General features: G+C 51.8%; 57 protein-coding genes, 1 pseudogene and 1 other annotated feature (1 of these 59 running past the window's edge). Of the genes and pseudogenes, 22 read left to right on the top strand and 36 right to left on the bottom strand.

The features are described from left to right. Positions 1-420, top strand: partial view of a 30S ribosomal protein S4 gene (rpsD, locus tag NR121_RS15785; RefSeq protein WP_054818045.1) — the 3' portion only. It extends 180 nt beyond the left edge of the window; only the last 420 of its 600 coding nucleotides appear in the window; its start codon lies beyond the left edge, outside the window; its stop codon occupies positions 418-420. A gap of 59 nt (positions 421-479) precedes the next feature. On the opposite strand, the gene tyrS is transcribed toward rpsD, so the two are convergent. Further along, positions 480-1,736, bottom strand: a complete 1,257-nt coding sequence (gene tyrS / locus NR121_RS15780) for a tyrosine--tRNA ligase (protein WP_054818044.1) — start codon at positions 1,734-1,736, stop codon at positions 480-482. 49 nt (positions 1,737-1,785) lie between these two features. Continuing rightward, positions 1,786-2,085 (bottom strand) — a binding site (T-box leader). 185 nt (positions 2,086-2,270) lie between these two features. Between tyrS and NR121_RS15775 the strand changes: the two genes are divergently transcribed. Continuing rightward, entirely contained in the window at positions 2,271-5,348 is a 3,078-nt protein-coding gene (locus NR121_RS15775) for a transglycosylase domain-containing protein (RefSeq protein ID WP_062407834.1), read from the top strand. 71 nt (positions 5,349-5,419) lie between these two features. Here NR121_RS15775 and acsA read toward each other — a convergent pair whose 3' ends face one another. Continuing rightward, a complete protein-coding gene (gene acsA / locus NR121_RS15770) occupies positions 5,420-7,144 on the bottom strand; it encodes an acetate--CoA ligase (RefSeq protein ID WP_062407832.1) in 1,725 nt (574 codons plus the stop codon). Positions 7,145-7,293: 149 nt separating this feature from the next. On the opposite strand from acsA, the gene NR121_RS15765 reads away from it, so the two are divergent. Both NR121_RS15765 and NR121_RS15760 read left to right on the top strand, forming a co-directional pair. After that, on the top strand, positions 7,294-7,926 hold the full coding sequence (locus tag NR121_RS15765) for a GNAT family N-acetyltransferase (RefSeq protein ID WP_054818043.1): 633 nt from the start codon (positions 7,294-7,296) through the stop codon (positions 7,924-7,926). Positions 7,927-7,943: 17 nt separating this feature from the next. Then, positions 7,944-9,125, top strand: coding sequence for an acetoin utilization protein AcuC (locus tag NR121_RS15760; RefSeq protein ID WP_074728177.1), 1,182 nt, complete (start codon positions 7,944-7,946; stop codon positions 9,123-9,125). A gap of 88 nt (positions 9,126-9,213) precedes the next feature. Here the strand turns inward: NR121_RS15760 and NR121_RS15755 are convergent, their stop codons facing one another. From NR121_RS15755 to NR121_RS15685, 15 genes are all read right to left on the bottom strand, one after another. Then, positions 9,214-10,599 (bottom strand): glycine--tRNA ligase, encoded by a 1,386-nt coding sequence (locus NR121_RS15755; protein ID WP_054818042.1) that lies wholly within the window; start codon positions 10,597-10,599, stop codon positions 9,214-9,216. 46 nt (positions 10,600-10,645) lie between these two features. Beyond that, complete coding sequence (locus tag NR121_RS15750; RefSeq protein ID WP_054818041.1) at positions 10,646-11,350, bottom strand: 5'-methylthioadenosine/adenosylhomocysteine nucleosidase; 705 nt, start codon at positions 11,348-11,350, stop codon at positions 10,646-10,648. 36 nt (positions 11,351-11,386) lie between these two features. After that, positions 11,387-12,406, bottom strand: a complete 1,020-nt coding sequence (gene ccpA, locus NR121_RS15745; RefSeq protein ID WP_074728182.1) for a catabolite control protein A — start codon at positions 12,404-12,406, stop codon at positions 11,387-11,389. Positions 12,407-12,553: 147 nt separating this feature from the next. Beyond that, positions 12,554-12,970 (bottom strand): hypothetical protein, encoded by a 417-nt coding sequence (locus NR121_RS15740; protein WP_054818040.1) that lies wholly within the window; start codon positions 12,968-12,970, stop codon positions 12,554-12,556. Positions 12,971-13,058: 88 nt separating this feature from the next. Beyond that, positions 13,059-13,472: a VanZ family protein gene (locus tag NR121_RS15735; RefSeq protein ID WP_062407827.1), complete on the bottom strand. Its 414-nt coding sequence runs from the start codon at positions 13,470-13,472 to the stop codon at positions 13,059-13,061. 39 nt (positions 13,473-13,511) lie between these two features. Next, entirely contained in the window at positions 13,512-14,045 is a 534-nt protein-coding gene (locus NR121_RS15730; RefSeq protein ID WP_062407825.1) for a type 1 glutamine amidotransferase domain-containing protein, read from the bottom strand. 52 nt (positions 14,046-14,097) lie between these two features. Beyond that, complete coding sequence (gene ptsP / locus NR121_RS15725) at positions 14,098-15,864, bottom strand: phosphoenolpyruvate--protein phosphotransferase (RefSeq protein ID WP_062407823.1); 1,767 nt, start codon at positions 15,862-15,864, stop codon at positions 14,098-14,100. Continuing rightward, positions 15,857-17,746 carry a glucose PTS transporter subunit IIA gene (locus NR121_RS15720; RefSeq protein ID WP_062407822.1) on the bottom strand — a complete coding sequence of 630 codons (1,890 nt, stop codon included), beginning with the start codon at positions 17,744-17,746 and terminating at the stop codon, positions 15,857-15,859. The genes ptsP and NR121_RS15720 overlap by 8 nt, the downstream gene beginning before the upstream one ends. Before the next feature lie 132 nt (positions 17,747-17,878). Next, on the bottom strand, positions 17,879-18,601 hold the full coding sequence (locus NR121_RS15715) for a hypothetical protein (RefSeq protein ID WP_062407820.1): 723 nt from the start codon (positions 18,599-18,601) through the stop codon (positions 17,879-17,881). A 133-nt stretch (positions 18,602-18,734) separates the two neighbouring features. Next, entirely contained in the window at positions 18,735-19,382 is a 648-nt protein-coding gene (thiE, locus tag NR121_RS15710; protein ID WP_054818037.1) for a thiamine phosphate synthase, read from the bottom strand. Position 19,383: 1 nt separating this feature from the next. Next, positions 19,384-19,812 (bottom strand): CoA-binding protein, encoded by a 429-nt coding sequence (locus NR121_RS15705; RefSeq protein WP_062407818.1) that lies wholly within the window; start codon positions 19,810-19,812, stop codon positions 19,384-19,386. A gap of 22 nt (positions 19,813-19,834) precedes the next feature. After that, positions 19,835-20,671 (bottom strand): C39 family peptidase, encoded by an 837-nt coding sequence (locus NR121_RS15700; RefSeq protein ID WP_082660980.1) that lies wholly within the window; start codon positions 20,669-20,671, stop codon positions 19,835-19,837. Positions 20,672-20,718: 47 nt separating this feature from the next. Then, positions 20,719-22,014: a 3-phosphoshikimate 1-carboxyvinyltransferase gene (gene aroA / locus NR121_RS15695; protein ID WP_062407816.1), complete on the bottom strand. Its 1,296-nt coding sequence runs from the start codon at positions 22,012-22,014 to the stop codon at positions 20,719-20,721. Positions 22,015-22,029: 15 nt separating this feature from the next. After that, on the bottom strand, positions 22,030-22,389 hold the full coding sequence (crcB, locus tag NR121_RS15690) for a fluoride efflux transporter CrcB (RefSeq protein WP_074728190.1): 360 nt from the start codon (positions 22,387-22,389) through the stop codon (positions 22,030-22,032). Continuing rightward, positions 22,389-22,772 carry a FluC/FEX family fluoride channel gene (locus NR121_RS15685; protein ID WP_256831453.1) on the bottom strand — a complete coding sequence of 128 codons (384 nt, stop codon included), beginning with the start codon at positions 22,770-22,772 and terminating at the stop codon, positions 22,389-22,391. The genes crcB and NR121_RS15685 overlap by 1 nt, the downstream gene beginning before the upstream one ends. 123 nt (positions 22,773-22,895) lie before the next feature. On the opposite strand from NR121_RS15685, the gene NR121_RS15680 reads away from it, so the two are divergent. After that, positions 22,896-23,189, top strand: a complete 294-nt coding sequence (locus tag NR121_RS15680) for a rhodanese-like domain-containing protein (protein WP_054818034.1) — start codon at positions 22,896-22,898, stop codon at positions 23,187-23,189. On the opposite strand, the gene NR121_RS15675 is transcribed toward NR121_RS15680, so the two are convergent. After that, entirely contained in the window at positions 23,186-23,692 is a 507-nt protein-coding gene (locus NR121_RS15675) for a shikimate kinase (RefSeq protein WP_137670003.1), read from the bottom strand. The two genes, NR121_RS15680 and NR121_RS15675, sit on opposite strands and share 4 nt — an antisense overlap. 167 nt (positions 23,693-23,859) lie before the next feature. On the opposite strand from NR121_RS15675, the gene NR121_RS15670 reads away from it, so the two are divergent. Then, positions 23,860-24,219, top strand: a complete 360-nt coding sequence (locus NR121_RS15670; RefSeq protein WP_137670002.1) for a hypothetical protein — start codon at positions 23,860-23,862, stop codon at positions 24,217-24,219. Here NR121_RS15670 and gndA read toward each other — a convergent pair. The 7 genes from gndA to NR121_RS15635 form a co-directional block, all read right to left on the bottom strand. Next, complete coding sequence (gndA, locus tag NR121_RS15665; RefSeq protein ID WP_137670001.1) at positions 24,216-25,628, bottom strand: NADP-dependent phosphogluconate dehydrogenase; 1,413 nt, start codon at positions 25,626-25,628, stop codon at positions 24,216-24,218. The two genes, NR121_RS15670 and gndA, sit on opposite strands and share 4 nt — an antisense overlap. Positions 25,629-25,695: 67 nt before the next feature. Continuing rightward, positions 25,696-26,463, bottom strand: a complete 768-nt coding sequence (locus NR121_RS15660) for an SDR family oxidoreductase (RefSeq protein WP_171005874.1) — start codon at positions 26,461-26,463, stop codon at positions 25,696-25,698. Between the two features lie 21 nt (positions 26,464-26,484). Then, positions 26,485-28,044 (bottom strand): gluconokinase, encoded by a 1,560-nt coding sequence (gene gntK / locus NR121_RS15655; RefSeq protein WP_256831452.1) that lies wholly within the window; start codon positions 28,042-28,044, stop codon positions 26,485-26,487. Then, the gene (locus tag NR121_RS15650) at positions 28,045-29,313 is read right to left on the bottom strand and encodes a nickel pincer cofactor-dependent isomerase, group 22 (RefSeq protein ID WP_062407803.1); all 1,269 of its coding nucleotides are present in this window, start codon (positions 29,311-29,313) and stop codon (positions 28,045-28,047) included. 8 nt (positions 29,314-29,321) lie between these two features. Then, a complete protein-coding gene (locus tag NR121_RS15645; RefSeq protein ID WP_054818032.1) occupies positions 29,322-30,332 on the bottom strand; it encodes a LacI family DNA-binding transcriptional regulator in 1,011 nt (336 codons plus the stop codon). Between the two features lie 181 nt (positions 30,333-30,513). Continuing rightward, a complete protein-coding gene (locus NR121_RS15640; RefSeq protein ID WP_054818031.1) occupies positions 30,514-31,110 on the bottom strand; it encodes a hypothetical protein in 597 nt (198 codons plus the stop codon). A gap of 422 nt (positions 31,111-31,532) precedes the next feature. Then, positions 31,533-32,429 (bottom strand): stalk domain-containing protein, encoded by an 897-nt coding sequence (locus NR121_RS15635; protein ID WP_062410870.1) that lies wholly within the window; start codon positions 32,427-32,429, stop codon positions 31,533-31,535. 161 nt (positions 32,430-32,590) lie between these two features. Between NR121_RS15635 and NR121_RS15630 the strand changes: the two genes are divergently transcribed. Genes NR121_RS15630 through NR121_RS15620 form a run of 3 tightly spaced genes read left to right on the top strand, consistent with a single transcriptional unit; the run spans position 32,591 to position 35,221 of the window. After that, the gene (locus NR121_RS15630; RefSeq protein WP_062407799.1) at positions 32,591-33,430 is read left to right on the top strand and encodes an ABC transporter ATP-binding protein; all 840 of its coding nucleotides are present in this window, start codon (positions 32,591-32,593) and stop codon (positions 33,428-33,430) included. After that, the gene (locus NR121_RS15625; protein ID WP_235594260.1) at positions 33,363-34,127 is read left to right on the top strand and encodes an ABC transporter permease; all 765 of its coding nucleotides are present in this window, start codon (positions 33,363-33,365) and stop codon (positions 34,125-34,127) included. The genes NR121_RS15630 and NR121_RS15625 overlap by 68 nt, the downstream gene beginning before the upstream one ends. Positions 34,128-34,174: 47 nt before the next feature. Further along, a complete protein-coding gene (locus NR121_RS15620; RefSeq protein WP_054818059.1) occupies positions 34,175-35,221 on the top strand; it encodes an ABC transporter substrate-binding protein in 1,047 nt (348 codons plus the stop codon). Positions 35,222-35,331: 110 nt separating this feature from the next. Here the strand turns inward: NR121_RS15620 and NR121_RS15615 are convergent, their stop codons facing one another. Next, the gene (locus NR121_RS15615; protein ID WP_062407797.1) at positions 35,332-36,099 is read right to left on the bottom strand and encodes an SDR family NAD(P)-dependent oxidoreductase; all 768 of its coding nucleotides are present in this window, start codon (positions 36,097-36,099) and stop codon (positions 35,332-35,334) included. A 460-nt stretch (positions 36,100-36,559) separates the two neighbouring features. Between NR121_RS15615 and NR121_RS15610 the strand changes: the two genes are divergently transcribed. After that, positions 36,560-37,198 (top strand): DUF1054 domain-containing protein, encoded by a 639-nt coding sequence (locus NR121_RS15610; RefSeq protein ID WP_082660979.1) that lies wholly within the window; start codon positions 36,560-36,562, stop codon positions 37,196-37,198. A 94-nt stretch (positions 37,199-37,292) separates the two neighbouring features. After that, on the top strand, positions 37,293-38,021 hold the full coding sequence (locus NR121_RS15605; protein WP_074728194.1) for a hypothetical protein: 729 nt from the start codon (positions 37,293-37,295) through the stop codon (positions 38,019-38,021). Between the two features lie 243 nt (positions 38,022-38,264). On the opposite strand, the pseudogene NR121_RS25485 reads toward NR121_RS15605, so the two are convergent. Both NR121_RS25485 and NR121_RS15595 read right to left on the bottom strand, forming a co-directional pair. Next, positions 38,265-38,369: pseudogene (locus NR121_RS25485) on the bottom strand (transposase); the annotation flags it as partial. Positions 38,370-38,660: 291 nt separating this feature from the next. Further along, positions 38,661-39,839: an MFS transporter gene (locus NR121_RS15595; RefSeq protein WP_373864967.1), complete on the bottom strand. Its 1,179-nt coding sequence runs from the start codon at positions 39,837-39,839 to the stop codon at positions 38,661-38,663. A 286-nt stretch (positions 39,840-40,125) separates the two neighbouring features. Between NR121_RS15595 and NR121_RS15590 the strand changes: the two genes are divergently transcribed. Next, complete coding sequence (locus NR121_RS15590; protein ID WP_074728199.1) at positions 40,126-41,595, top strand: aminotransferase class I/II-fold pyridoxal phosphate-dependent enzyme; 1,470 nt, start codon at positions 40,126-40,128, stop codon at positions 41,593-41,595. A gap of 47 nt (positions 41,596-41,642) precedes the next feature. Here the strand turns inward: NR121_RS15590 and NR121_RS15585 are convergent, their stop codons facing one another. Next, positions 41,643-42,485, bottom strand: coding sequence for a Cof-type HAD-IIB family hydrolase (locus tag NR121_RS15585; RefSeq protein WP_256831450.1), 843 nt, complete (start codon positions 42,483-42,485; stop codon positions 41,643-41,645). Positions 42,486-42,630: 145 nt separating this feature from the next. Between NR121_RS15585 and NR121_RS15580 the strand changes: the two genes are divergently transcribed. Beyond that, positions 42,631-43,050 carry a DUF1885 family protein gene (locus NR121_RS15580; protein ID WP_054818029.1) on the top strand — a complete coding sequence of 140 codons (420 nt, stop codon included), beginning with the start codon at positions 42,631-42,633 and terminating at the stop codon, positions 43,048-43,050. Positions 43,051-43,180: 130 nt separating this feature from the next. Here the strand turns inward: NR121_RS15580 and NR121_RS15575 are convergent, their stop codons facing one another. The 3 genes from NR121_RS15575 to NR121_RS15565 all read right to left on the bottom strand — a co-directional run bounded on the left by NR121_RS15575 (position 43,181) and on the right by NR121_RS15565 (position 44,926). Further along, positions 43,181-43,477: a DUF1292 domain-containing protein gene (locus NR121_RS15575; protein ID WP_054818028.1), complete on the bottom strand. Its 297-nt coding sequence runs from the start codon at positions 43,475-43,477 to the stop codon at positions 43,181-43,183. 214 nt (positions 43,478-43,691) lie between these two features. Then, positions 43,692-44,309 (bottom strand): stalk domain-containing protein, encoded by a 618-nt coding sequence (locus NR121_RS15570; RefSeq protein ID WP_062407777.1) that lies wholly within the window; start codon positions 44,307-44,309, stop codon positions 43,692-43,694. A 269-nt stretch (positions 44,310-44,578) separates the two neighbouring features. Then, on the bottom strand, positions 44,579-44,926 hold the full coding sequence (locus NR121_RS15565) for a YhjD family protein (RefSeq protein WP_054818027.1): 348 nt from the start codon (positions 44,924-44,926) through the stop codon (positions 44,579-44,581). Positions 44,927-45,111: 185 nt separating this feature from the next. Between NR121_RS15565 and NR121_RS15560 the strand changes: the two genes are divergently transcribed. Next, positions 45,112-45,855 carry an MBL fold metallo-hydrolase gene (locus tag NR121_RS15560; RefSeq protein WP_054818026.1) on the top strand — a complete coding sequence of 248 codons (744 nt, stop codon included), beginning with the start codon at positions 45,112-45,114 and terminating at the stop codon, positions 45,853-45,855. Positions 45,856-45,952: 97 nt separating this feature from the next. On the opposite strand, the gene pruA is transcribed toward NR121_RS15560, so the two are convergent. Continuing rightward, positions 45,953-47,500, bottom strand: coding sequence for an L-glutamate gamma-semialdehyde dehydrogenase (gene pruA / locus NR121_RS15555; protein WP_054818025.1), 1,548 nt, complete (start codon positions 47,498-47,500; stop codon positions 45,953-45,955). A 211-nt stretch (positions 47,501-47,711) separates the two neighbouring features. Here pruA and NR121_RS15550 point away from each other — a divergent pair, with 211 nt between their 5' ends. From NR121_RS15550 to NR121_RS15530, 5 genes are all read left to right on the top strand, one after another. Continuing rightward, complete coding sequence (locus tag NR121_RS15550) at positions 47,712-48,665, top strand: proline dehydrogenase family protein (RefSeq protein WP_062410868.1); 954 nt, start codon at positions 47,712-47,714, stop codon at positions 48,663-48,665. 13 nt (positions 48,666-48,678) lie between these two features. Further along, complete coding sequence (rocF, locus tag NR121_RS15545) at positions 48,679-49,593, top strand: arginase (protein WP_256831449.1); 915 nt, start codon at positions 48,679-48,681, stop codon at positions 49,591-49,593. Between the two features lie 11 nt (positions 49,594-49,604). After that, a complete protein-coding gene (locus NR121_RS15540) occupies positions 49,605-50,798 on the top strand; it encodes an ornithine--oxo-acid transaminase (RefSeq protein ID WP_074728210.1) in 1,194 nt (397 codons plus the stop codon). 57 nt (positions 50,799-50,855) lie between these two features. Next, positions 50,856-51,089 carry a DUF3892 domain-containing protein gene (locus NR121_RS15535; RefSeq protein WP_054818024.1) on the top strand — a complete coding sequence of 78 codons (234 nt, stop codon included), beginning with the start codon at positions 50,856-50,858 and terminating at the stop codon, positions 51,087-51,089. Between the two features lie 190 nt (positions 51,090-51,279). Further along, positions 51,280-52,914 carry an ATP-binding protein gene (locus tag NR121_RS15530; RefSeq protein ID WP_062407771.1) on the top strand — a complete coding sequence of 545 codons (1,635 nt, stop codon included), beginning with the start codon at positions 51,280-51,282 and terminating at the stop codon, positions 52,912-52,914. Positions 52,915-53,050: 136 nt separating this feature from the next. Here NR121_RS15530 and NR121_RS15525 read toward each other — a convergent pair whose 3' ends face one another. Next, positions 53,051-53,347, bottom strand: a complete 297-nt coding sequence (locus NR121_RS15525) for a YfhH family protein (protein ID WP_062407769.1) — start codon at positions 53,345-53,347, stop codon at positions 53,051-53,053. A gap of 207 nt (positions 53,348-53,554) precedes the next feature. Here NR121_RS15525 and NR121_RS15520 point away from each other — a divergent pair, with 207 nt between their 5' ends. Next, complete coding sequence (locus NR121_RS15520) at positions 53,555-53,986, top strand: PilZ domain-containing protein (protein WP_054818021.1); 432 nt, start codon at positions 53,555-53,557, stop codon at positions 53,984-53,986. Here NR121_RS15520 and NR121_RS15515 read toward each other — a convergent pair. Beyond that, on the bottom strand, positions 53,981-54,922 hold the full coding sequence (locus tag NR121_RS15515) for a hypothetical protein (RefSeq protein ID WP_235594258.1): 942 nt from the start codon (positions 54,920-54,922) through the stop codon (positions 53,981-53,983). The two genes, NR121_RS15520 and NR121_RS15515, sit on opposite strands and share 6 nt — an antisense overlap. 178 nt (positions 54,923-55,100) lie before the next feature. On the opposite strand from NR121_RS15515, the gene bluB reads away from it, so the two are divergent. Beyond that, positions 55,101-55,739: a 5,6-dimethylbenzimidazole synthase gene (gene bluB / locus NR121_RS15510; RefSeq protein ID WP_062407767.1), complete on the top strand. Its 639-nt coding sequence runs from the start codon at positions 55,101-55,103 to the stop codon at positions 55,737-55,739. A 478-nt stretch (positions 55,740-56,217) separates the two neighbouring features. Here the strand turns inward: bluB and NR121_RS15505 are convergent, their stop codons facing one another. Continuing rightward, positions 56,218-56,646: a cell wall hydrolase gene (locus NR121_RS15505; protein ID WP_054818020.1), complete on the bottom strand. Its 429-nt coding sequence runs from the start codon at positions 56,644-56,646 to the stop codon at positions 56,218-56,220. A 196-nt stretch (positions 56,647-56,842) separates the two neighbouring features. On the opposite strand from NR121_RS15505, the gene NR121_RS15500 reads away from it, so the two are divergent. Beyond that, positions 56,843-57,547 (top strand): thermonuclease family protein, encoded by a 705-nt coding sequence (locus NR121_RS15500; protein ID WP_062407766.1) that lies wholly within the window; start codon positions 56,843-56,845, stop codon positions 57,545-57,547. The last annotated feature ends 124 nt before the right edge of the window (positions 57,548-57,671 follow it).

The raw sequence follows: 57,671 nt of genomic DNA, 5'->3' as shown, positions 1-57,671 counted from the left end.
GGTCTGAACGAGAAGCAATTCCGCAACCTGTTTGACAAGGCAACTAAAATGCAAGGTATCGCCGGTGAGAACTTCATGTTCCTGCTCGAAAGCCGTTTAGACAATCTGGTTTACCGTCTGGGTCTGTCCAACTCCCGTGCAGGTGCCCGTCAGCTCGTTGCTCACGGTCACATCACGGTAAACGGCAAAAAAGTAGATATCGCCTCTTACCTCGTAACGCCTGGCGATGTGATCGGCCTTCGCGAAAGAAGCCGCAACCTGTCTGTTGTTAAAGAAGCTTTGGCTAACCGCAACTACCTGCCGGCTTACCTTGAGTTCGACGAAAACGCAATGGAAGGCAAATATGTCCGCCTGCCTGAGCGTGCCGAGCTTGCTCAAGAGATCGATGAAAAGCAAATCGTCGAGTTTTACAGCCGTTAATCTTAACGATACGAAAAAACCTTGGCTCTTCTTCGGAAGAACCAAGGTTTTTTGTTGTTTCAGCCAAGCTTGATTTTGGCGAATTTACGCTTGCCAACCTGTACGATTTCGCCGCCTTCGGGCGTCAGCTCCTCGTTCGGGTCAATGATCTTCCGTTCGTTCACCTTCACTGCGCCCTGCTGTACGCTCCGTCTTGCTTCGCTGTTTGAGCTTTGCAATCCCAGCGTCACAAGCAGCTTGGCGATCCGGATTTTCCCGCCCTCGAGCGCTTCAGGCGGAAGCGTTACCTCTTCAATATCGTCCGGCAGCGCCCGCTGCTGAAATACGGTTACAAAATGCTGCTGTGCATCGTCTGCCGCCTGCTCTCCGTGATACATGCGGACGAACATGTGAGCCAGACGCATTTTGGCGTCGCGAGGATGGATCGTGCCCTGTGCGATACCCTCACGCAGCTGCAGCAGCTCCTCGTTCGAAATATCCGTGGCCAGCTCGTAATATTTGAGCATCAATTCATCCGGTACAGACATCGCCTTTCCGTATATTTCGTTCGGCTCTTCATCGATACCGATATAGTTGCCGAGGCTTTTGCTCATTTTCTGTACCCCGTCAAGGCCTTCAAGCAGCGGATTCATAATCGCAATTTGAGCGGGTAAGCCATATTCCTTCTGAAGCGTTCGGCCCATCAGCAGATTGAATTTCTGGTCGGTTCCTCCGAGCTCGATATCGCTTTTCAAAGCAACCGAGTCATAGCCCTGCATGAGCGGATAAAAGAACTCATGAATATGAATCGGCAAACCTCCGGCATAGCGCTTGGAGAAGTCATCCCGCTCAAGCATCCGCGCCACGGTCACCTTGGCGGACAGTTGAACGACATCAGCAAACGTAAGCGGCCCGAGCCATTCGGAATTATAAAAGAGCTGCGTTTTTTGCGGATCGAGAATTTTGTAGATTTGCTTCTGGTACGTCAAAGCGTTGCGCTTCACGTCATCTTCCGTCAACTGCTTCCGCGTTTCCGATTTCCCGGTCGGATCCCCGATGCGGCCCGTAAAGTCACCGATAATGAGCTGCACCTGATGACCAAGCTCTTGAAATTGGCGCAGCTTATGCAGCACAACCGTATGCCCAACATGAATATCCGGCGCGGACGGATCCAGTCCAAGCTTTACTTTAAGCGGTTTTCCCGTAGCAACCGAGTCGATGATTTTTTGCTTTAATTCGTCCTCCGGAACGATTTCGACCACACCGCGCCGGATGGTTTCCAATTGGCGGTTCACTTCGTTCTGCTGTTCCGCAGTCAGTTGTTCCCATTTTGTCATTTGCTTCATTCCTCCCAAGTATCAAAAATACAAAAAAACCTTCTCATCCTCAAGGGACGAGAAGGTTTAGCTCGCGGTACCACCCTAATTAAAGCGAGACAGACGAAACCTGTAGTGCGAATTCCGCTGCTAAACAGATAAACGCCAGTCTTGGCTTTCACTTCAGCAGGATAACGGGGGTTGCCCGATCGGAAGCTACCGGCCTGATACCGTATGATACGGCCATCGGGCGTTCCCTTCCGCTGCTCCGGACTGTAATTCGGTATAAGGTTAAGTACCGGTTTCCACCGTCCACCGGCTCTCTGAAAGCTTGTCTCCTTATCCTACTGATGTCCTTCAACGCATTTGGATCTGATGCAATTAAGCTTAGTTATACCATACGTTTGCTATCGGTGTCAAACGGCCCCGTTTGTGCTTGCGGCATAAGCCAAACATCATGAACAGTGATCCTGAGAGCCTAATGCCGCTGTTCGGCTTGACTCTATATGCTATAATGTTTAAGTAATGTTTTCCAATCGGGAGGAAACCGTAGTTATGGAAAAGGAACAAAAGCCTCAAAACTATAAAGAGGTTCTGCAGTCCATCGGTAAATACACGCTGCTCACTTTCAAATGGATGTTTATCGTTGGAATGATCGCCGGATTTCTCGGGGGAGGGGCCGCGTTCGGATACGTATCCGCTTTAGTCAAGGACGATCCCGTCCGCAGCAAGGAAGCCATGGTCGCCCAGATGCAAGACGATGCACAAACCGGATTCGTCTATTTTCGCGATAATACGCTCGTTGGTCAAATCCGTACGGAGGAAGACCGCCGTTTGGCCAATTTGAACGAAATTCCTCAACTGGTGATTGATGCCGTATTCGCCATTGAAGATAATCATTTTTATGAACATAACGGGGTTGACGTTAAAGGGACGATGCGCGCCGTTATCCAAAAGCTGCTGAATGAAGACGTCCAAACCGGTGGCAGCACCATTACCCAGCAGCTGGCCAGACGCGTTTACCTGTCATTAGATAAAGCCGACAGCCGGAAGGCCAAGGAAATACTGCTTGCGATGCGAATGGAACGCATTATGTCCAAGGACCAGATTCTGCTCGCTTATTTGAACAAAATTCCATACGGCAACGGTTCTTCCGGCTACAATCTATATGGGATCAAAGCGGCTGCGAAAGGGATTTTCAACATTGAAGACTTAAACCAGCTGAATGTTGCCCAAGCGGCATTTCTGGCTGGCCTTCCCCAGCAGCCGAGCAATTATTCCACCTTCAACAGCAGCGGGGTGTTCGACGGCGCCGCCTTCAAACGCGCGGTGCAGCGCCAGCAGCTGGTGCTCCGCCGAATGTTGGAGGAAGGAAAAATAAACGATCAGCAGTATCAGGAGGCACTTCAGTTCGATTTGAAAGGCTCGCTCGCTGAACGGGTGAAGAAAGCTTACTCCACCTATCCTTATTTGATGATCGAGGTGGAGAAGGAAGCCGCGAAAGTGCTGCTGAAAGCAGAACACCCGGATTTGGACCAGAAAGAAAATCCGGAGCTCTATAACGAAGAGCTCAAAGAGATTCAGGCGCAGCTCAAGCGCGGCGGATATCATATTTACACAACGATCGATAAAGAAATTTACGACTCGATGCGTGACATCGCTCAGGATCCGAAAAACTTCTCACCGGACGATAAAGTCAAAGGAATGGAACAAATCGGAGCGGTCATGATAGAAAGCAGGACAGGTGCGATTCTTGGCATGATGGAAGGCAGGGATTTCTTTAAAGAGCAGTTGAATCACGCCACTCAAGCTTACCGCCAGCCGGGGTCCACGATGAAGCCGATCGCCGCCTATTTGCCCGCCATGGAAAAAGGCCTTCAGCCCGCATCAGTGATCGATGACTCTCCGATCATCCTTAAGGACGGTACCCGGGGTTATCACATCCCGGAAAACTGGGACAACAAATATCGCGGGCTGATTACTGCCAGAAGAGCTCTCGACCAATCGTACAACATTCCGGCGATCAAACTGTTTTTGGACGTTGTCGGCATTAAGGAAGCATGGGAATTTGCCGGAAAAATGGGGATTAAATCCATCACGGAAGCGGATTATGTTGCGCAAACCGGTGTTATCGGCGGCTTAAAATACGGTGTAACGGTAAAAGAATTAACCAACGCCTATGCAACGATCGGCAACAACGGAGTTTATAACGAAGCGTACTTGATCCAAAAAATAACGGACTCCAATGGCAAGGTCATCTACGAGCACCAGTTGAATCCGTCCACCGCTTTTTCCGAACAAACGGCTTATCTCATGACGGATATGATGCGTACCGTGATTACTTCGGGAACGGCGACAGATCTGATGAAGAAATTCAAACATTATGGAAAAGTACCGATTGTCGGGAAAACGGGTTCCACACAGGACGATGCGGATGCGTGGTTTATGGGGTACACCCCGGATATTACCTTAGGCGTGTGGGCCGGGTACGAGCTGCCGATCCATAAGCTGAGCAAACAAACCGGCGGGACGAACCGCGCCAAAAATATATGGGCGCTCACTATGAACATGGCGATCGATAAGCGTCCTGAGCTGTTCCCTACCAAGAATTTCAATCGCCCGGACAATATCGTACAGATGACGGTATCCAGCCTATCAGGCAAGCTTCCGAGTCAAGCGACTATAGAGGCGGGGAAACAGGTAACGGACTTGTTTAACAAGAAATTCCTGCCGACCGAGGAAGACAATGTGCTCGTTAAACTCCCGATCATTACTTATAACGGAATCAATTATATTGCCCAAGCCGAAACCCCGGCCGATTTCGTTCAGGAGAAAATGGTGATCCGCAGGGAAAAACCGCTCAACGAACTGTTTGCAGAGCTGGAGAGCGTCATTAGCAAGCTCCCGGCAAGCCGTAAAAGAAGTTTAAGCTTCTATCGCCCGAGTGACTATGATATGGACGCACCGTCAAAGAATGATCCGAGAACAGATGACGGGAAACCCCCTGCAGCGCCGACAACTGTTGTCTCCACCCGCTCGGGAGATACAAGTGTCATTACGTTCCAGGCCAGCGGCAGCGCGGATATCGTCGGATATCGTCTCTATCGTTCTTCCAACGGCGGACCGTTCCAACGGGTGAACGGCAAAGTGGTCATTGCGGGAGAGGAAACGAAGTTTACGGACACCACGCCTGGCGCAGGCGTATTCGGATATTACATCACGGCGGTAGATGTAGCCGGCAAAGAATCCGCGCCAAGCCAAGCGGCTTATACGGATGGATCGCTGGGGCAGCCCCTATCGTCTTCGGGCAAAGAAGATCAGCCGCCGGGCTCTGATTCCGGAAGTGCGGAAAAGCCTGACCAGGTCCCCTCCGCTCCATCGGGCCTGAGCGTAAGATCCAGCGGCGGCGGGATTGAGATGAAGTGGAAAGCCAACCCCGGCAAAGACCGTGTAAATCAATATACCGTTTACTACAGCGACAAAGAAGACGGAAGCTATTCCAAAATCGGCACCGTGACCGGGGCAACACAATTCCGCTACTATGCGGTCTCGTATGAAGGGTATTACAAGGTCTCGGCAACAAACGATCTGGGGGAATCCAAGCATTCCGCGCCCGTAAAATATAAAAAGTGATACGTTGTGATTTACAGCAAACAAACCCGGTCAACGAAGACCGGGTTTGTTTATGCAGCTTTGATTTGTTATTAATCTTCAATCGTCGAGAGGTCGCCTGTCGGCAAATTGAGCTCCCATGCTTTAAGCACGCGGCGCATGATCTTACCGCTGCGGGTTTTCGGCAGCTTATCTTTGAATTCAATCTCACGAGGAGCAGCGTGCGCAGACAGCCCTACCTTAACGAATTGTGCAATATCGGCCTTCAACTCTTCAGAAGGAGTATATCCTTCCCTCAGGGCAATGAACGCCTTAATAATTTCTCCGCGCATCGGATCCGGCTTGCCAATAACGCCCGCTTCTGCGACAGCCGGATGCTCGATCAGCTTGCTTTCCACCTCAAACGGGCCCACACGCTCCCCGGCCGTGTTGATGACATCGTCGATTCGGCCTTGGAACCAGAAATACCCATCCTCATCCATATACGCGGAGTCTCCGGAAATATACCATCCCGGGATACGGAAGTACTCCTCGTATTTAGCCGGATTTTTCCATATTTTACGCATCATCGACGGCCACGGCGTCTTCACGGCCAGATTGCCCATACGGTAAGGCGGCAGTATGTTGCCTGCATCGTCGAGAATCGCCGCTTCTATACCGGGCAGCGGCTTGCCCATCGAACCGGGGCGGATCGCCATGCACGGATAGTTACAAATCAGGTGGCCGCCGGTTTCGGTCATCCACCACGTATCGTGGATTCGCTGACCAAATACCTTCAGCCCCCAACGCACGACCTCCGGGTTCAAAGGCTCTCCAACGCTAAGCACATGGCGAAGTGAGGACAAATCAAATTGCTTTACAGTCTCGTCCCCCGCACCCATCAGCATGCGGAATGCGGTCGGGGCGCTGTACCATACCGTGACCTTGTATTTCTCGATCGTCTTGTACCAGTCCTGCGGACTGAACCTTCCTCCGCGGATGACATTGGTCGCACCGTTAAGCCATGGCGCAAAAATACCGTAGGAAGTGCCTGTAACCCAACCGGGGTCGGCCGTACACCAGTACACATCCTGCTCCTGAAGGTCAAGCACGACCCGTCCGGTGTAATAGTGCTGCAGCATCGCATTATGAACGTGATATACGCCTTTCGGCTTACCCGTGGAACCGGAAGTGTAATGGATTAGAAGCCCGTCTTCGCGGTCTACCCATTCCAGCTCAAGCTCCTCGGAAGCGGAAGCCATCTCTTTATAAAAATCAACTTGGCCTTCAGCAAGCGTGATATCCTGCCCCACTAGAATGATGTGCTTCAAATGCGGCAGTTCCGCCGCAGGAACCCTCGAGAGCAAAGCAGGCGTCGTGATGATGGCAACCGCTTCACTGTCCTCCAAACGATCCTTGACGGCGGTTTCCATGAATGCTTCGAAAAGCGGTCCAACGACAGCGCCGATTTTGATCGATCCCAGCAGTGCAAAATACAGCTCCGGCGTGCGCGGCATGAAAATAAATACACGGTCGCCCTTCCCTATCCCGAGCTTGCGAAGCACGTTGCCAAAGCGATTGGACTGCAGCTTCATATCGAGGAAAGTGTATTTCTCGTCTCTTCGGTCATCGCTGTAATACAGCGCTACCTTGTCTCTCCGGGTCGAATCGGCATGACGGTCAATCGCCTCGTGGGCCATATTGACTTTTCCCGTATCCGACCAGGTAAACGTCTTTTCGACGGCTTCCCAGTTGAAGCCGGCACGCTCTTCTTCATAATTTTTCATATTGGATGATGATGATACGGGTGCAATGCTTTCTATATTCGCGCGGTCCACTACACATACCTCCCAAAATCCAGCTTACCCATTGATTTAAAACGCTTTCATGAAGCTCTATTTTATTATACCACAACCCTTTTTATTCGACCAATTTTTTGTTATGCTACTACGTAGTGAAGGTTCTGGAAGGGAGTCGGTCTGCACAGATGGAACATATCAAAATATATCATTCCCTGGTTATCCCGTATCAGAACACCGAGATGATCGTTGAGGGCCCTATACCGCCTGAACGGCTTCGCACATACTCCCTTCATCCGGATCTGGATGCGTTTCGGCGGCCAAAAGATCAGTGGGAAGCCTTGGTAGAAATAGCCGAGCTGCCGGAAGGAAGGATCATTGCCGCACGAATCTCCGATCAAATCATAGGATATGTCACCTTCCATTATCCGGATGAACTGGAGCGTTGGTCCGAAGGCGGGATGGACGATCTGATCGAGCTTGGAGCCATCGAGGTCGCTAACGATTTCCGCGGTATCGGACTGGGCAAAAAGCTGATCAAGCTGGCATTTGAAGGTGAGCAATTGGAGAACGTCATCACATTTACAACGGAATATTATTGGCATTGGGATTTGGAAGCTACCGGGCTCACGGTCTGGCAGTATCGCAATATGATGGAGCAGCTGATGAAAAGCGTGGATATGGTCTGGTATGCCACCGACGATCCGGAGATTTGCTCTCATCCTGCAAACTGTCTGATGGTACGCATCGGCAAAAACGTACCGTTGTCCTCTGTCGAGAAATTCGACCGTGTTCGGTTCCGGCAGCGGTTTATGTACTGATGGAGGCGCGAAAAGTCATGAATGCCAAAGCCTTGTTCATTTACGACGAGAATGAAACCGCATACCGTTTTAATGACAGCCATCCGTTTAATCAAAAAAGATTAATTTTGACCGTGGACCTGCTGCGAAAAGCGGGGGCTCTGCCCCCCGAATCCGTCATTTCCCCCGGTAAAGCAGCGGAAGCACAGCTTTACCATGTGCATTCCAGGGAATATGTTCAAGCCGTCACCGCCCTTAGTTATCCGGAACCTGAACAGAAATGGCTGCAGCAAGCGGAAAAATACGGGCTGGCTACGGAGGATACCCCCTTCTTTCCAGGCATGAACGACATTACCATGGGCTTGGTCGGCGGGTCGATTCGAGCTGTGGACGCTGTCATGACCGGGGAAACGGTGCATGCGCTGCATTTGGGCGGCGGACTGCATCACGCCATGCCCAGCAAAGGCTCGGGCTTTTGTGTATATAACGATGCGGCGATTGCCATTGCGCATGCTAAAAGCGCTTACGGCAGCCGAGTACTCTATATCGATACGGACGTGCATCACGGTGACGGCGTGCAGTGGAGCTTCTATACGGACCCTTCCGTATGCACATTCTCCATTCATGAAACAGGGAAGTATTTGTTCCCGGGAACCGGAGCGGTGAATGAACGGGGAGCCGACTCCGGGTTCGGGACAACCGTCAATGTGCCGCTGGAACCCTACACCGAAGACGAATCGTGGATGGAATGCTTCAGCGAAGTGCTTGGCAAAGTGGCGGAGCAGTTCAAGCCTGATTTAATCGTTTCACAGCACGGCTGCGACGCGCATGCCTTCGATCCGTTGGCACACATGCACTGCAGTATGGAAATATACCGGGCGATGCCGCGCTTCATTCACCAACTCGCACATCAATATTGCGGCGGTCGTTGGGTGGCGCTCGGCGGAGGCGGGTATGAGATTTGGCGAGTCGTTCCGCGGGCCTGGAGCCTGCTTTGGCTTGAAATGAGCGAGCACGCGATCATCGGGCAGCTGGAGAAGGACCCGGAGCTGGCTCTGCCGTCTTCATGGCTTAAGGAATGGCAGCCCTACTGCAGTGAAGCGCTTCCTTCCACATGGCTAGATCCTGTAGAAACCTGGGAGCCGATACCTCGCCGAAACGAAATTACACAAAAAAATAGGCAAACCAAAGAGCTTGCCATGCTGTATTTGCCCAAATAAATGTGCTGAACGGAAGATCGGCGATGATCCGCCGAATAAAGAAAAAGCCCGCTGACCTGCGACAACCGGTTCAAGCGGGCTTTGCCTGTTAAAATTCGATTTTTGATTCAAGGAATGCTTTCAATTCGCTGATCGGCATCCGTGTCTGCTCCATCGTATCGCGGTCGCGAACGGTCACCTGTCCGTCCTGCTCGGAGTCGAAATCATATGTGATACAGAACGGGGTACCGATCTCATCATGGCGACGGTACCGCTTGCCGATCGATCCGGCTTCGTCGTAATCCACCAGGAAATGCTTGGATAAGTCGGCAAATACTTTATTCGCCCCTTCCGAAAGCTTCTTGGACAGCGGGAAAATCGCCGCTTTGTAAGGCGCCAGTGCCGGATGCAGGTGCAGCACCGTACGGCTGTCATCCCCTTCAAGCTTCTGTTCTTCGTAGGCGTTGATCAAGAAGGCCAGCGTCACACGGTCTGCACCAAGCGAAGGCTCGATACAGTAAGGAATGTAGCGCTCGTTCGTTTCTTGATCGATATAATGGAAATCCTCGCCGGAATGCGCCATATGCTGCTTCAAATCATAATCCGTGCGGTCAGCGATACCCCAAAGCTCGCCCCATCCGAACGGGAATTTATATTCAATGTCGGTAGTACCATTGCTGTAATGGGACAGCTCATCCTCGGAGTGATCCCGCAGACGAATGCTAGTTTCCGCCATGCCTAGAGACAGGAGCCAGTCACGGCAGAAAGAACGCCAGTACTCAAACCATTGCAGATCTTCCCCCGGCTTGCAGAAAAACTCCAGCTCCATCTGTTCGAATTCACGGGTCCGAAACGTAAAATTGCCCGGTGTAATTTCATTTCGGAAGCTTTTGCCGATTTGGCCGATGCCGAACGGAAGCTTTTTGCGCATCGTACGCTGTACATTCTTGAAGTTGACGAAGATGCCCTGCGCTGTCTCCGGACGCAGATACACGATGTTGGCGCTTGATTCCGTCACGCCCTGGAATGTTTTGAACATCAGATTGAACTGGCGGATTTCTGTATAATCCATAGCCCCGCAGTCCGGACAAACGATGCTGTGCTCGGCAATCAGCTTTTCCATATCGGCAAAGGATAATCCGTCCACAATCATCTCGATCCCTTTTTCCGACAAAGCATTCTCGATCAGCTTGTCCGCACGGTGACGCACCTTACACTTTTTGCAGTCGATCATCGGGTCGTTAAAATTGCCTACATGGCCCGAAGCGACCCAAGCCTGAGGATTCATCAAAATAGCCGCATCCAAACCTACGTTATAAGGCGATTCTTGAATAAACTTTTTCCACCATGCGCGTTTGATGTTGTTTTTGAGCTCCACTCCCAGTGGACCGTAATCCCAAGTGTTCGCGAGGCCTCCGTAAATTTCGGAGCCGGGAAAAATAAACCCTCTGTGCTTTGCCAGAGCGACAATTTGATCCATTGTTACCGATGACATGATTGAACGACTCTCCTTATCTATTTTAAAGCGCTGCGGCAGTTTTTTATTGCAGCCGCTTCAGTAATTGATCTACAATACGGTATGAATTCTCTGAAGCCTGGACGGTAAATTCCGCAAAGTTCACATGCGCCGAACCATCCGCTTTATCGGACATGGAGCGAATGACGACAAAAGGAACCCCGTTCATGGTGCAGACTTGAGCTACAGCCGCGCCCTCCATCTCCGTGCAGGCTCCCCCGAGCTCCGTGTACAGCTGCGCCACCGTTTCACGGCTCGCGATAAACTGGTCTCCGGAAAGCACACGCCCTTCTTTCACCCGTCCGCCGAATAACTCGCCGCTCACTTCCACAGCAAGCTTCCGCAAATGGTCGTCTGCGGCAAACAACGATGTCTCTTCATAAGGTATCGTGCCCCGGGGGAAGCCAAGCGCCGTTACGTCCATATCGTGCTGCAGGCATTCCGTCGATACGACGATATCCCCCACGTTCAGATCCGGATCTACCGCCCCGGCCACTCCGGTAAACACAATGGAGTCCACCCCGTATGTATCAATCAAAATTTGCGTCGTTACGGCAGCGTTTACTTTGCCCACACCCGATTTGCAGAGCACGATCGGCCGGCCATGAAATTGTCCTTCATAGAACACCACGCCCGCCTTTACCGATTCGTTTACCTGATCCATATGGTTATGGAACAGTTCGATCTCTTCCTTCATCGCCCCGATGACGCCGATTTTTGAATAAGCCAAGCCAAGTCCTCCTTTACAAAAAGAAGTGGCTCACGTTTAGCGTGAAGCCACCGAATTTCTTTGAATGATATCGTGAGGTAACGTAACCTGCGTCAGCTCCGAGGCATCCTTGGTTTCCTTGTTCATCAGCTTGGTCAAAAGACGCATCGCCACGGCGCCGATATCATACATCGGTTGAGCTACCGTCGTCAGCTGAGGCCGAACCATGGACGCCATCCGGATATTATCCACACTGATGACGGATACATCATCCGGCACTTTCAGCCCGTTGTCCTGAAGCGCATGAATCGCGCCGATCGCCATTTCGTCCGTCGCCGCAAAAATAGCCGTAGGACGCTCGTCCAGCTCCATGAAATATTTCGTGACCTCAAGACCTGATTCGTAACGGTAATTACCGATACGGACATAATCCTCACGCAGCGGAATCCCGGCCTCCTCCAACGCCTTCTTGTAGCCTTGGTAACGCGCATATCCGTTCGTCGGATCCTGCAGAGTTCCGGATATCATGGCGATTTGACGATGGCCTTTCTGAATCAGCAATTGCACCGCATCGTAAGCGGCCTTCTCATGGTCGATATCGACCGACGGGATGGTCTTCTGTTCATCCGCCGTCGCGCAAAGCACGACCGGAACCGAAGAGGTCTTGAACGCTTCAATATGCTCTTCCGTGATAGCGCCGCCCATAAAGAGAAGTCCGTCAACCTGCTTCTCGAGAAGGGTGTTGATGACGCGTATTTCTTTATCCTTCTTTTTGTCCGCATTGCAAAGGATAATATTGTAGTGATACATGTTGGCGATATCTTCAATGCCTCTTGCGACCTCGGAGAATATCGAGTTGGAAATATCGGGAATGACCACGCCGACGGTTGTCGTCTTCTTGCTGGCCAAGCCTCTGGCCACCGCATTCGGACGATAGCCTAAACGCTCAATGGCTTCAAAAACTTTCTTCCGTGTTTGCGGCTTCACGTTGGGATTGTTGTTGACTACTCGGGAAACGGTCGCCATGGAAACGCCCGCTTCTCTTGCTACATCATAAATTGTCACAGTCACGGCCATTCTCTCCAATGTTAAAAATTATAATGCGATCATGTCATTTAGCCTTATCATACGACAAAATGCCTGATTTCGCAACGAATATAGGCTTAATCCTATGTTCATAGTATCAAATTACATCAAAAAAAGCCAACTGCAGGGCAGCGGCTTTCAAAAATCGTGTACTGTTATGGCATGTTTGGCGATTTGAGACAAGCGTTTTCTAATATCATCCACCCACGGCCCGTCGTTAAGCGACTGGGCAAGAAGCAGCAAATCCAGCAGCTCGTTGATGCGTTCCTGGATGATGGCTTCCACCGGATCGGAAGCCCGATTCTTATCCGTCACTTTTACCATCAGATGGGCGACTTCGCTGACCTCCTCGAATTGCAGCTGCTGCTTTTCCGGCTTGCTGCCAAGCGTTCCGATTAATCCGGTCAGCTCCGGCTTCACCTCGGGATATACTTCACTTCGGCTGCAAGCTTCACAAGAAAAAACAGGGACGTTTTCGATTTCAACTTTGTTTTGATAAATCACGGTGCGGAGGCGGATACCCATGTATTCACCGCATTTGCACTGCTTCTGCAACGATACCACTCCTTTATGACGACAGCCAACCCTTTCTCCATAGGTTCAGATATTCTACCTTGGTTCAACTTTTCCTTCCGAAAGGCGGTTAGTAATATTTAGCACCGGAGAGCCGGCCGTACCAGCGCCGGACAAAAGGAATATAGAGCAGCAGCATGGCTAGTGCGGCTCCGATAGCGTCATTGCGAATATCCTTGAGATCGGGCGTCCGCCCCGGAACGAACGATTGGTGGTATTCATCGGTCACGCCGTACAGAACACAAAGCAGTATAACGGCAAGCTTAACTCCAAGGCTTAACCGCTTCGGACGCCATGCCCATAGATATGTCCAGGCCAAAATAAAATAGGCCGCAAAATGTCCCCAATCAAAGCCTTCCATCATCGGAACAAAGCGGCGGACGATGTCCAGCCAGCCGCCCACATCTTCCCCTGTCCGGGAAGACAAATAAAAAATGACCGCCATCCACAGCAGGGAAGGCAGCCATCGAATGAATACATGCATTCCGTTTTGGCTCCTAACTGCTATCAACTTGCCGAAGCTTTATTTGCGGATATACCCGGCCAATACGTCGACGAACGTTTTCGTAAATGCGGGAAGATCCGGGGGCCTGCGGCCGGAGACGATATTCCGGTCCACTACAACCTCTTGATCCACCCAGATGGCTCCGGCGTTCTCCAGGTCGTCCTTAATCCCCGGGGTCGAGGTCATGGTATAGCCCTTACAAATTTTGGCGGATGCCAACACCCAGCCGGCGTGACAAATATGGGCAATCGGCTTCTCGGCAGCATGAAATTCCTTGGTGAGCTGAAGCACGGATGCATAACGGCGCAATTTGTCAGGGGCCCAGCCGCCGGGGATATACAAGCCAATATAGTCCTCGGAACGAACTTCATCCAGAGCATGGTCGGTTGTCAGCGGAACCCCGTATTTGCCGTGATATACCGTATTGGCTTTGGGACCGGCGAGGTGCACCTCCGCTCCGGCCTCCTTCAGCCGCATCACCGGATACCACATCTCCAAATCTTCAAAATCCTCGTCTACAAAAGCAAGCACTTTGCGGCCTTTTAATTCCATCTTCGTTTTCCTCCCACAAATTTATGGATCGTCTCTTGCAACGGCGAGCGGGTTAACAGCAGCCGCTTGCCGGCCAATGAGGTTTGGTTTCCTCCGCCAAATCAGTCTCCAGATAGCGGCCGAGCACCTCGATGACAGCGGAGCTGGACATACATTTGGACAACTCGTCCCATATGCCCTCGGTATCGCTGTATTTGCTTTGCAGCAAGCTGTTTTTCACCTTCAATATGGCTTGGACCGACATGCTTAATTCCTTAATTCCAAGCGACAGCCAGATCGGCAGGGCGCGTATATCCCCTGCGAGCTCGCCGCATACGCTGACATGCGTTTTGAACCGCTTGGCGTTATCTACGATCATCTTCAGCATACGCAGCACCGCAGGATGATAAGGATCGTACAGATGAGCCACCTGTTCATTCATCCGGTCTACAGCCAGTACGTACTGTACCAGATCGTTCGTACCGATGCTGAAGAAATCAACCTCTTGGGCCAGCAGGTCGGAGATCATGACCGATGCCGGCAGCTCAATCATAATGCCTACCTCAACCTCCTCGCTGAAGGGCACTTTAGCTTCCCTCAACTCCTGCTTGGCTTCTTCCAGCAATTCATTTGCCCGATGCAGCTCTTCTAGGCTGCTGATCATCGGATACATGATTTTGACGCTGCCGTAATGACTGGCCCGGAGGATGGCACGCAGCTGCGTCTTGAACAAATCGGTCCGGTCCAGCATCACTCGTATCGCGCGGTATCCAAGCGAAGGATTCTCCTCTTCGGGCAATGCCAAATAATCCAAATGCTTGTCGCCGCCGATGTCGAGCGTGCGGATCACGACCGGCTTCCCTTGAAGCCGCTCGGCGACCTCACGGTAAACAACAAACTGCTCCTCTTCTTGCGGGAAGGTGCTCCGGTCCATGTACAAAAATTCCGTCCGGAACAGACCCACGCCGGATGCCCCGTTGCGGATCACCAAATCCAGCTCCTTCACCGAGCTGATGTTGGCTGCAAGATTCATCTGCCAGCCGTCTTCGGTTTGGGAAGGCAGGTGCGCCAATTTTTGCAGCTGTTCCTGGATCGCCTTCCAAGATTCCCTTCGCGCTTCGTACTGCCGAATAATTTCTTCCTCCGGATTGACGTAAACGATCCCTTCATCTCCGTCGATGATAAGGTAATCTCCGTTTTGAATCGGCGTTTGCAGCTTTCCCTCAAGCCCAAGCACATAAGGCACGCTCATGGCGCGGGCCATGATGGCCACGTGCGAGGTCTTGCCCCCCATCATCGTAACAATCCCCATCGTTTGATTGACGTCAAGATGAACCATTTGGGAAGGAATTAATTCTTTAGCTACCAGAATATACGGCTGATCCTTAGGAGGGAGCGTCTCTTCGAGCGCTCCGAGCAAATGCTTGAGCAGTCGGTTGCCGACATCCTTAATATCCAGCGCCCGCTCCTTCATGTAATGATCGTCCAGCAGATCGAACATGTTGACAAATTTATCGATCGCTTCCTTGACCGCTACCTCCGCAGCCTTATACTGGCGCTGCATGATCCCTTGCACTTCGCTCATAAAGATCGGGTCTTCAAGGATCGCCAGGTGAGCGTCGAAAATTTGCGTCTGCTCTTCGCCCAGTACACTGACGAACTCTTGCTTGATCTGCTCGATCTCCACCTTGGAATGATGGATCCCGTCATATAACCGTTCGAATTCATAAGCCAAATCCGCAACATCGATCAGCTTATCGGGAAAGTCCCATTCCCATGTCGGGATGACAAAAGCTTTGCCCATAGCAATACCGGATGATGCTCCGATTCCCTCAATCAAAAGCGTTCCCTCCCTCTGTGACGGCATCCTTGAGTACGACCGACATAACGGACGCCTGGCCTTTTTTCACCGTTTTATAAGGCGCAAAGCTCCATGACTTGACCTTATCGACGTTGGTGATCAGCATTGGCGTCGCCAGCGATTTACTGTTCTTTTTCACCCTGTTCAAATTGAACCGAACCAGCAGCTGACCAGGCTCCACCTGGTCTCCTTCTTTAACGAAGCAGGTGAAATATTTCCCCTGAAGATGAGACGTGTCGATACCGATATGCAGCAGTACCTGAAGACCATGTTCCGTTTCGATACCAATCGCATGAAGCGACGGATATACATGGATGATCTTACCGCCCACAGGAGCTACGAGTTCCCCCTTTTCAGGGAGAAAAGCTACCCCGTTGCCGACGATCTTCCCGGCAAAAATTTTGTCCGGCACTTCTTCCAGCGGAATCATGCGGCCCTGCATGGGCGAGTTGAACAGGACTTGCTTAATGTCCCTGCGCAGCGCCTTATTGATTTCCTCACGGATCAGCTCGGAATAGGTGCCGAAAACCACCTGCACGTTCCCCCCGCCCAACCGGATGACTCCGGCTGCGCCCAGATGCTTAAGCGCCGCGGTGTCCATCAGACGATCGTTGACGAGAGTCAGACGAAGGCGGGTAATGCAGGCTTCAATGTTCTTGATGTTGTTCTTTCCCCCCAGGGCCTGCAGAATCAGCGGGGAACGATAAGGAATATCCCCTGCCCACTCTTCCAGCTGCGAGCCTTCCTCGCGGCCGGGTGTAGGGATGCGGAATCGGCGTATCGCCCAACGAAACAAGACGTAATAGACCATTCCGTATGCCAGACCGATCGGGATGAGGAGCCAGCCGTTTTTCGCCAGGTGCAGGTTGATTAAAAAGTCGATCGCGCCTGCCGCGTAGGAGAACCCGTGGTGGATGTCCAGAGCAAATGCAATCCACATCGCAAAACCGGAGAGAATGGCATGCACAATAAAAAGATACGGCGCCACGAATAAAAAGGCGAACTCGATCGGCTCCGTCACACCGGTTAAAAAACAGGCAAACGCCGCGGTTAAAAATGTGGCGCGAACTTTCGGCTTCAAGTCTTCGCGCGCTTCATGGATAATGGCCAGCGCAATGGCCGGGAGCGCAAACATCATGATCGGATATAACCCGGCCATATAGAACCCTGCTTCGGGATCGCCGGCAAAAAAACGGGGCAGGTCTCCGAACACCGGCTGACCGTTAGCGTCGTAAGCCCCTAGCTGGAACCAGAAAAAATTATTAAACACGTGATGAAGACCTGAAGGCACCAACAGCCTGTGAATGATTCCATACAAGAAGGTCCCGAATCCGCCCAGCCCCAAGATGACATTCGTCAGCGCTTGCATGCCCGATTCCAAAGCAGGACCTATATGAATCATGACCACGATCAGAATAAAAATGGCCAGACCCATAAGCAGCGGCACCATCCGCGGGCCACCGAAAAATTGTATATATTCGGGAAGCTGAATATGCTTCACCCGATGATAAATTACCGCCGCCAGCAAACCGATCAGAATCCCGCCCGGAACTCCAAGCTGGAACGATTCGCCCAAAAAATGCTTCAGCGATTCACTGAACATATAATGCCCAATTAAGGCCGACATTCCCGCTATGCCCGCGCTCTCCGTCAGGCCGAGCGCAACGCCCACGGCAAAAATCAGCGGCAAATAAGTAAAGATCGTCGTCCCGGCCATCGTTAAAATTTCCCCGATTTGGGGCAATTGCATTTGTTCCCAAGGCAGCGAACCGAGACGCAGCAAAATGGCTGCAACGGGAAGCGTTATCGTGGGCAGCATCAAAGATCGGCCAAGCTGCTGCAGGTTTCCCATCCAATTCAAAGCAAGCCGCTCCCCCTTTCATATTAAGATCGTAAGGCTTGGACACTTTTTTGTCAAACAATGAAATGAAGCCTCCGCAAGAAAAAAAGAGACGGAAATGAATATCCGTCCCTTTTAACCAATCCCGATAAATCAGACTTGATATCTGTTGATGCTGCTGACATTCACCCCGAATTGACTTTGAGACGGCTGTGTGGAGTCCGAGCGCAAATAGGCGTCATGGCCTTGTTGGTCTCCACGGTAGTTCGCCGTGTGATAAGACTGCGGGTTTTGATATTGTCCGTATTGTTGTTGTTGGTTGGAAACGCCGAATTGTTGGCTTATTCCCGCGTTGTACTGGCTGCCGAATTGGCTCGATTGACCGGCAAACCCGCTGTATTGGCTTTGGGACGGCTGGCTGGAATCCGAACGCAGGTAAGCATCATGACCCGCTTGATTCCCGCGGTAGTTCGCCGTATGATAAGACTGCGGGTTCTGGTATTGTCCGTATTGTTGTTGGTTGGAAACGCCGAATTGTTGGCTTATTCCCGCGTTGTACTGGCTGCCGAATTGGCTCGATTGACTGGCAAACCCGCTGTATTGGCTTTGGGACGGCTGGCTGGAATCCGAACGCAGGTAAGCATCATGACCCGCTTGATTCCCGCGGTAGTTGGCGGTGTGGTAAGATCCGGCGTTTTGATTAGAACCGAAAGACGAATTCCACTGATTGTTCGTTCCTTGGTTCAAGGATTGGTTATACTGGGATTGAACATAGCCCACCGGTTGGTATTTGGTTTCATACCCGCGGTACTGGGAACCGTAATGAGCTCCTGCCTGATTTTGAACATTGTTTTGGAAGCCCTGTTGATTATACATGAAAATCCTCCTTGAATGAGATTAAGAAGTCTTCCGGTTCCGGCGCACATTCGTCCGTTCTATTCCGAAAGCCTTTCTTATTTTCTTCAAGGAGGATTTTTTTTATAACCTTGCCGGATCTTTTTTTCAATCGTCAGCGTGCGCCAAGCACTTCCAGCTTCAGCCGTTCGGCGGCAAGACGCGGATCCCGGCTATGAACAATGGCGGATACGACGGCTACGCCGTCCGCACCGGCTGCTACAACGGGGGCGGCTTGTCCGTGTCCGATTCCCCCTATGCCAACCATGGGAATGCGGCTCCAGCGCTGCTTGATTTGGCCGAGAAGCCGGGTGCCGATCGGCTCGCCTGCATCGCCTTTGGTCAGTGTGGAGTAGATGGCCCCGACACCCAGATAATCCGCCCCGTTCTGCACTGCCCATTCCACTTCTTCCATCGTCCCTGCGGAGATCCCGACGATGGCGTCCTTGCCCATCAGCCTGCGCGCCTCCGAGCCGGGAAGATCGTCCTGGCCTACATGAACGCCGTCGGCTTCAAGCAGTAAGGCAACGTCTACCCTATCATTAACAATAAAGGGAACGCCGAACTCCCGGCATAATTCCCGGATCGGCCGGGCCTCCTTCAGAACCCGGGATAACGGCGCTTTCTTCTCTCTGAGCTGCAGCATCGTAATGCCGCCTTCCAAAGCAGCCTTCGCCGTTTCAAGGGCGGTTCTTCCCTCATAAGCGTCAAGCCCCATAACCAAATAAACAGCTAAACGATTTTGCAGGTTTTCCCGAAACAACTTACTTCCCTCCAGGCAGCAAAATGGAATCCTCTACCTTGATGCAGCGGTCCATAATCACTTCAAGCCCCCCGGCTTTGGCAATATCTGCCGCTTCTTCATTGTAAATGCCCAACTGCAGCCACAACACCTTAGCTCCGATACGTACCGCTTCCTCAGCCACCGGAACCGTTTGTTCGCTTCTCCGGAAGACGTTGACGATATCGACCGGTTCCGGGATATCCGCCAGCGATTTGTAGCAAGCTTCACCCAGAATCGTACCGTTGACCATCGGATTGACCGGAATGATGCGGTAGCCCTTCTTTTGCATGGCCTCCGACACCATATAAGACTCCCTGTCGGGCTTGTCGGACAAGCCAACCACAGCAATATTCTTTGCATTCACCAATATTTCTTTAATGGCCTCGCGAGACGGATTTTGAAACGGCATCCTGCTCACTCCTTATCACATATTATTTTGTATAGCTGAGCGCCTGGCTCCCCATCGCTTCCCAGGTTGCCAAAAATTGTGTTTTTTCAATCTTGTGCTTGCCTTTTCCCGACAGGGGATCATTCACATACACATACTCCTCGTCAAAGCCCACAAGCAATACGGCATGCACCATGAAGGTGGATTGAAACGGTCCGATCGGCGTATCCCATACGACCCATTTGCTCGGCACTTTATAATCGATGGTCGTCCACACCACAGAGGGAATGCCTTGAATCAATTGATCTTCAAGCTTAGAGAACGGCTCCCGCGTCATATCGACAGCCGTGGGCACATACGCCTTCAGCAGGTCGAACAATGCCGTATGATAAATGCTGAAGCCTTTGCCCGCGCCCGTCACCTCTCCGACAAAACCCAGGTTCGGGTTGCCCCAATAAGCGATAGAGCCGTCCTTGTTGTAACGGATCGGAGTTGCATCCCGCTTCATCTCTTTGGCAAGCTCCATCTTCGATTTGTTCACGCCGTAATACTGAAGCAGCATCGTCAGGCTTGTGACCTCGCAGCCGGAAGGGAGCTCCGGAAGCTGGCGGACAACGGGCGCGTCCAGCACGACGCTTTTGGGTCTGGGTTCTGCCGGCTTCTCTACTGCAGCATCGGCGTTATTCCCGTTAGGGGTCGGAGTTCCCTGCGCCGATTGGTCCGCATGGACAACGGGTCCGCTTAAAACGGGTTCATTCAACCATGCCTGTCCGGTGATTTTGCCGTATAACAGGACGGCAAAAACGCCGCTGGCGAACAGCAGTCCCGCAATCAGAAAGAGACCTAACGTAACTTGAATACCTTTCCACAAGATGGTCATCATGTAAACACCGCCTGGCCGCAAACGGATTATTCATCCTGGCTTTTTTATTCCTGTACGAGCTCGATGTTCGCACCCAGAGAGAGGAGATGTTCAAAATATTGCGGGTACGACTTGGCTACATGATGCGCATCGTTAATGACAAGGCCCTTATCCGAACGCAATCCTGCAACCGTCAGCGCCATAATGACGCGGTGATCGTAATGCGCGTTGATTTCCACGCCGCCGGCAATGCCTTGCGGACGACCGTGGACAATGATTTCGCTTTGTCTTTCTTCCACATCCGCGCCCGCCTTGCGCAGCTCGGTTACAAAGTCGGTAATACGGTCGCATTCCTTATAGCGAAGATTCTCGACATTGTAAAAACGGGAAGTGCCTTCGGCAAACAGGGATGCCGCCACCATGGCCAGAACGGCATCGGTAAAATGATCGCCGTCAAACTCACCGGCCTTCAGCTTTTGGCTGCCGCGTACGCGAACGACATCGTTCTCGTGAGTCAAGTTCACGCCCATCGCCCGCAGCACGTCCACCACGGCTCGCTCTCCCTGCTTGCTGTCCTCGGAAAGGCGAAGTACCGAGACATCCGAATTTGTAACGCTGGCTGCAGCCAGTATCGCAGCCGATCCCGGATAATCGCCTTGTACTACATACTTTTGCGGCAGATATTGCTGTCTTCCGGGAACTTTGTAATGCATCAGATCGTCGGAAGCTTCGATCCGGATGCCCGCTTGCGCAATCACTTCGAGTGTCTGCCCTACAATGACCTTGGATTTCAAGTCATGAAGCACCGTAATTTCACTGTCTTCCTCCAAAAGCGGCGTCATGAACAAAAGCGAGCTTAAAAATTGCGAGCTGACGTTGCCGGAAACCGTGATCTTGCCGCCGCGCGGCTGCCCGCCGCGGATCGTAATCGGAAGCTTGCCGTCCCGATGCTCCACCTGGACACCCATTTGCTGCAGAGCGTCGATCAAGTCGTCATGAGGTCTTTTTCCGAGTGAGTCCGGATAGGTATTCACAAAGGTCACTTCCGGGCAAAAAGCGGCCACGGACATCAAAAATCGCAGCACAGCCCCCGCATTGCCAACGTTCAGCTCTTTCACATGTTTAGGATTGCGGCCGAAGCCGCGAATCGTCATTTTCTCATCGTCCTCTTCAATCACCGCTCCCAGATCACGGATGCATCGGCGCATCGCATCGCTGTCCTCGCTGTGAGCCGGGTAGTACACGGTGCTCGTTCCATCCGCCAGTGCGCCGATCAGCAAATAGCGAGTCGTGTAATTTTTGGAAGACAGCGCATTGATCGTTCCTTCCAGGCGCGGCGTTGGTTTAACAATTGCTCTCATCGTAAGTATCTCTCCTTATATGATGTATCCTAAATAAACAAAGGCTATCCCCGCCGTATAAGTGAGTCCCATATATATCCAGGCGGAACGCTTGCGGCCTTGCGCCATCAGGTCCCAAGACTCCAGCTTGAAAGTGGAAAATGTGGTGAAAGCCCCGAGAAATCCGCTTCCGAGCAGAGCCATCATCCGGGTATCCGCCCCATGGCCCCATAGCCAGCCGAGCAAAAAGGCTCCCAGGACATTAACTGAAAGCGTACCGTAAGGAATCGGGCCGGGAAACCGCTTGGCGATCCTCCCGCTCATCCAATATCGGCTGATCGCTCCCCCGAAGCCTCCAGCGGCCACCAAAACCATATACAGCAATGTATTCGACATCACTCGGCAGAACCCCTTTTCGCAAACAGGACATGGGAACGTCGGCCAAGATGAACGCACAACAGCCCGCCCCATAAGCTGATCAAAAAGTAAACCGCGGTGCTTGCATACTGTCCGTGCCCAAGCAATTCAAAAAACTCCCAGCTTAGGGTGGAAAACGTCGTGAACGATCCGATAAATCCCGTCGTCACGGCAGCTCTGATCCGGGGATACCGGCCCAGTCTCACAGAATAAGCGAATCGGCCCAGCAGCAAACAACCGGCAAGATTGCACAGCAGGGTCCCCCAAGGGAAATGTGAGCTCCCATGGTTTAAAGCAAGAGACATCCCGTAGCGGGCCAAGGCTCCGGCCACACCCGCCAGACCTATGTATACTGCTGTCATCTCTATATCCCTCCTGGTGTGCGGCATGAATAGGTTTGACACAGCTTCTATTTTTTCATTATGATGAAATCGTTATGATGAATTCATTCGCCATAAGGCTATCCCCATAAGGAGGACTATTCCATGCAGACGATCACTCCAGCAGAAGTCAAACAGCGAATCGAGAGCGGCGAGAAGCTTTTTATTCTTGATGTCCGCGAACCGGAAGAAATCGCTCTCGGGATGATTCCGGGCGCGAAGTCGATTCCCCTCATGCAAATTCCCGAACGGCTTGCGGAAATTCCGCAGGATGGAGAAACGATTCTCGTCTGCCGCAGCGGCAACCGAAGCGGCAGAGCCTATGAATACCTGGAAGCGCAAGGCTTCAAAGGACTCAAAAACATGACCGGCGGGATGCTGGAATGGGAAACGCTCTAAGCGTTTCCTATTCTGCTGCATATGATCTCGACGATGCGGTCTACCGGTAAGCCATCCGTATCCACCTTCAAATCCGCAAAGTCGTAAGCATGTTCCCTGCTTTTCGCAATGTGTTTTACCCGTTCCTCCAGATGACCTTGAAGAAGTGGGCGGTTTTGATCCCCTTTAACGCGCTCGATAATAGTCTCTACCGAGGCAAAGAGAGCAACGACAAACCCGTTCTCTTTCATGGCAAGGCGGTTCAGTTCAAGCAGTACCGCTCCGCCGCCCGTAGAGACAACCTGCTCGCTTCGCTTCAGCACATTCCCTATGATTTCGCTTTCCGCCTTCCGAAACGCCTCTTCTCCCAACTTGGCAAACATGTCGCTGATGCTCATGCCTTGGCTTCTTACGATCTCTGAATCCGTGTCGACATAGGTCCAGCCCAACTTGGCGGACAGCGCTTGTCCTACAGTCGATTTGCCCGATCCCATCAAACCGACCAGTATAATATTGCGGTTCATTTCCATGCTGCACCTCTGGCTAAAGTCTTTAAACTTACCCTATCATATCACAGCTTGTCCCAACGTGAATAGAAAGTTTAGTGAACACATATGATGGATGTGAATAAATCCCAGCTTAAACAGTCAAGCTGATAATGCTGTATAGCTGCGAAAGGAGATCCTTTATTATGGTACCCGATGCCCTCTCGAACCCGAAGGTTCCCGCACCCTTGGCAACAGATCTGAAGCTCCAGCAAATCTTAGATTCTTCCACGCCCCTTTGCAAGGAAGACATTGTCTGGATGCTCGAATTCATTAAAAAAAAGGTGGCCGAGGAAGATCTGAATTTAAAAGATCTTTCCCAGCCACGACTGCTTCAAAACTTTCGCTATTTTGCTGAAATCGCCCTGATGCTGATTCAACGGCGCAACGGATTCGATCAGGATGCCGACCGGCTGAAGCTTTGGCTGGCCGAGGCCTCTTACGGATTGCATCCGGCCAGAACCCGTTCGCTCAGGCAGGCCGCTCTAAATGATGAGAAGGCTTAGTTTTCCATCCATTGGTAATGGAAGGTTCCTTCTTTGTCCACGCGCTTGAACGTATGAGCTCCAAAATAGTCCCGCTGCGCTTGCAGCAGATTAGCAGGCAGACGCTCCGTCCGATAGCTGTCGTAATAGGCCAGCGCGGAAGCGAAGGCTGGCACCGGAATGCCGCGGCTAATGGCGGTCGCCACCACGGTTCTCCATGCTTCCTGATAGTTTTCCACGATCCCCTTGAAGTACTCGTCAAGCAGAAGGTTTTTAAGTTCCGGATTGCGGTCATACGCATCCTTGATGTTTTGCAGGAATCGGGCGCGGATAATGCAGCCGCCGCGGAAAATCATGGCGATGTTGCCGTATTGCAGATCCCAGCCGTATTCTTCGCTTGCGGCTCTCATTTGAGCGAAGCCCTGTGCGTAGGAGCAAATTTTGCTCGCATACAGCGCTTTGCGCACGGCTTCGATAAATTCCTTGCGGTCGCCTTCGAATACTGTCAGCTTCGGACCGTTAAGCACCTTGCTTGCGGCCACCCGTTCTTCTTTCATGGCGGAAAGGAAGCGGGAAAATACCGACTCGGTGATGATGGAAAGCGGCACGCCGAGATCAAGTGCGCTTTGGCTGGTCCATTTGCCTGTTCCCTTTTGGCCGGCCGAGTCGAGAATGACATCAACCATCGGTTTGCCCGTTTCCTGATCATATTTGGTGAAAATATCCGCCGTAATCTCAATCAGATAGCTGTCCAATTCGCCTTTGTTCCAGTCGGCGAATATTTCATGAAGCTCCCGAGTATTAACGCCCAGGACGTCCTTCAGCAGCTGGTAAGCTTCGCAAATTAACTGCATATCTCCATACTCAATTCCGTTATGCACCATTTTGACGTAGTGGCCGGCGCCGTCCGGACCAATGTATGTGCAGCAAGGGTCGCCGTTTACTTTAGCGGAAATGGCTGTCAGAATCGGAGCCACCAACTCGTAGGCATCCTTCTGTCCTCCTGGCATAATCGCCGGTCCTTTCAAAGCGCCTTCTTCGCCACCCGATACGCCGGTACCGATAAAACGGAGGCCGTGCGCCTGCAATTCTTTATTACGGCGCTGCGTGTCCGGGAAGAACGCGTTGCCGCCGTCGATGATAATATCCCCCTGCTCAAGATGGGGAATCAACTGATTAATCGTATCGTCGGTCGCCTTTCCGGCTTGGACCATGATCAAGATTTTACGCGGTTTCTCAAGCGAAGCGACAAATTCCTCAATGCTGTATGTACCGACCAATCGCTTGCCCGGCGATTCGGACAACAGCGCATCGGTTTTTTCGCGGGAACGGTTGTATACGGAAACGCTGAATCCTCTGCTTTCGATATTCAAAGCCAAATTCTTGCCCATGACAGCAAGTCCGATTACGCCAACCTGTTGTTTCGACATAAGTCTCTCTCTTCCTTCCTTATCCTTAGTGAATTGCTGACGATTTCAAAAAGAAAAGCAGCTCTCTCTAGATCGTCATCGCCCCGAAGCCCCCGTCCACCCGAAGAAGGGCTCCCGTAACAAAGCCGGACGCCTTCTCCGAGGCCAAATACACGGCAGCCCCCTGAAGCTCCTCCGCTTCGCCGAACCGGTTCATCGGCGTGTGCCTCATGATCGCATCAACCCGGTCGGGCGACAGGATTTTACGGTTCTGCTCAGCCGGGAAGAAGCCTGGAATAATAGCGTTCACGCGCACTCGCGCCGGCGCAAATTCGCGCGCCAAAAACTGCGTCACGTTGTTGACCGCCGCTTTGGAAGCGGAATAAGTGAATACGCGGGAGAGCGGAGGCTCGGAGGAAACGGAGGAAATATTGATGATGCTGCCTCCCTCGCCTTTATCAACCATATGCTTCCCAAAAATTTGACAAGCCAACACCACGCTTTTCAGATTTACATCCATGATCGCATCCCATTCGTCCATCTGCAGCTCAAAGAACGGCGTCGGGCTGTTCATTCCGGGACAGTTCATCAGCACGTCGCAGCGGCCCGTCCAAGCCAGAACCTCCGACAATACCCGCCTCAGATCGTCTGCGTTGGTCGCGTCGGCAGAGAAGCATCGTGCTTTACCTCCCGCCTCCTCCACACGCTTGGCCACCTCTTCGGATTTCTCCATGTTGCGTCCTACAATCGCCACATCCGCGCCGTGTCCGCCCAAGCCGACTGCCATGGCGCCGCCCAAAGTACTGTTGCCGCCGATGATGACGGCTGTTTTTCCCGTAAGATCGAATAAATTCATGCTCATGGTCGAAAAGCCCCCTTAGGATTGCGTGTGCGTCAATTGGAAAGCGGCGATGGCATCAAACTCGTCCTTCAACTGATGGTACACACGATTATAAATTTTTGTCAACTGTCGATATATTTCGTGGTTCCGCTCACTGGCCTGAAGCGACTGTTCCACATGCATCCAATCATGCACGCTGGAGAAGTCTTTAATCTCTCCAAGCGCCAGCATGCCTAACTGGGCCGCCCCGAGACCGGAACTCTCAATGGTATTCGGTACGGCGACGTCCGTGCCAAGCACATCGGCCATCATCTGCAGCCAGAAAGGCGATCTTGCAAACCCTCCCGAGGCGCGCACTTCCCTGGTCGGACCGCCCAGCTCCTCAAGAGCCTTCACGACCGAATGGATCCGGTACATGACGCCTTCGAGCACGGCGCGAATCATGTGTTTCTTCTGATGATACAAGGATAATCCGAAAAAGACGCCGCGAGCATTCGCGTTCCAATAAGGCGCGCGTTCTCCGGACAGCAGCGGAAGAAAGATCAATCCGTCCGAGCCCGCAGATACTTCGCGCGCCAGCGCCGTTAAGTAATCATACGGATCCATTCCGCGGCGCCGGCCTTCTTCCGCTTCCGCCGTGGCTAACTGGTCTCGCACCCAGCGGAACATGATGCCGCCGTTGTTGATCGCCCCTCCGACGACCCAGAAATCCTCCTTTAAGGCATAGCAGAACAACCGGCCTTGCGGATCTGTCACCGGCTCGCGCACGACGCCTCTCACAGCGCCGCTTGTCCCTATAGTCACGGCATACACTCCCTGGTCCAGGGCTCCTACGCCGAGGTTCGCCAGAACGCCGTCGGAAGCCCCCACTACAAATGGAGTATCTTCCGCGAGCCCCATCGAAGCCGCAGCATTCGCGTTCATGCCCTGCAGGATGCAGGTCGTGGGTACCGGGTCAGACAGCTGTTCGCGTCGAACGCCGCAGGCCGCGAGCGCTCCTTCGTCCCATTCCAGCCTGCGCAGATTGAACAACCCCGTGGCGCTGGCTATGGAATAATCGATGACCAGCTTACCGAACAGCCTGGCAAATACGTATTCTTTAATTCCGATAAATTTGTAGGCCTGATCGAACAGGTCGGGCCGATGGTCGCGGAACCACATCAGCTTAAGCAGCGGGGACATCGGATGAATCGGCGTTCCCGTATTCCGGTAAATATCAAGTCCATTTAACTCTTCTTTCAGCACCTTCACGTAAGCTGCACTGCGGTTATCCGCCCAAGTGATGCAGCGTGTCAGCGGCCGCAGTTCCTTATCCACCGCCATCAGACTGTGCATCGCCGAGCTGAACGATACACACAGCACCTGCCCCGGCAGAACGGCGGCTTTGCGTACCACCGTACGAACAGCGGTCAGCACCGCTTGGAATATTTCATCCGGATCCTGCTCGGCCATATCAGGCGCAGGCGTAAACAAAGGATATTCCACGGAATGAGAAGCAAGCACTCTGCCACTCCGGTCGATCACAAGCGTTTTGGTGCTCGTGGTGCCGATATCCGCTGAAATGATATAAGGCTTTTGTACTGACGAACCAATCATTTAAATCAAGTTCCCTTCCTTGTTGAATGGCAAGTCGTATGGTTCGGTTAAAATCTCAATGTCCGGATGAAGCCTTGCTTCTTCCAGCAAATTCACGGAAATCTCGATTTCACCGAGGTGCAGCGTGTCTTGAATCCGTACCAAGCGGCATTTGGTATAATCCAGAATGTTGCATGTTTTTATTGCGGCTTTGATGGCGTAAAAATCGTTTTCGAGCGTCGTCGCAATTTTGGTCGGCGCACAAACGGTAGACGTCAGGCCATTGGCATACGTGGCAGCCAGATCCATTTTATCCACCAGGCGCTGGGTTGTAAAATCGGCCGTTCCCACCCCGTTTGCATTGCCTTTGGTCTCTGGCGTCGTATCGAGGACAACCATCTTGGATACGTCCGGTCCGCCATGCGCATAAGGCGTAGGATAGCGGCCGGTCACGTTCGGGTCCATGCCGTCTCCGCTAATATTTTTTCCGATATAATCAATGACCAGCACATCGATTTGATCGAATAAAATTTTAGGGAGCCGTGCTTTGGCGATCTTCAATAGTTCGATCTCGCGCTCCTCGATTTGCTCCGCGGGCAGAACCTCGACGATACACGTTTGGTCATAGGCGTTCTCAACCAGCGCAATTCCGAATACGATCGGCAGTTTGTCCAGCATAATGCGCGCCATGGCAGGCACATTCTCCGCCATATATTTAAATCCGAGCTGATGGCACGCTTCCGCCCCCTTCTGTTTGCCGAGGCCGATGGAAATCATTTTCATAATTCCGCTTTCGATCGGCCCGCGGAAGGCGGTGTGCGGTTTCACACGGTTAATAACGATAATCGCGTCCGCTTCCGAAGCATACTTGTCCACATACACCGGCAGACCGTTGGGAAGCTGATCGATCTTCACCACTTCCATGGAGGAACGGATCGGCGCGCCCATCGCTTCCTCGGTTATGCCAAGGTGATGGAGCACCTCCCTCTGCCCCTCAGCCGTTGCTCCTCCGTGGCTTCCCATGCACGGAACGATAAACGGGTGCGCTCCCGCCTGTTTAATCGCATCTATCGTCGTTTTGGTCAACGCAGCGATATTAGCCACGCCCCGGCTGCCCACAGCGACGGCGACCTGCTGCCCCGGCTTGATTCGGTCGATCGCCCCGGGCTTCCCAAGCTCTTTAACCAACTCTTCGACCGGATTCTCCAGCTTGTCTCCATTGAATTTTTGCCGGATCTTGACTACTTGCGGAATCGGGATATCTTGAAGCAGTTCTCTTAATATGCTCATTGCTCTTGTCAGCCTCCTGCGATGGTTTTGACAGAGTCCCGGATGACGAGCTCCGTGTGAAAGTAGACGGTCTCATGCTCCAATTGCTTGCTTTCAATAAACGCAAGCAATTTTGCCGCCCCCGCCCGGCTCATCTCTTCGATCGGTCTTCTGATCGTCGTCAAAGCCGGCGTCATGAAAGCGGAGAACAGTTGATCGTCGAAACCGACGACCGAAAGGTCGTCCGGCACCTTGAGCCCGCGTTCGGTTATGGCTTTCACGGCCCCGAGAGCCATATCGTCATTGCAGCAAAATACGGCTGTGGGACGCTCCGGCAGATCCAGCAGCCGGTTCATCGCGGCATAGCCGCTTTCCAGATCATAATTTCCCTGCGCCGACATAGCTTCTGAAAACGCCACATGATATTTCCTTAGCGCTTCAAGATAACCGTCGCGGCGGGATTGAGTCGATTTGAAGCCTTCCTTGCCTTCAATAATGGCAATTCTGCGGTGCCCCTGTTGAATTAAATACTCCGTCATCCGAAAGGCTCCGCTTTGATCGTCCGGCACAACATTCATGACCTGGACGTCCTCGATTTCACGGTTCAATACGATAAGCGGAATGCCTTTCTCCGCGGCATATTCAATGAACGGCTGGTCGCTTGCGCTTTGGCTCATCACGATAATGCCGTCGAAGCTTTTCCGGTTCACCTGATGAAAGCTTTTGTAGTCGTCGATCCCGCGAACGATCAAATTATATTCATCTTTAATGACGTCATTCACGCCTTTGATCGCCTCGTACAAAAATCCTGCGGAAGTACCCGTACGCAGAGTCGAAAAAAACAGCCCCAGGTTGTAGGAACGATCCAGCACCAAACTGCGGGCGCTGTAATTGGGCGTGTACTGCAGGCTTCCGGCAATCGCTTTGATCCGTTCCTTCGTTTCCGGATTAATCAGCGGACTGTCGTTCAGCGCCCGGGAAACGGTTGTGTGCGATACGCCAGCCAGCTTGGCGATATCCTTGATCGTAACGCTGCTCATAATCCAACCACCTCTTTGCTGTAATCATAACACAGAATTGCACACGTTAACAATGCTCTTTTTATTCATCTTTCTTTCGTCACGCAGACCTCTTTTTACCGTTCCTTTCCGCTGCATTCTTCATTCAGGCTGACATACGAAACGGCCCATGCGGATACACAGGCCGTTTCACATTTCGTATTCACATTTCAAGCAGTAGCATTTCATGCCTTAGCTCCTTCAACCTTTCTTTACATGCATCGGCGGTTTCGCGGTCTCCGTTCTGCAGCGCTTCGTGCAGAACGGCCAGTTCGTAATCAAGCTCCAGCCTCAACACCGGGATACGTTCATCCGGACGTCTGGAACGGAACGCCTGCATCATTTCCTCCACCGTTACGACAGGTTCTTTTTGGAATAACACTTTATGCTCCACCCCCGAGATTTCCACCATCCGAATGATTTGGCCGAACATGATGTTTTCGATCAGGATTTGCCGGTCTTTAAAGCGTTTGACGACAGCATGACCTCGTGTATCCCCGATCATTTTCTCCATGAGCTCCGCGAGCTTCTCATCCTTAAAGGAGTAGTTGCCAACAATCTTGTACCTTTCTCCTATCCTTTGGAATTTTAATTTTACCAGCTTGCGGCCGGTCCGGATGGAAACGATAAATTGCTGATCACTTTCATTCCAATACAAGGAATAACCTTCTTGTATAAGTGTTTTGATGAAGTTACGGATTAGCCGACGATCAAATCGTAACTCAAGGTTGCAATATTCCACTTCATGACTTTTACTCACGGCAATCCCTCCTCAGGTAGAATAGCAAGAACAAAGTTTCATCGGTTGCGTTGAACATTGCTGGGTCAGACATTGTCTATGATAACGACGAGTAGCGGATCCAACCTGCAATATCTTTGATAGAATTTTCTGATTTTTCTGTTTCTTAGTTCTATCTTATTATGAATCATATGTTTTAGCAACTTGGATTATTGTCTTTTTTTACGAAATTCGAACCTAATTTTTTGAAAGGCCTGGCACAGGGAAACAAGAGGAAGGAGAAACTGAGGCCGATAAACAGCGGAAGGCTTGTAAAACAAAACATCGCCCAGGAGCTGTTTCCTGAGCGAGAACGTGTTGAATTTATCCTGTTGCGGTACAACTCTATATACCGGGTTGTATAGACGGCAAGCGGTAACGCTTCATCGGGAGTCTCGGGAAACTTAAGGATTCTCCCGCTTGATCGCTTCGTCCTCCAGATCCGTCTTCGAGTAAATATTCACTGTATAGCTCGTATTCAGCCAATCGGAGTTTTTATTCACCTTAAGCCGGTCTTTCCAATAGCGTTCGAAAACGTAGCCATCCTGCGCGCGTACCGTTTCCAGATAGTAATAATCGTACATATCCTCTTCGCCTGTTACTTTATCGATAATGATCGGCTTTCTATACATATATATGTTGTCGTAATTCGCGACAAGGGTGTTTTTAACATGGCTCCGCAGCATTTTCAGCTTCTCGGGATGAAGCTCCCCATTGATGACATACGATTCGTAGTCGGCGGAATACACCTGTTCAGGGGTCTCACGCAGCCTTTTATTCAATTCGCTCTCACTGATGAATAATGCGCCTGTCAAGCGCTCCTTGGCCTTATTCAGACCGTTGGTGTCTATACCCATTCGCTTGACGTCCGACTCCCGGTAATACGGGGCATAGTTGGTCGAACTGTTGTTGTATGTAATCAGCATCGGGTATTCCGCCCCGAGATATTTCAGTGTGATGGAATACGGATTATAGAGCTCGATGGATTCATAGTTCGGATTCCGCTCCTCCACCTTCTGCTCCGGGTTGATCCGGCTGTTAATATAAATCGTTTTGGTCTCGCCCCTCCACAAGACGTTGGCCCCCATCAGGCGTCCCAGTTCAGCTAAAGGCAAATAGCTTTTGTCTTCATAAATCAGCGGCGGGCCCGACAATTGAACAGGCTTGCCGTCCAGCACCAACCGGAAATCCGGACGCAAATAAGCCTCTACCTTCTGCAGCACATCCTCTGCATATACCCCTGCGGTAAAAGTGCTCCCCATTAAAGCTGCCATCCAAAAAACGCGTTTAATCCGATTCATCGTCATTCAAACCTTTCTATTCATAAGGAAAATAATGGACATACTTATATACAATACGACATATTTCTGTCGAAATCCTGCAAAAAATGGTGTTGACAAGACTTTTAATTCCTATAAAATTAGTTGGTATGATTGTTCGCATATCAAGGAGAGTGACCACGTTGATTGAAATCAAAAACGTCAGCAAAACGTTTCATCAGCGCACGGGAGGCACCTTTACGGCCATAGACAATGTATCGCTCACGATCAACAAAGGCGAATTCGTTTCGCTGCTCGGACCTTCCGGCTGCGGCAAATCGACCTTGTTGAATCTCGTTGCCGGACTGGAGCAAGCCGAGCAAGGGACGATTACCGTGAATGGAAAACCGTGCAGTACGCCGGGGCCCGACCGCGTCGTTGTGTTTCAGGAACATGCGCTGTTTCCATGGCTGACGGTTCTCGATAACGTAGCCTTCGGTTTAAAACAAAAAGGCATAGGAAAAAAAGAACGCGAAGCTTTGGCTATGGAGCAGATTAAAGCGGTACACCTCAGCAAGTTTGCCGACCGTTATCCCCATGAGCTCTCCGGAGGTATGAAGCAGCGGGCGGCCATAGCCCGCGCGCTGGCTATGGACCCTGAAATTTTATTGATGGACGAGCCTTTCGCGGCGCTGGACGAGCAGACCCGACTGATTTTGCATAAAGAATTAGAAGAAATCTGGATGCGCACGCGCAAGACCATTCTGTTTATTACGCATAATATCCGGGAAGCGGTTGTCCTCTCGGACCGTGTGCTCGTCATGTCGACCCGACCGGGCACGATTAAGAAAGAGTTCGCCGTGAGGGCGGCTCGTCCCCGGGATTACTCCGATTCCGTCTTGCACCACGTAGAAGCCAGCGTTATGGAAGCGTTGGCCGATGAACTTGAAAAAGTGGTAAAGGAGGAGATGGGCGATGAGTACAGCATTAAGAAGAAGCCTCTTTCTGATTCTTCTGCTGATAGCATGGGAAGCGGGATATAGAATTTTCGACTGGGGCTGGAAGTTCCCTTCCGTGCTTCAGACCTTCCAGGCATTCTATGACGGGCTGGTTCACGGACAGCTGCTGGAGGCTACCTATCAAAGTTTGAAGAGACTTCTGATGGCCTTTATTCTGGCGATCGTGGTCGGCACGGTGCTCGGCTTTATGTTCGCGCGCTATCGTCTTATTGACGATACGATCGGCTTTCTGGTCGTTGCGCTGCAGACGATTCCGAGCATCGCCTGGCTCCCGTTTGCTATTATCTGGTTTGGCATGAGCGATTTTGCCGTAATCTTTATCACCACGCTCGGGGCGACCTGGACCATGGCCATGGCGAGCCGGACCGGGATCAAGAACATTCCGACCCTTTATATTAAGGCAGCGCAAACGATGGGCACCGGGAATGGATTGCGGATGTTCTATCAGGTGATGGTCCCCGCCGCTTTCCCCCATATGATGACTGGTGTGCGCGTTGCCTGGGCGTTTGCCTGGCGGGCGCTGGTTGCCGGCGAATTGATCGCCAAAGGCGTGGGGCTTGGCCAACTGCTTCAGGACGGACGCAATCTGGCGGATACGGCGCTGATGCTTTGCATCGTCATTATCATCGCTGTGCTGGGTACGATATCCGACCATTTCTGCTTCAAGCGTCTGGAGGATAAGCTGCTGGTCCGTTATGGCCTGATCAGCACCAAAAAATAAGGATCTTATCGATCCGGTCACACAACCAAAAAGGAGAGGGTTTACAAATGAAAAAAAAATCCGCACTACTCGCATTAGCGCTGTCCGGCGTGCTGGCACTAACGGCATGCGGCGGTAAAACAGAAGCGCCGAATAATGCCGGAAACGACGCTGCCGCGGCCAAGACGGTTCGTCTCGGCATTTTCAAGAACGTGACGCATGCCCCAGGCTATATCGCCCTGGAGCAGGGGTTGTTCCAAAAGTACTGGGGAGATAACGTCAAAATCGAGGTTCAGGCTTTCGACAACGGTTCCGACTTCTCCACCGCATTGGCAACGGATCAAATCGATCTCGGCTTCGTAGGCCCGGGTCCTGCAACAAACCAGTATATCAAAAGTAAAAATTTCCGCGTCATCTCCGGTTCCAACAACGGAGGCGCAGTACTTGTAGCAGGTAAAGATTCCGGTATCAACAGCGTGAAGGATTTGGTCGGCAAGACTGTGGCCATTCCGACCAAGGGCAGTACGAACGAAATTTCGCTGCGTCTTTTGCTCGAGCAGAACGGCTTGAAAGTAACGACGGATACATCCGGCGTGCAAATTATCGCCCGGGCTCCGGCAGACACGCTCATCGCCATGCGCCAAAAGGAAATTGAAGCTACGCTGATTCCTGAGCCGTGGGGAACGCAAATGGAACAGGAAGGCATCGGCAAGGTCATTGTGCCTTGGGACCAAATTCCACCGAACAACGGGAACTATCCGCTCACCATTCTCGTCGCGAGCGATAAATTCCTGAAAGAAAACCGGGAAATGGCGAAGCAAGCGGTCAAGGCCAACGCTGAAGCGATTGAATTTATAAAGAACAATCCCGACAAATCGTATGAGCTGATCAATAACCGGTTGAAGGAGCTCAGCGGCAAAGGGATGGACGTAAACCTGATCAAGGCGGCGCTCTCCCACCTGAACCTGACGACAGATGTGAGCAAGGAAGCGATTGAAGAAATGGCATCCGTCTCCATCAATGCCGGCTACATTAAGGATGTTAAGAAAGAAGAGCTCGACTTGAGCCAATTCCTCGACCTCTCTTTATTGGATGAAGTAAAGCAGGGCAAGTAAAATAAAATGAAAAACGGAGCTGCGCGGCTCCGTTATTTTTTTGCGCCATATGTGAATACGCTTTCGCTTCATTCCGCGCTCGGCGGCAAAGGGACCTGCCTCACATTACATCATCTCATAAGCAGCCCGCCGTTGATTTCGATCGTCTCTCCCGTCACATAGGAAGCCAAGTCCGAAACGAGATACAGTACGGCGCCGGCGACATCCTCAGGCGTCCCTTCACGCTTTAGCGGAATTCCGGCCACTGTAGCCTTACGCGCTTCATCCGTGGTAAAGGTATCATGAAACCTCGTATTTCCGATAAACCCGGGAGATACATTATTGACCGTAATTCCGCTGAAAGCCACTTCTTTTGCCAAGCCTTTGGAATAGGCCATGATCGCTGCTTTGCTGGCCGCATACAGGCTTGCCCCCGGTCCGCCGCCGTTATGCGCGGCAATGGATGTCATGTTGATGATCCGTCCCGCTCCCTTCGCTTTCATGCCGGCAAGAACCCGTTTACACATGAATACTGTACTTTTCAGATTTACGTTCATGATTTTCTCGTAAATCTCTTCGGTCATCCCGGCATTGTCCACGCGCTGCACCAAGTGGCCTGCGTTATTCACCAATATGTCAATCGATCCTCCAAACGCCCGTTCGACCTCGCTTACTAAGCGGTCGATTTGCGCCAGATCGGTCACATCCGCCTGAACCAGCACCGCTTCTCCTCCGGCGGCGCGTATGGCTGCCACCGTTTCTTCTCCCTGGTCCACGCTGCGCAAGCAATTGACACCTACCTTCGCACCGCTTTCGGCTAATGCAATGGCAATAGCGCGGCCAATCCCCACATTAGAACCTGTAACCAAAGCGATTTTCCCTGTCAAGTCAATGTTCATGATCTTTTCCTCCCAAGTTCATATGCTAAGGTCTTCTTCTTCATTAAACTGCAAATTCCCCTTTCTTGTAAATCATTTCTGCTCACAAATGTGTTTGAACGACGGAGCAATTTATTGAACTGAGGGGAAAGGTTAAGAAAACTCTATTTTTTCAACTTATCGTTTATCTCGCGTAGAACCTCTTCCATCCGTTCCATTCTTCTCAACATGGAATATTGGTTACTAATCATACCTGCAAAACCAATGACTAAAACAATCACAATAAAAAGCCCCATAAGTCCTCGCCCACTTCTATGCTTTCATGTATTTTGAAATATTTACAATACATCCTCGTTGCATTATACCATCCATTGCTTCATACAAATGGCGATAACCGTCGATTCCTGCTGTCGTTTCGTGGCCTTCTGCCCTCGATTATGATATATTGTTTGGAGAAAAAGGAAGCATGGAGGGAAACGGCATGACCACGTTCAAGGGGTTTCACCAGGAGGATTTCGATACGTTTACGATTGACGGGCTGGAAGAAAGAATGAAAGCTATTCAAACCCGCATCCAGCCCAAATTTCAAGCGCTCGGCGATGATCTGTTACCATCTCTTTCCGTCCGTTCGGGACTGGAGATGTTCCTTCATATTGCAAAGCATGCCCGCAGGAAAGTGAATCCGCCGGTAGACACATGGATGGCTGTAGCCAATAATAAACGCGGCTATAAGCAGCATCCGCATTTTCAGATCGGCCTGTTCGACGACCGGGTTTTCATCTGGCTTGCATTCATATACGAGCTTCCGAACAAAGGGGAGATTGCCGGGAAGTTTCTGAAGCAGGCCTCCGATATCAAACGGCGTTTGCCGGCGGATATGCTGCTTTCGTTCGATCACATGAAAAAAGATGCGCTGAAGCTGTCCGATCTGGACGAGGCCCAATGGAAGCAAGGGCTTGAACGGTTTCGCGACGTGAAAAAGGCAGAGCTGCTGATCGGGCGCAATATCATGAAGAACGACCCTGTTTTGCAAGACGGGGAGAAGTTCACAGCGCTCGCCAACGAAACCTTTGATCAACTGCTGCCCTTATATCATTTATCCCTAGGCATTCAAAATTAATTTCCGCCTAAGCTTGCTTTAAACTAAGGTTAACCTTGTTTGCATATCCTATAGCTGGTGAAAACCGAAACCTACTTAAGGAGGGTATGTAGCTATGAAGCAGACTTACGCCAAAAAAATGATCGTCTCCTCCCTGACGCTTGCCTTGGTACTCTGCGGGGGAGCGCTCTATGGCACAAAGCAATCCGTTCGGGCGGAGACTCCCGATGCGGCCGTCCAATCGCAGGGCAGTACCGACAAACCGGCGGAAGATAAAAAATGGGCTAACAAAGGCGGTCAAGCACGCGGCATACATAGTAAATCGATGCCGATCTTTGAGGAAGCCGCGGCCATTCTCGGTATGGACAAGGAGACGCTGAAGCAGTCGCTGAAGGACAAGACGCTGGCGCAGCTTGCAGCGGAGAAAAAGATCAGCGAAGCCGACCTGATCGCCAAGCTTCAGGCCGAACGGACGAAAAAAATCGATGAGGCCCTTGCTTCCGGCAAGCTAACCGCGGAAAAAGCGGAGAAGCTGAAACAAAAAATGGGAGAACACCTGAAATTTATGGTGAACCATAAGCTGAATGGCGAAGGAAAGTTTCGAATGCACGGCGGCAAGCATCATATGATATTGCCTGCCAAGGACAAGCTGGCCGGCATTCTCGGCATTTCCGAGGACGAGTTAAAGGCGCAGCTTAAAGCCGGCAAATCGTTGGCGGAGATCGCTCAGAGCAAGGGCATAACCAAGGAGCAGCTGATCGGCAAAATCAAGGACGAGATGACGCCGTGGATCGAGAAAATGGTTGACCGCAAGCATGCTGTCGGCGACAAAAAGACAGAATAACGTGTAATCCATCATAAAAAGACGGTCTCCCCGTCGGGGGTGTCCCATAAGTCACCGAGGTGACGGGGGTACCCCTTTTTCATTTTTGTAAAACAAAAAGAAGCCAAACCTTGGTAAAATGGAAGTGCGAGCAACCATTCAAAGGTGGCCCTGTTTTCTTAACTTCTCGTTTCCATACAGAAAAAAAGATATTCCCGCGGGGCATCTGGTCCGCATTGTCAATGATGCGGTTAATCGGTTGGAATTTTGGTTCATGGCGATCTGACGAGAGGAATAGATTCGCTGGGTGTAGGCGTACACGATGATTTTCGTAAGCATTTTCGGATGGCAGCTATCCCGACCGCCCCCGGATAAGCAGCCGCAAAGATGTTGTCGTACCTGGCCAAGAGGGCGGGATCATAGGCGATCTTCTGCTTTTAAGCTTCATTTCAACGCCTTGCGTTGCAGGTCTGGAAAATATTGAGGATATATAAACAAAGGCCCCGAAAAAATCGGGGCTTTGCCAACAATCTGACGGTGTTCTCCCCGTCTTTTTATGTATTTCATGGCTGATTTGCATCTTATCCTCTTCACTACTCCGTACGCGAAAAAAATAAGCCGCCGCTGCGAAACATTCGATGCGGCGGCTTATTGGGTCGGTTAAAGCGGTTGGGCGGATGCCCGGGTGCCGTTTCGGTCCAACACGATGAAGCGGTACAGCAAATAGAGCGCCCCTACAGACAGCAGAGCTCCGGTAAGGAACGGCAAAGTGTTGCTGTAATCATAGATTCCCGCTCCCAACAGCGGGCCCGAGATGCGTCCCAGGCTGTCCATCGACGAGCTTAAGCCGGACGCTACGCCCTGCCCGACCGGGGTCTTCTGTGTAATGAGCGAAGTGACGCACGGGCGGATCAGCGCGTTCCCCGCGGCAAAGACGCTCAAATAGATCGAAGCCGTAAGCAGGTTCGACGAGAATAAAATGAGTACGAAACCTAGCGCCGAAAGCACAAGGCCGATTCCGACCACACGGGCCTCCTGTCCTTTTTTGATGAGACGCCGTACGACACCGCCTTGAATCAAGGCTCCGACAATGCCGCTGACCGCAAACATAATCCCCAGCTGTGCCGGCGTCGCGCCGATCTGATCTCTCTGGAACAAAAGCAACGTCGCTTCCAGTCCCGCGAGCGAGAATGATACGAAAAACGATAGGATATACAAATATTTGAGCGATCCTACAAACGCGCTCCAACGGGAAGCCCTGGCTTCCTGCGGTTTGCTGCGCTTTTCCTCCGTCAACGATTCCGGCAGCTTGAAGTAGGCGAACACGAAGGTGCCCAAAGCCAGCGCGGCGGCAGCGAAGAACGGTACTTGAATCCCCCATTGACTAAGTATGCCTCCGAGCGCAGGTCCGAAAATAAAGCCCAAACCGATCGACATGCCTACAAGACCCATGCCTTTGGTCCGGTCCTCGTCCGATGTGACATCGGCAACGTAAGCGACGGCGCAAGCGGTGGCCGCTCCGGAAAACAATCCTCCCAATATGCGGGAAACGTACATAAGCCAAAGGCTTTCCAATGCAAGTCCAAAAAGCAAGAAGCTGATACTGAATCCGAGTGCGCCGATCATGATGAGCGGACGCCGGCCGACCCGGTCGGACAGCCCTCCCCATACCGGGGACATCAGGAAAGACGCCAATGAGTAAACCGAAAGCAGCATACCCAAATGAAAATTCTCCGCTCCCGATCCCGTCACGGCGTCGGGAAGTACAGGAATGATGATACCGAAGCCGATAAAAATCGTCATCAGCAGCACCATGATGATGGCGAGCTGTTTGTTCATGTGGTAATGGGTTCCTCCCGATTGCATTAGTTTTCTTTCTTTATCGTACCACATCTTATTTGTCGATGGAAACGAACCCGGGTAAGATTAACAAAATAGACAAACCCCCCGGTTAAATTACCTGCAAAATTATCAAACTATCAAGGTCCCGAAGATTTTGTCGAGATAAATTCCGAATTGCTCGTAAAAACCGCTTGCATCCTTGTCGCATTTTGCTATACTCATTTTGTTTGTTTATTTTTCGCTTTGTTTATGATAATTCGATCAAGAAGGGAAGGGATAAGCTGTGGATCAAACGAAAACTCCCTTGTTTACCGCATTGAAGGAGCATGCCGGCCGTAATCCGGTGCAGTTTCATATTCCAGGACATAAGAAAGGGGTCGGGATGGACCCGGAATTCCGGGAGTTTATCGGCGATAACGCGTTGTCCATCGACCTGATTAATATAGCTCCACTCGACGATTTGCATCAGCCCACCGGCGTCATTGAAGAGTCGCAGAAGCTCGCTGCGGAAGCGTTCGGAGCCGATCACACCTTTTTCTCCGTCCAGGGAACAAGCGGCGCCATCATGACGATGATCTTGACCGTTTGCTCGGAAGGAGACAAAATCATTGTGCCGCGCAACGTGCACAAATCGGTGCTGGCAGCGATTATTTTCGCCGGGGCGAAGCCTGTGTTCCTGAAGCCGGTGCGCGACGAATCCTTGGGGATCGATCACGGCGTAACGACCAAGTCGGTACGGCGCGCGCTTGAAATTCATCCCGATGCCAAAGCGGTGCTGATCATCAATCCGACATATTACGGGGTGTGCGCCAATCTGAAAGAAATCGTGGACGTCGTTCACAGCTATAACATTCCGGTGCTGGTGGACGAGGCCCATGGCGTGTTGATCCATTTTAGCGACAGGCTGCCGATGTCGGCTATGCAGGCAGGCGCGGACATGGCCGCGACGAGCGTCCACAAGCTAGGCGGCTCGATGACGCAAAGCTCCGTGCTTAATATCCGTGAAGGCCGGGTCAACATCATGCGCGCCAAGACGATTATCAGTATGCTGACGACCACTTCCACCTCGTACATTTTGCTGGGTTCTCTCGACTGCGCAAGGCGCTACTTGGCTTTGAACGGCAAAGAGCTGGCCGACCGGGCCCTCGAGCTGGCTTCCTACGCTCGGGAGGAAATCAACCGCATACCGGGGCTTTACTGCTTTGGAGAAGAGATTCTGGGCAAGGAAGCGACGTACGATTACGACCCGACGAAGATCAGCATCCATGTGCGTCATCTGGGCATTACCGGGTACGATGCGGAAAATTGGCTCCGGGAGCAGTACAATATTGAAGTCGAGCTTAGCGATATGTATAACATTTTGTGCCTGGTCACCCCCGGGGATACGCGCGAGAACATCGACATTCTTCTCACCGCGCTGCGCAGACTCTCTCAAGAGAACTACTCGATCCGCCAAGCGAATGAGCTGGTGATCAAAATACCGAAAATACCGCAGCTGAGCTTGTCTCCGCGCGACGCTTTCTACGGGGATACCGAAATTATCCCGTTCAAGGAATCGGCGGACCGCATCATCGCGGAATTCATTTACGTGTACCCGCCGGGCATTCCGATTCTCCTGCCGGGAGAAGTCATCTCCCAGGATCTGATCGACTATATTACGGAGCATATCGAAGTCGGTCTGCCTGTGAAAGGACCCGAGGACCGCAGCATCGAAAATATCAAAGTTATCGTGGAAACACCGGCGATTTTTTAACCACGTACCGCATGGCCGCCCCGTATTGGGGCTGGCCTTGCTCTGTTTTACCATCCTCTTTGCTTTATCCGCTCCTCCAGCCAGGCAATGACGTCGGCTACCGCATGCTCGTTATGATGCTTGCAGGAATGGACGGCAGACTGCAGCAGCTTCGGATGAGCGTTGGCAACGGCGATGCCGATGCCGGCCCGCCGGATCATCTCCAGATCGTTCAGATGATCCCCCATCGCCACACAGCGCTCCATCGGAACACCGACTTGCCTACTGAGCTGCTCCAGCGCATGACCCTTGGTCGCCCCCTGCGGCAGCATCTCCAGGTATTTATCGTCCGACCGGACCCAGACAACCTCCGCATCCCCTGTAAGCTCGTTCACGGCCGCAGCGACTTCATCCAGCCATGCCGGTTCCCAGGCGAACAGTATTTTGATCCAAGGCTCAGACAGTGCATCGGTTAACCGAATCGTCTGCAGGGCAAACCCCTCAATCCGCCGGTGGCGCTCCGTGGTATCGTTGTCCTGCAAAATATAGGGCGCATGGCCGTCCCTGGCGTATATTTCAACGCCCAGCTCCGGAAACCGTTCCAAGACCCGCTTCAGCACATTTCTGCAGGATGCAGGCAGCGTCCTCATCCACAGCGATTTCTCACGTTCGTAATCATAGATGACGGCACCGTTGCTAAGAATGACCGGAGCGTTGACCGGCAGCCGGTTGACATAGCGCCTGACGGAAGACGCTATGCGCCCCGTTGCCAGGGTAAACCGTCCGCCGTGCTGCGTAAACCGCTCGATTGCGGCTAGATTCTCCGGGCTAATGTCCTTTTCGCTGTTCAGCAGCGTCCCGTCCATATCCGTAACCAGCAAATAATCGCTGAACAATCCGCTTTGGTTCATAGGTATCCCCTTTTCCTGCTGTCTGCTCAGCTGTCCGCAAAAGCCTTAAGCAGTATTGTATTTGGTTTTTCTTAATGCTATGATGGTCATGGTGCTTGATACAAGAAAACCTTTCCAGTTCATTATGTAGGCAGGTGCATTCATCATGGCGCAAAGCGCTTATATTAAGTTCGTCGAAGGGTCCGCCGTTTCCTCGTTAACGCTGGATGAACTGAAGAATCAGCTGATGCATTACCGGGATCAGCTGGCCCTTACAGGCCGTCAGCTCGAATGGGAGTACGATGATGCAGGGTTTCCGTATACGCTGGAAACGAAGCCCGAGGCGGAGGGCCAATGGTTTTATTTAAAAGGAAAAAACCCCCTCTACAAATATATCGTCATGGGTGTCGGTTCCGAAACACAGGCCGGTACAGAGCGCCATTATGTACAGGTCGTCCTGCCGGATGACTGTACACATGGGGATAAAGCAAAGGGCAATGAGTTTTGCAAATATTTGGCCAAGCTGTGGAAAGCCGAGCTTCATTTATTCAACGGGCGCGTCATGTACTTCAATCCGCGGAAATAGGGCATGATCTTTCCCGGCAAATGACGTACTTATGATGATGCAGGTAACAGACAGGCTGCTTTTTTCTTGCATGTCCGTGTTCAAGCAAAGAACCCTTCTTGCCTTCAAGAAGGGTTCTTTGCTTTGGATGTTATGACTGCTCTTGCTGTTCTTCCACGATCTCGTTGTAAATCTGAACAACGCGATCCCACTCTTCCTCGTCCTCAATGCTGGCCAGGAAGGCTTCATCGTTTTCTTCTTCAATGCGGAAAATAACACCGTCAGCCTCTACATCATTCCGGTCAAGAAGCACTGCATAGGCCCGATCGTTTGCTTCAAAGGTGTATACCATAACCATCTCGTGTTCAACGCCATTTTCATCGGTTACTATAAAAATATCATCCTCATGATCATGGTCGCAGGAAGCGTCATGAATATGTTCGCTCATGGGAAAACCTCGTTTCGTCATAATAAGTAATATTGTTCCCTCGTATCGTATCACGCCCATGGTCCCAAGTCAATGAAAGGAAAACCTCATCATCGGATTTCTTTACCGTGTACAGCCCGGGGCTCCGCACAAAAATCCGGCCCGCCAAAACAAGCTTCACAACAGCCCCTAAAAAAGCAAAAAGGACGGCGTTTAGCGCCATCCTCATTCGGTTCTACTCTCCGGAAACGATCAGTTTCTCCGAGACTACGGTATAACTGCCCGTTTCGCTATCTTTAATGGAAAATTTCACTACATATTTGCCGGCTTCATTAAACGACACGTTAAACGGCCACGGATACCAGAAGCTTTCCCTTTGACCGCCGACGACCTTCTCATGAACCGCCACTTCCTCGCCGCTAGGCGATATGATGGAAATCTTAAAGGAGTGGATCGGTATGGTCAGGCTGTCCACTTGAGCAAATACCGCAAAGTCCAGCCGGTCTCCCTTTTTGACTCCGCCAAACGGCTGATTAATGGAATAATCGTCATTGACTTTCTTCGCTACAAACATGTGTACATTCGGCTTGTAAATGGATACGGTCTTCGAGGCGTCATCCCATTTGACCAGAGCTTGCAGAGATTCGGACAGGGCACGAACGGGAAGCACGGTGCTTCCTTTAATCAAAAAAGCGGGTGTCTCGCCGTCCTTGAACGGTCTTTCCGCATTGTTAATCAGCACTTTGGCTTTCACATAACCTTCAAACTCGCCCCACATGGAACTGGCGTAGACCCCTGTCGTCCCGAAGAGGGAAAGCGACAGCATCAACGTCAGCAATCGCGGCACCTTCATTTCAAGCAACCTCCATCGTGTTCTTGGTATGTTATCTTATACTCCGATGGTTCGCAAGAGTTGCGGTGTTTGTGGGAAAAGCCCAAACTTTTTTGAAAAAAAATCTATATCTAGTTATTTATAAAGGTATTCACTGATTAATTATACAAAATATGCCAATAAGGACGCGAACATGAATGTCGAATGATGTCCCGTCTTTTTGACGAGCTGTGACGTTTCGTGCGCTTGCCCGGGAAATTCCCCGGTCTTCCCCGTGCTGTCTGCGGGGCCTACTCCTTTGCTTCCAGCAGTTCCTGCAGCTTCTCTTCACACTTGCCCCTGAGCACGGCCGGCATGATCGAGCAGTGAAATTCGTAGCCCTGATACACGTACATGACGTGATAATTCCGCTCCGGCGTGATTTCTTCAAGCACGATGCGGCATCCGCTCTTGCGCAGCCGCTGTTTTATGCCGACGTGCTCCCTCTCCACCCGAATGGACAGCCGTTCGAACAATCCGTTCCAAATCCGGGACAGCTTCATCGCTCCGGCGTATTTGCGGTCCAGCTCCAGCGCTTTAAGCAGATGCAAAGTCACTATATATTGATGAATCCACAGCTCTATCGCACTATTCCGCATATTCGCCCACCCGAAATTTCATGATCTTTACCTCATTATATAGAACATATGTTCGTTTTTCAATCCTTATCCCCCCATTCTTTCCTGATCCAAAACCTGTCAAAATGTTCTTGAATCCTTCATAAAAAACATGGTAGATTAAATAATATTCGGCTGGTATGCCATAGGCGAGTGGAGGATCGCGAATGAGCCTGCAAATTCAAATGATCGGTACGGGAAGCGCATTTGCCAAAAACTTTTACAACAACAACGCATTGATTCATGCCGACGGCTTCACGTTATTAATCGACTGCGGAATTACCGCTCCCAGAGCATTGTACGAGCTCGGCATTCCGCTCGACCGGATCGATGCGGTGCTCATCTCACATATCCATGCGGATCATGTAGGCGGGCTCGAAGAACTTGCTTTTCAGTACAGGTATGTATTCAAACGTAAAATCAAGCTGCTCGTCCCGGCTCCGCTGGAAGCCGTCTTGTGGGAGCATACGCTTCGGGGAGGACTTGAGAACAAGGCGGAGGGCCTTGTCGGCTTGAACGATTATTTCGAAGTCGCTGCTTTGGCGGAACGAACGCCGACTTCCATCCATCCGAAACTGACCGTGGAGCTGCTGCCTACCGATCATATCCCCGGTAAAGCGAGCTACTCCTTTCTGCTCAACGGCAAGGTGTTTTACAGCGCAGACATGAGGTTTAGCAAGACGCTGCTGACCGGATTGCATGAACAAGGCTGCGAAGTCATTCTGCATGACTGTCAATTGTTCTGTCCCGGTACCGTACACGCTTGCCTTGACGAGCTGCTTACTCTGCCCGAGGAAGTGCAGGAAAAAGTGCTGCTTATGCACTACGGAGACAACATGTCTGAATTTATCGGCAAAACGGGCCGCATGACCTTCATAGAACAGTTCAAAACGTATCCATTACCGTCGTAAGCATATTCTTTGCACCGCGCCATGGACGCAGCTTACTTAACGGGTGCATTCCAAAACCTGACCCCCGGGGTCAGGTTTTGTCGCAGATCCCCTCCCGTCAGAAGCGTTCGGAGACGACCTTGGCTTGGGTAAACTGAAGCAGATAATCGCGTCCCCCCGCTTTCGAATCCGTTCCCGACATGTTGAAGCCGCCGAACGGATGAACTCCCACCAGCGCTCCCGTGCATTTGCGGTTGAAATACAGATTGCCGACATGAAACTCAGTACGGGCCTTCTCCAAATGAGCCCTATTTCTTGAAATAACGGCTCCGGTCAGCCCGTACTCCGAATCATTGGCCAGTTCGAGCGCCTGGTCAAACGAGGCCGCTTTGATAAACGCAACCACCGGTCCGAAAATTTCCTCTTGCGCGATCCGCGCCTTGACGTCGACATCGGCAATTACTGTCGGCTCGATATAATATCCCTTGGCATCTCCCGCTCCGCCTCCGCAAACTACCCTGCCTTCCGTGCTTCCAATTTCCAGATATTCGAGAATTTTAAGGTGAGCCTTGGCGTCGATCACCGGCCCCACGTCAATCTCAGGATCGGACGGATCACCCACACGCAGACGGCTTACGCGTTCTGCCACCCTGCGAAGCACATCGTCATATACGCTCTCATGTACGATGGCGCGGGAGCAGGCAGAGCACTTTTGCCCGGCAAACCCGAAGGCGGACGCTGTAATGGCCTCCGCCGCCAGCTCCAGGTCACTGTCGCTGTCGACGATAATCGCATCCTTGCCGCCCATTTCGGCGACTACGCGCTTGATCCAGCGCTGGCCGGGTGCGGTTTTGGCCGCCAGCTCGTTGATCCGCAGCCCTACCTCGCGGGATCCCGTAAAGCTGATAAAGCGGGTCAGCGGATGCTCCACCAAGTAATCGCCCACCTCCTGTCCGGAACCCGGCAGGAAGTTGACCACTCCATCCGGCAGGCCGGCCAATTGAAGCAGCTCCATAAACTTGGCAGCCACAACCGGTGTCGCGCTGGCCGGTTTCAGCACCACCGTATTGCCGGCCGCCACGGCTGCCGATGTCAATCCCGCCATAATGGCTAACGGAAAATTCCATGGAGGTATGATTACGCCGACACCCAGCGGAATATAGGTAAGCTCGTTGTCCTCGCCCGGTATTCGCGTAAGCGGCTGCCGCTGCGCCAAACGTTCCGTTTCCCTGCCGTAAAACTCCAGAAAATCGATCGCTTCTGCGGTATCGGCATCCGCCTCCGCCCAGCTTTTCCCCGCTTCCACCACCATCCAGGCGGAAAACTCGGCTTTACGGCGGCGCAGGATCGCGGCGATTTTGTATAAAAGACGCGCCCGCCCCGCCGGAGGCACCGATTTCCAGAACGTAAACGCGCGCGCTGCCGCACGGATCGCCCGATCTGCCAACGCGGTGTCCGCCTGGCTCACCGTTCCGATCACCTGCGTCGGATCGGCAGGATTGACGGAAACGGCCTTCCGGGCCGTCATCAGCTTCTCACCGCCGATCAGCAGCCCGTATTCTTGGCCGAGCTGCGCTTGTACCTTCTTCAGCGCTGCTGCGAATGCCTCTCTGTTCCCGGATTGGCTAAAATCCGTGAACGGTTCGTTGCAAAAAGGCTCTACCATGATCATCCCTCCTCTTCAGAATTACCATGTTACGGAAAAGCTCATCTTCATTTCAAGTCTCATTTCGGGAGCTTGCCGAATAAAATGGATTAGCACGGAGCCGGCGGCGCCGGCTTCACAGATCCAACGCCCAACGCTGCTGCCCTTCTGCTACATAATATATGCCGCCGCGCCGCGTACAAGAAGCAAATCGGAAAGAGGGTGTTCATGTTTGGATATCGGTACCAGACTGTTCCGTTCTGCTCTGCTTGCGCTCGCCGGAAACCGGGTCGTCGGGAAGATGGCTCACCGGTACGGGATGAAGCTCGGGGCAAGCCGGTTCGTCGCAGGAGAAACAGCCGATGAGGCGCTGCTGCAAATTCGGCGTTTGAATGCCAAGGGAATCTCCGCCACCTTGGACCTGCTTGGCGAGAGCATTCGCGATTTAGCGGAGGCGGACCGGTTTAAAAGAGAGTATATCACGCTGCTTGAGAGGATTCACCACGACGCATTGGATTCAAACGTCTCTTTGAAGCCGACCCAGATGGGATTGGCTTTAGACCCGGCGGCCTGCTACGCCCATATCCGGGATATCGTTGAAAAAGCACAACAGCTCACAAACTTCGTACGCATCGACATGGAAAATTCACCATATACCGACGATACTATAGCCATGGTGCACCGCCTTCATGCCGAAGGCTTAACCCGCGTCGGCACCGTTATACAAGCCTACTTATACCGGAGCAGGCTGGACGTCAGGCAGTTAACCAAGGCGAAGGTCAATCTGCGGCTGGTCAAGGGCGCCTATCGTGAACTGGGGCATCTCACTTACCGGAGCATGGACGACGTAAATGCCAACATGAAGCGGCTGATTCGGGTCCGTTTGGATGCCGGCGTCTACACTGCCGTTGCGACCCACGACGAACAAATCATCGCCTGGACGAAAACCTACGCGAGGAGAAACGGGATACCGGCAAGCAGGTATGAATTCCAGATGCTGTACGGCGTGCGTGTGCCGCTGCAGGAGCAGCTTGCCCGGGAGGGCTACAAGGTGCGCTGTTACGTACCTTACGGACGGATGTGGTACCCGTATTTCGTCCGGCGCATGGCGGAACGCCCGGCCAATCTGTGGTTTGTATTGAAAAATTGGCGGGACCGCCCGTCAGCACCACGCCAGAACGGATAGGAGGTATCCATTTATGAGAGGCAAACCGGAATTATCCATCCTGCGGGTGCCGTTCGACTTGGGTGCCGGGCGCAAAGGCGTAAGGAGAGGTCCGGATGCGATCCTTCAGGCCGGCCTGGAACGGAAGCTGCGGCAGCTGGGCTATTCCTGCGAGCTTCCGGATCCGGTCCCTGCCCCGTCAACCGCCAAGGAGAGCGGCGTCTTCGTGCCGCAGGCGGAGCCCAGGCACCTGAATGAAGCGGTAAAGGTGAATGAAGCGCTCGCTGTACAAATAAAGGACGTGCTGGAACGCGGACGCTTCCCGCTGGTGCTGGGCGGGGACCACAGCATCGCCATCGGCACGCTGGCTGGACTTGCGCAGCATTATAGAAGCATCGGCGTCATCTGGTTTGACGCACATGCGGATTTGAATACGCCGGACACCAGTCCTTCCGGCAACATTCACGGTATGTCCCTTGCGGCGTCGCTTGGCATAGGACATCATCGGCTGACGCGGATCGGCGGCTTTCTTCCCAAAATCCGGCCGCAGCATACGGTCATTATCGGGGCCAGGCAGCTGGATCCCGGAGAAAAGGAGCTGATTCGCGCTGAAGGCGTTACCTGCTTCACCATGCATGAGATCGACCGGATGGGAATCGCCAGGGTCACGGAGGAAGCGGTGCGTATAGCAACCGCGGGTACGGACGGCCTGCACGTCAGCTTCGATATCGACAGCCTCGATCCACTGGAGGCTCCGGGAACGGGAACGCCGGTCAAAGGCGGAATCAGCTACCGCGAAGCGCATTTGGCGCTGGAGCTGCTGTACGAAGCCGGAAGCGTGCTATCGGCGGAGATGGTAGAGGTCAATCCGGCGCTGGAACGCGATAACCAAACGGCAAGGCTGGCCGCAGAGCTGATTTCTTCTCTGCTGGGGCAGCGTATTTTATAGGAGGGAACACCATGAAACCGACATCGGAAGATATCATTCGCCGCACGAACCGGTTCGGGGCGCGGAATTATCAGCCGCTTCCCGTGGTCATTTCCAAAGCGGAGGGGGTATGGGTTTATGACCCGGAGGGCAGGAAATACCTCGATATGCTGAGCGGCTACTCGGCGCTCAATCAGGGGCACCGCCATCCCCGTATCATCCGCGCGCTGAAGGATCAGGCGGACTCCGTTACCCTGACCTCGCGCGCGTTTCACAACGAGCGGCAGGGCGGGTTCTATGAGCGCTTGTCCGATTATACCGGCAAGCCGATGATCCTGCCGATGAACACCGGGGCCGAGGCGGTGGAAACGGCGATCAAGGCAGCCCGCCGCTGGGCTTACTTTCGTAAAAACGTCCCCGAGGACCAGGCGGAAATCATCGTTTGCGAAGGCAACTTTCACGGCAGAACGGTAACCGTTACCTCTTTCTCCTCGAATCCGGAGTACAAACGCGGCTTCGGGCCCTTCACCCCCGGGTTTGTCGTCATCCCCTACGGCGATGCGGGGGCCTTGGAACGCGCCATCACCCCGCGAACGGCCGCCTTCCTTGTCGAGCCGATTCAGGGGGAGGGCGGCATCGTGCTCCCTCCTGCCGGCTACCTGCAGCAGGCCGCAGCCATTTGCAAGCAGCGGCGCGTACTGCTTATCGCCGACGAAATTCAGACCGGCTTTGGACGAACGGGGTACCGCTTCGCCTGCGATGCGGAATCCGTGGAGCCGGATGCCTACATCCTCGGCAAGGCGCTGGGAGGAGGCGTCCTGCCCATCTCCGCCGTAGCGGCAGACCGCGAGGTGCTGGAGGTGTTCGAGCCGGGGTCGCACGGCTCGACCTTCGGAGGCAACCCGCTCGCCTGCGCCGTGGCGACAGCCGCCATACAGGTCGTGCAGGACGAGAAGCTGGCCGAACGCTCCCTGGAGCTCGGAGACTACTTTCTCGGCCTTCTCCGCCAGCTAACCAATCCGCTGATCCGCGACATCCGCGGGCGCGGTTTGTTCATCGGTGTGGAGCTGGCCGTACCGGCCAGAGCTTATTGCGAGCAGTTGAAAAACAAAGGTTTATTATGCAAGGAGACGCATGAAAACGTCATTCGCCTGGCTCCCCCGCTCACCATCGCCAAATCCGATCTGGATTGGGCCTACAGCCGGATTGCCGAGGTGCTCGGATAACGGCAGGCATCATTTGCCTCCTTCCTGAGCATGCTATGAACAAGGAGGCGATCAACGATGAGTCAAAACAAGCGGCACGTCGTTGCCGTACGCAAGAACGGCGACGGCGATATTGTAGACCTGAAGCTGTCTAACGGCGAAGTGGTGGATTACCTGGAGGCTCAACAGCTTGCCAAAGACGGCCAGCTGGAGAATGTCAACGTGTTCCGCGGACGGGACGGGGATGAACATCTGCGCTCCAATGCGGACGGCGATCCGTCCAATAATCTCGATAACCTTCCCGGGTTCTGATGCTAACCCGTAATAAGCCGGCACGGTTTTCCGTCCGGCTTATTTTTGATTTATCTCCCCAAAAAATCAAACGATGACGAACCAAGTAAAATGAAGCGCTTAAAAAAAGATAGTGACCCGGCAGGAATTACTTTACAAATACAGAATCCATATATTATCAATTGATTTAGTCGGGAGTTGGAGTTTCATTATGAACGGTAGCACAGTCTTCGTCATTTATGCTGGTTTTATCTGCGCTTCCTCCCTATATTTCCAGCAAACTGAAAGCCCTCTTTTACTCATTGGCATAACTTTCATTTATATGCTGTCCCATGCGGCCCGCAAAATCATTCCCGTACCTCATGCCGTTCAACTGGTACTGCTGATTGTGCTCCATATCTTCAGCGCAACCCATTGGATCTTGCCGCTGTATTTGCTGCATATGGGCATCATTTTTTACAAGACGCCTTCTCTTACATTGGCGCTATCCTATAATTTAGGGATGATGACAGCCTATTCCCTTGCCGTACTGACCTACAGCACGGTAACGATATATACAGTAACCGACATCGTCTTCACCGCGGCAAGCTGCATACTCATGGCTTATCTGTTCCGGAAATATATGTATGCCATCGAGCAGCAGAAGCAGTTGTTGACAAATGAAAAAAAGCACCTGAGCACCCACGATTTACTAACGGGTCTATACAACTTTCAGGAATTTCACCGGCAGATGGGAATTTTTGTGGAACAGAAAGAAAGCAGCATTCTGGTTCTGATTGATTGCAAAAATTTAAAGTCACTGAATACGACGAACGGCTTTCAGGGCGTCAACAAAATATTGAAGCAAGCGGCCGAACTGCTCCGTATTATGTTCCCTGACGCTTCCCTGATTGCCCGTTACGGCGGCGATGAATTCGCCATCGTGGTTACGGCAAGCGACCCGAAGAAAACGATACATACGATCACCCAACTGCTCGCTTCCGAATTTCCCAAGCTCACGGGCATCGAAATCAATTTCGGTATCGCCAGTTATCCTGAAGACGGACTGAACAAAGACGATCTGATTCTTGTAGCCGAACATAATTTGTATATGATGAAGCGGGAAAGCTGGCTGAAGCGGGAGGAGCACATGCTGCGTTCCGAGAAGCTTCGCGTAGTTGGCGAGCTGGCTTCTGGCATGGCGCACGAAATACGCAATCCGCTGACGACGGTCAAAGGATTTTTGCAGCTGTCCAGAGCGGGGAATTACAATATCGAGCCTTGGTACGACCTGATTATGGATGAAATTAACCGGATGAGCATGCTGACCGCCGAATTTTTGCAATTCTCCAAGCCGCATGTCACCCATTATAAAATCCAAACGATTGAAAGCTGCATTAGCCGCGTCATTTCATTGCTTGATTCGGAAATCACCCGTTTGGGCCATCAAATCGGCTTTAAGGATGAAGGCCACGGAGTTTGCATGTTTATGGATCAGGACAAGATGCTGCAGCTGCTGCTGAACTTGGTCAAAAATGCCCTCGAGGCTATGCCTGAGCAAGGTACGGTATATATTCATCTTTATCTGCAGAACAATAACGCCGTCATTGAGGTAACCGATACGGGCAAAGGCATCCCCGAGTCGGAGCTTGATCAGATTTTCATCCCCTTTTACACAACCAAAGAGTCCGGAACCGGACTTGGGCTGTCGATCTGCCACAAGATCGTACAGGATCACGAGGGAACGATCGAAGTGGAAAGCGTACCGAATATGGGAACCAAATTCACCATCACCCTTCCAACGGCTACAGCCGCGGAAGCTGCTGAACGGCAGATTCAGCCAAACCGGACAAAAATTTTCGTATGAGCTTGAACCCCGCCTCCATCCAACCGGCGCTTCCAGTCACTATGGTGCAGCCGAACCAACCGAACATCCAGCCGTCAGCTGGTTTCCATACCCGTGAGGGTGATTTTTCCTCATCGTTCCAGAAGCAAACGGCATTTTAGGAAAAACGGGTCAGCATGGAAATCGGGAAGCTGGCGTCGGGTTCTTGCCCCAATGTTCCCCAGGCCATAATCCCATTCACATAATGTACCTCGAACGGCAGTTGTTCGCCGTCTACTTTATATAATCCGGGCGGGAAATCGGCCGGATTCAGCGTATATGCCTTGGCCGCATAATACTTGCGCTCCAACACCGAACGCTGGCTCGGAAATTCAGCCCGCTGCATCTCTTCTTGAAGCAGTTTCATCTCCGTTTGGAGTTCCTCGGGCGTCATTTGGCTATACAGCTTTTTCATAGTGTGTCTGAACCCCTTAATCGATTTAGTTTAGCGCCAATGTCCTTATGTATTCGATATTGGCGCTCCATATTCCCTTTATAAAATATTGCGGCTTTATTGAAAAGCGGTTTTTTGGCTGCCGGTGCTTGTTGCCTCGGACAAACCCCTTACGGTATAGTAAGGGAGAATAAGGTATGCATATATTTATGTAAAGGGCGTAGTTAAATGAGCAACGCGAACAGGCGGCATTTTTTTCGTTTACCGTTTCAGCATCCGCTGTGCGCCGAATTAAAAATGATAGATTACAAGGACCTCATGCCTGAATACAGAATCGTCAAAGCCGCGCTGCTGGACCTGAGCGCAGGCGGGGCCCGCTTCCGCACCGCAACTCCGCTGCCGGATGACGACAACCTTCTCGTCGAGCTGAAATTTACCGTCATGCACAAAGAATTCAAACCGGTCGGCACCATCGTTCGCAGCATGAGATCGGAAGAAGAGCATGATGAATACAGCATTCAATTCTCATGGAATGAAGCGGATATCGCTGCCCTGACCGGCGTACTGAACCAAATGGCCGTCAAGCTGCGAAACAAAACGGTTCTCCCCGGATGCAGCTTTTGTACGGAAGAGGAGCTTCTCGAATTTAAGCGCTTATGAACGGGGATGGCCTGACATTCCGGCAACGATATACGTTTTTCCGGTTTCCGTATGCCATACCCAGCTTCGAAACAGCAGCTGCTCGGGACGCATCCGGTCATAAAGATCCTTCAATCCGATAACGGCTGTTTCCATCCCGTATTTTCCAAACGCCTCGAACAGGAACCTTGCCCGCTCCCGATCCCCCCGAGGCTGGCTTAACTCCTCGGCAATCCACTTCTTGTCCTCATCCAGCAAAATCATATCTGTCCACACCGCCACTCTTCCATCCGGTTTCACCAGGGAGAGAAGCAGCCGGTTATAATCGGATATCAAGCTGTTGCGCAAGTAACCGAGCGCCTCAATGATTTGACGAATGTCCTGCTCCGCGTAGCGTTCCAAATGGCTGTAAAGCTGTGTTAGCGCGTCTATATAAAACAACTGGGTATGAACGCCGGAGGATACGACAAGTGAGAAGGTGTTATTTAAATGAGGCAGTGCCTCGTAACGCCGTACCTCGAATACACAATCCCGAAGGTAGTCCGCAATTTCCGTACCGGAAGCCCCATTCATGAGCATTTCCTCAAATTTTTCGTAAAACGAGATGTGATCCAAGCAAGTATAATCGACTCTGGTGAGCGATTTCAGACGGCTTAGCGCAAGCCCTCCCGTCTCTTTGAGCCATTCTTCCAGCATATTGTCTTCCGTATCCAGCACAGTCACCTGCTGAAAATGAACGGCCAGACCCGGGAGATCCACATCGCCGTGATTACCCGCTCCAAGCACTGCCGCCTTCTCCGGCTTCGCAAGCAGCTGAACGGACTCACGGATTAATCTCCGCACATGATAACGGTGAGTTCCCCACTCTTGCTCGCCCCAATCCAATGTTCCAATGCCCGCTCCCTGCTCTTGCGGAACCCCGAAAGGCAGCTGCATCATCCCAGGTACATTTCTCATGAAATCCCTCTTTCTAAAAGCTTGTCTTCTGTTGTCATTATAGCATAAGCCTTGTCGGAAACACATGGTATTCCGGCAAAAGAACACGACCCATCTGCCGATTTACAATGAAGACGTTTTCTTGCTAATATGATAAAACAGCGAGAAAAAAAGATTCCTCCAGAACGGGGTGAGCGAGATGTTTACTGAATTCGAAAAAGAAGCTTTATACAAGATTATCTATACCCGAAGGGATATTCGCACATTTCTTTCCGATCCGGTACCCGATGAAATCATCATGAGGCTACTGGATGCAGCGCATCATGGTCCTTCGGTAGGATTCATGCAGCCTTGGAATTTTATTGTGGTAACCTCCAAAGAGGTTAAAGAGCGGTTGGCTTGGGCGGCGGATAAAGAAAGACGCGCATTAGCCATCCATTACGAGGAGAATCGGCAGGACCACTTTCTGAGTCTCAAAATCGAAGGAATCAAGGAGGCTCCTGTCACGATCTGCATTACGTGCGATCCCACACGCGGCGGATCACACGTATTGGGACGCAATTCGATTCCCGAAACCGATATCATGTCTACAGCCTGTGCTATTCAAAATATGTGGCTGGCCGCTTGTGCCGAAGGTTTGGCCATGGGGTGGGTCAGCTTTTATAAAAAGAATGATGTCCGCGACATCCTGAACATTCCGCCTCATATCGATCCGATCGCATTGATTTCGATTGGATATACCGATCAATATCCGTCCATGCCTATTTTGGAATCCGCAAACTGGGAAAAACGAAAATCCCTCAAGGACCTCATTTATCATGAAACTTGGGGAAAATAGACCAGCACCTATACTTGTTTCCCAAAAAAAAACATAAAATCAAGGCGAACGAACAATCGATATCCCCCTATGTTACGTATACTGTTTGCAAACAGATAAGGAGGGATATCAATTGACTCATCCAGGTAAATGCTGCCCGCCAGCAGATCCCATTGTCCAAAGACCCACTCAAATCTTTAGAGATTTTTACCATCCGCAGCTTGTTCAGGTCATTCATCCTATTGAAGTGATCAATCGTCATCACTGTGTCCCCGTCTTTAAACATGTTCACACTTATATTGAAAGAAATGTGGGACCAATATCATCTCACGTTCCTTGCGGACCTTATGGAGCAGGGGCAGCCATCGCCAACGCAAAGAGACGCAAAAGATAACTCTGCCAATTTGATTATTGCTCTCCAGCAATAAGTTGCTGGAGAGCTTTGTCCCCCATAAAAGAAGCACGCCGGCTCCAAATCCACATAAGCTTATCGATCGATTTAATACGTATTGTATACATTTTCACATTCTTCTGCTGTCGGTTCATAGAAGCAATGATTCTTGTAGCGTCCTGCAAAAGGCTGATTATACCATGTCGGAGGACAGTCTCCGGGCGGTCTGAAATACCACAAGCTGAACTTTGCCGGCCAATGCCGTTCCCCGTTCACCGATCTTCGGGCCAAACGTTTTTCCCGCTCCCTGGCATTTTGATAAAAATACCCGTGAAGTACGGCTTCAAAAGCGTGAGGTTGATATATCATTTGCGGAATGGTGCGGATCCCGATAAAATCGGAACAATTCGCGCGGATGCGGTTAATCCCTACGTTGCCGACCAGCAGCATGCCCTGCTCGCCCTCCCCTTCCGCTTCGGCACGAAGTAATCTTGCAAGGAGCGCAATATCTTGATCCCTAGCTTTAACAACAGCCATCAGGTTCACCTCTTCACTGTTTATAACCTTAGAATATTGTAAAAGGAACTGATAGGTGACTGTCTTTGATCAGTTTATTGACCTGTATGGTTATTCGTGGTAATTTTAACATGACCGTAAACGCGGTAAAGCCCCTTGAGGTAGTACCTGAGGGGCTTTGCCTATTTCGTTTTTTGTTTTTAAGGAGGAGCTTGAATTGAAAAAATGGTCCGGAATTTCAGCCATGGTATTAGCAGCTGCGATTATAATTTCAGGGTGCGGCAATTTACAAGCCGCCTCAACTCCCGCCTCGCCAGCAGAGAACAAGATATTCTCCACCGCCAAAGTGACCGGGGTCGTCGACGGCGATACGATCAAAGTTGAATTGGAGGGTAAAGAAGAAACGGTCCGAATGATTCTGGTAGATACGCCCGAAACCGTCCATCCGAACAAGCCCGTGCAGCCGTTCGGGCCCGAAGCCTCCGCACTCGCCAAAAAAACGCTGGAAGGCAAGGAGGTCAAGCTGGAACGCGATGTTTCCCAGCGGGACCGGTACGGACGCATTCTGGCCTACGTATATGTAGACGATCAAATGTTCAATGAGGTGCTCCTTGAAAAAGGATTAGCCAGAGTCTCGGTTTTTCCTCCGGATGTCAAATATGTGGACCGCTTCAGGGAAATCCAGAAGAAAGCCCAGAAGGCCAGGCTCGGGATCTGGAGCATCGAAGACTATGCCTCGGATCATGGGTACGATGACAACAAGGCACAGATCTCGTCCGAGCCCCAGCCATCCCGGAATGAGGAGGTCTACTACGGCAAATGCGCTGAAGTCCAGGCTGCGGGCAAAGCTCCTCTTCACCGCGGAGACCCCGGCTACCGCAGCGGTTTGGACAGGGATGGCGACGGTATAGCGTGTGAATGAATTTTCCCTTCATACAAAAAATTCCCCGCATCGTCGATGGCTGCGAAGCGGGGATTCAAAAAATGTATATAGGGCTTGCTGAATAATCAAAAAATCCTTATGTCACAAGGGTTTAGAGGCACTT

This window comes from Paenibacillus sp. Pae15, from assembly GCF_024519685.1.
GTDB lineage: Bacteria > Bacillota > Bacilli > Paenibacillales > NBRC-103111 > Paenibacillus_G > Paenibacillus_G naphthalenovorans.
The sequence above is the reverse complement of the archived record's forward strand: the minus strand, read 5'-3'. Positions and strand labels throughout refer to the sequence as shown.

Bases quoted from the DNA above. Each gene is read 5' to 3' on its own strand.
- tyrS (WP_054818044.1), bottom strand. From the start codon at position 1,736: ATGACAAAATGGGAACAACTGACTGCGGAACAGCAGAACGAAGTGAAC.
- NR121_RS15775 (WP_062407834.1), top strand. From the start codon at position 2,271: ATGGAAAAGGAACAAAAGCCTCAAAACTATAAAGAGGTTCTGCAGTCC.
- NR121_RS15765 (WP_054818043.1), top strand. From the start codon at position 7,294: ATGGAACATATCAAAATATATCATTCCCTGGTTATCCCGTATCAGAAC.
- NR121_RS15760 (WP_074728177.1), top strand. From the start codon at position 7,944: ATGAATGCCAAAGCCTTGTTCATTTACGACGAGAATGAAACCGCATAC.
- NR121_RS15755 (WP_054818042.1), bottom strand. From the start codon at position 10,599: ATGTCATCGGTAACAATGGATCAAATTGTCGCTCTGGCAAAGCACAGA.
- ccpA (WP_074728182.1), bottom strand. From the start codon at position 12,406: ATGGCCGTGACTGTGACAATTTATGATGTAGCAAGAGAAGCGGGCGTT.
- NR121_RS15735 (WP_062407827.1), bottom strand. From the start codon at position 13,472: ATGCATGTATTCATTCGATGGCTGCCTTCCCTGCTGTGGATGGCGGTC.
- NR121_RS15730 (WP_062407825.1), bottom strand. From the start codon at position 14,045: ATGGAATTAAAAGGCCGCAAAGTGCTTGCTTTTGTAGACGAGGATTTT.
- NR121_RS15715 (WP_062407820.1), bottom strand. From the start codon at position 18,601: ATGTATAATCAACAGGGCTTCCAAAACAATGTTCAAAATCAGGCAGGA.
- NR121_RS15705 (WP_062407818.1), bottom strand. From the start codon at position 19,812: ATGCCGTTTCAAAATCCGTCTCGCGAGGCCATTAAAGAAATATTGGTG.
- NR121_RS15700 (WP_082660980.1), bottom strand. From the start codon at position 20,671: ATGACCATCTTGTGGAAAGGTATTCAAGTTACGTTAGGTCTCTTTCTG.
- aroA (WP_062407816.1), bottom strand. From the start codon at position 22,014: ATGAGAGCAATTGTTAAACCAACGCCGCGCCTGGAAGGAACGATCAAT.
- crcB (WP_074728190.1), bottom strand. From the start codon at position 22,389: ATGTCGAATACATTGCTGTATATGGTTTTGGTGGCCGCTGGAGGCTTC.
- NR121_RS15685 (WP_256831453.1), bottom strand. From the start codon at position 22,772: ATGACAGCAGTATACATAGGTCTGGCGGGTGTGGCCGGAGCCTTGGCC.
- NR121_RS15680 (WP_054818034.1), top strand. From the start codon at position 22,896: ATGCAGACGATCACTCCAGCAGAAGTCAAACAGCGAATCGAGAGCGGC.
- NR121_RS15675 (WP_137670003.1), bottom strand. From the start codon at position 23,692: ATGAACCGCAATATTATACTGGTCGGTTTGATGGGATCGGGCAAATCG.
- NR121_RS15670 (WP_137670002.1), top strand. From the start codon at position 23,860: ATGGTACCCGATGCCCTCTCGAACCCGAAGGTTCCCGCACCCTTGGCA.
- gndA (WP_137670001.1), bottom strand. From the start codon at position 25,628: ATGTCGAAACAACAGGTTGGCGTAATCGGACTTGCTGTCATGGGCAAG.
- NR121_RS15660 (WP_171005874.1), bottom strand. From the start codon at position 26,463: ATGAATTTATTCGATCTTACGGGAAAAACAGCCGTCATCATCGGCGGC.
- gntK (WP_256831452.1), bottom strand. From the start codon at position 28,044: ATGATTGGTTCGTCAGTACAAAAGCCTTATATCATTTCAGCGGATATC.
- NR121_RS15650 (WP_062407803.1), bottom strand. From the start codon at position 29,313: ATGAGCATATTAAGAGAACTGCTTCAAGATATCCCGATTCCGCAAGTA.
- NR121_RS15645 (WP_054818032.1), bottom strand. From the start codon at position 30,332: ATGAGCAGCGTTACGATCAAGGATATCGCCAAGCTGGCTGGCGTATCG.
- NR121_RS15635 (WP_062410870.1), bottom strand. From the start codon at position 32,429: ATGAATCGGATTAAACGCGTTTTTTGGATGGCAGCTTTAATGGGGAGC.
- NR121_RS15625 (WP_235594260.1), top strand. From the start codon at position 33,363: ATGAGTACAGCATTAAGAAGAAGCCTCTTTCTGATTCTTCTGCTGATA.
- NR121_RS15620 (WP_054818059.1), top strand. From the start codon at position 34,175: ATGAAAAAAAAATCCGCACTACTCGCATTAGCGCTGTCCGGCGTGCTG.
- NR121_RS15615 (WP_062407797.1), bottom strand. From the start codon at position 36,099: ATGAACATTGACTTGACAGGGAAAATCGCTTTGGTTACAGGTTCTAAT.
- NR121_RS15610 (WP_082660979.1), top strand. From the start codon at position 36,560: ATGACCACGTTCAAGGGGTTTCACCAGGAGGATTTCGATACGTTTACG.
- NR121_RS15605 (WP_074728194.1), top strand. From the start codon at position 37,293: ATGAAGCAGACTTACGCCAAAAAAATGATCGTCTCCTCCCTGACGCTT.
- NR121_RS15595 (WP_373864967.1), bottom strand. From the start codon at position 39,839: ATGAACAAACAGCTCGCCATCATCATGGTGCTGCTGATGACGATTTTT.
- NR121_RS15585 (WP_256831450.1), bottom strand. From the start codon at position 42,485: ATGAACCAAAGCGGATTGTTCAGCGATTATTTGCTGGTTACGGATATG.
- NR121_RS15580 (WP_054818029.1), top strand. From the start codon at position 42,631: ATGGCGCAAAGCGCTTATATTAAGTTCGTCGAAGGGTCCGCCGTTTCC.
- NR121_RS15575 (WP_054818028.1), bottom strand. From the start codon at position 43,477: ATGAGCGAACATATTCATGACGCTTCCTGCGACCATGATCATGAGGAT.
- NR121_RS15570 (WP_062407777.1), bottom strand. From the start codon at position 44,309: ATGAAGGTGCCGCGATTGCTGACGTTGATGCTGTCGCTTTCCCTCTTC.
- NR121_RS15565 (WP_054818027.1), bottom strand. From the start codon at position 44,926: ATGCGGAATAGTGCGATAGAGCTGTGGATTCATCAATATATAGTGACT.
- NR121_RS15560 (WP_054818026.1), top strand. From the start codon at position 45,112: ATGAGCCTGCAAATTCAAATGATCGGTACGGGAAGCGCATTTGCCAAA.
- pruA (WP_054818025.1), bottom strand. From the start codon at position 47,500: ATGGTAGAGCCTTTTTGCAACGAACCGTTCACGGATTTTAGCCAATCC.
- rocF (WP_256831449.1), top strand. From the start codon at position 48,679: ATGAGAGGCAAACCGGAATTATCCATCCTGCGGGTGCCGTTCGACTTG.
- NR121_RS15540 (WP_074728210.1), top strand. From the start codon at position 49,605: ATGAAACCGACATCGGAAGATATCATTCGCCGCACGAACCGGTTCGGG.
- NR121_RS15535 (WP_054818024.1), top strand. From the start codon at position 50,856: ATGAGTCAAAACAAGCGGCACGTCGTTGCCGTACGCAAGAACGGCGAC.
- NR121_RS15530 (WP_062407771.1), top strand. From the start codon at position 51,280: ATGAACGGTAGCACAGTCTTCGTCATTTATGCTGGTTTTATCTGCGCT.
- NR121_RS15525 (WP_062407769.1), bottom strand. From the start codon at position 53,347: ATGAAAAAGCTGTATAGCCAAATGACGCCCGAGGAACTCCAAACGGAG.
- NR121_RS15520 (WP_054818021.1), top strand. From the start codon at position 53,555: ATGAGCAACGCGAACAGGCGGCATTTTTTTCGTTTACCGTTTCAGCAT.
- NR121_RS15515 (WP_235594258.1), bottom strand. From the start codon at position 54,922: ATGAGAAATGTACCTGGGATGATGCAGCTGCCTTTCGGGGTTCCGCAA.
- bluB (WP_062407767.1), top strand. From the start codon at position 55,101: ATGTTTACTGAATTCGAAAAAGAAGCTTTATACAAGATTATCTATACC.
- NR121_RS15505 (WP_054818020.1), bottom strand. From the start codon at position 56,646: ATGGCTGTTGTTAAAGCTAGGGATCAAGATATTGCGCTCCTTGCAAGA.